A 55111-nucleotide genomic window follows, 5' to 3' on the forward strand; every position below is an offset into this window, starting at 1 on the left:
GGATCGCGACCTCCACGGTCGCGTCCTCCTTGTCCGGCCCGAAGGTCGGAGGGGTGGCCCACTGCGCGTCCGCGGTGACGGAGGTCGTCGCCGTGGCGAGGTACCGGACCTCCATGCCGATCGGGATCCAGCGGTGGCCGGGCGGCACCGCGGCCTCGGCCAGCACCCCCATCGCGTACTCGGCGAGGTTGCACGAGGCGATGGCGTGCACGGTGCCCAGGTGGTTGTGCACCAGCCACCACTTCGCCATCCGCACCCGGCTGTGCTTCTGGTCGAGCTCCGAGATCACCGGAGCCGCCGTCAGGAAGTACGGGGCCCGCAGCCAGACCGCGCCGCTGACGAGCAGCCGCCCGGGCAGCGAGCCGGAGAAGCGGTTCCAGGAGGACAGCACGGCGCTCATGGGAGAGAACCTACTCAGGAGTAACCGATGGTGCACACAGGTCCGGGCGACAGGGTCGGTCCCGATGCGGTCCCTCCTCGTGCTCCTCGCCACGCTCCTGGTGCTCGGGACGGCCGCCGACGGCCCTGCCGTGCCGATCCCGGTGGTCACCCTCGCCGCGCCGCCGATGGGCGTGAACAACTGGAACGCGACCGGCTGCACGGACGCCTTCGACGAGGACTGGGTGCACGCCCAGGCCGACGCCCTCGTCGCGACCGGGCTGCGTGACCGGGGCTACCGCTACGTCAACCTGGACGACTGCTGGGCCGCACCGCGGCGCGACGCGTCCGGGCGCCTCGTCGGCGACCCCGTGCGCTTCCCGCACGGCATCGCCGCCCTCGCCGACTACGTGCACGCCCGCGGCCTCCGGCTCGGCCTCTACACCAGCGCCGGGACCGCGACCTGCGACCCACGGGGCTTCCCCGCCTCGCTCGGGCACGAGACCGCGGACGCCGCGTCGTTCGCCGCGTGGGGTGTCGACTACGTCAAGGAGGACGACTGCTCCACCGCCGGTACCGACGCGATCGCCCGGTACACCGCGATGGCGACCGCGCTGCGGGCGACCGGGCGGCCGATCGTGTTCGCGGTCTGCGACAAGGGGAACTCGGCGCCCTGGCGGTGGGCGGCGGGGATCGCCCAGGTCTGGCGCACCACCCACGACGTGGCCGACGACTGGGACTCGGTCGCCGACATCGTGCGGCTCACCACCGCGGTCCCGTACGCGCGGGGCAACGACCCGGACATGCTCGAGGTCGGCAATCCGGGGCTCACCCCGACCGAGCAGGCGACCCAGATGGCGGTCTGGTCGATGCTGGCGGCCCCGCTGCTGATCGGAACTGACGTCGCCGCGGCGGCCCGGGACGACCCCGCCGCCCTGACGTTGCTGGACAACCCCGGTCTCGTCGCGATCGACCAGGATCCGGCGTGGCGGGCGCCCGTCGTGACCTGGACCGGGGACCGCCTCGTCCTGCGCCGGCCCCTCGCCGACGGCCGCACCGCGGTGTCGGTGACCGCGCTCGGGGACGGGCCGGTCGAGGTGCCGTCGGGGGTCGCGGGCCGGGACGTGGTGGCCGGGGGCGAGGTCGTGCCGGGGGATCCGGTGCCCGCGCACGGCACCGTCGTCGTCGTGAGCTGATTCCGGTCACCGGAACGTTCGACACTCATCTGGCGCAGAACAAGGGTTATGGAACATGACGACGGGGCAACAACCACTCGGTGCGGCATGGCGCCGCGGACCCGAAGGAGCACCCGATGCCCTCCACCCCAGGCCACGAGCCGGTCGTCGTCCCCGGCCTCGCGATGCGCGAGTGCTCCCCGGCGGCGTTGGCGGAACGCCTCGTGCCGATCCTGCGCGAGCTGGACTTCCCGGCGCGTCGGTGGCAGATCCTCACGGCCGGCGACCTCTACGGGTGCGACACGGTGACCCGCGAGCTGCTGGGCCGGGTGCCCGAGGCCGAGTACGCGTCGGTCCACGACGTGCTCGGCGTCCTCGCCGCGGTGCTCACCGGCCGGCCCGTGCCGGTGACGCCGCCCATGCGCGGGCCGGCCCCGGCAGGTCGGGCCGGCCGGCCGGGCGCCATGCCCGTGCGGGCCACCGCCCCGGCCCGGGCCCCCCACCGCGCCCTCGCCGCCCGCCGACCCGGGATGCCCCGCCCCGTCTAGGTGCAGGTGCGCTCCGCGCAGGTGAGCACTGAGTGGGGCTATAGGCCCACCAAGTGCTCACCTGCGGAGCACCTAGCTGTGGTTCCCGAACCGCTGGAAGCGGATGTCGTGGCTGCGCAGGTAGGTCTGCAGCCCGGCGTCCTGCACCGGGATGAGGTGCGCGTCGCGCCCGGACTCGTTGTGGTGCGAGTGCCAGAGCCCCGGCGGGGTGACGAAGGCGCCGCCCGGCTCCCAGTCGACCCGCGTCGGGTTCTTGACCTCGCCGTTCTCGTCGAGCTCCCGGCCCAGCAGCGTGTAGCAGCCCGCCTCGCAGTCGAGGATCAGGTCGAGCGCCACCGACTGGTGGCGGTGCGGCTTCTGCACCTGGTCGTCGGGGAGCAGGCCGAACATCGCCCACAGCGTGTGCGTGATCGTGAGGGTCTGCTCCTCCTCGGCGTTCGCGAGCAGGACCGACACGCGGTTCTTCGCGCTCGCGCCGTCCGCCTCGGCCACCTTCGTGAGCTCCTCGACCGCGCGGCTGCGCGGGAAGACGGTCGGCCGGAAGCGCGGCTTCGTGGCGTCCGCACCCAGGTAGCGCAGCAGCGGCTCGTCGTGCACCCAGTACATCGCCGCGTCGTCCTCGGCGTGGAACGTCGCCGGGCTGCTCGCGGGCAGCGTGATGAAGTCGCCCTTCTGCCAGCGGATGAGCGAGGAGTTCACCACCGCGAAGCCGCGGCCCGTCATCACGTAGTAGAGCTGCGAGGTCGCGTTGACCTCGGTGTGGACGTTGTCGCCGGCCCGGATCGAGACGAAGTTCGCGACCAGTCCGGGGCTGGTGGCCGGGCCGCTGGTGATGCCGAGGGGCTCGGAGAGGTCGAGCGGGGTGATCCGCGTCCGCCCGCCCTGCCACAGCTCCGGGCCGAAGCGCTCGGCCGGGACCTTCGGGGTGTAGCCGAGGCCCACGGGGTCGGCGGCCTTCGTGTACTCGAACCAGCGGGTGTCCGCGGTCCAGTCCTCGAAGCGGCCCTCGAAGCCGAACTCGGCGACGTTCACCGGCTCGGCCGGGACGGTGGGGTCGATCGCGTCGAGGTCGACGGCGTCGAGGTCGCCCCCCGATCGCGCGGGCGTGGTGGAGGAGTTGCTGGGCAGCGTGGCGGTCATGGCGGCTCCCGGTGTGCGCTCACCGAACGGTGGGACTCTCGTGGCTACCCCGGCGCCGAGATCATGAATGCGCCAACTAACGATGCGTCCATCGTCGTGCCACGGTTTCGAACGGCACGTCGATCGGATCCGGTCCCTCGACGAGGTCGTCGAGCCGGCCCCGCGCGACCCGGAAGACCTCCCGCTGCGCGGCGTCGTCGAGCTCGAGCACGCCGCTGTAGGTGCACACCATCCCGGCGACCTCGTCGCGAGTCATCGCACGGGTCCACCCGACGTGCACCGCGTCCGGGGTGTCGTCGACGAACCCGTGCCCGTCCGGCAGGGAGAACGCGAACCCGCGCCGCGAGAGCTGCGCCGACCCGTCCGCGGCCGCCCGCCCGATCCCGCGGACCTCGGCGACCCAGTCCACCGTCGGATCCGCCCGGCTCCACAGCAGCCCCAGCGTCCCGCCCGGCCGCAGCACCCGGGCGATCTCCGCCGTCGCCGCCTCCGCGTCGAACCAGTGCCAGGCCGAGGAGGCCACGACGGCGTCCACGCTGCCGTCCCGCAGCGGCAGGTGCTCCGCGGTGCCCCGCACCGCCACGGCGCCGGAGACCAGCCCGAGCATCCGGGCGTCGGGCTCGACCGCGATCACGACGGCGGGTGGGGTCGGCCGGGCGAGGACCGCGCGGGTGACGAGGCCGGTGCCGGCGGCGAGGTCGACGACCCGCCCGGCGTCCGCGGGCAGGACCCGCTCCAGGGCCTCGGGATGGGGACCGGGCCGCAGCCGGTCGTAGTCCGTGGCACGGAGGCCGAACGTCGTCGCACGGGGCACGGAACGACGCTAGGCCCGGGATCGCGTCGGCGGAAACCGCGCGCGCCGGACGTCCCCTTCGTCCTAGCCTCCCGGGCGTGCGAGCGATCCGGCCCCTGCGGCACCCGGCCTACCGGTGGTTGGCCGGGAACCTCGCGTGCTCGGTGCTCGCCGAGGGGCTCTGGGTCGTCGCCGTGGTGTGGCAGGTGATCGCGCTCGGCGGCGGGGCAGGGGAGTTCTCGCTCGTCAGCGGTGTCCTCGCGCTCGGAGCGGTGGTCACGGCCCTGCTCGGCGGCGTCCTGGCCGACCGGCTGCCGCAGCGCGGCATCCTGGTCGTGGTCGCGGCGATGCAGGTCGCGGCGGTCGGGCCGGTCGCGGTCCTCCCGCTCTCCGGCTCGCTCGGGCTGGTCGCCCTGGTGGTGGTGGCGGGCGTGATCGGGGTCGCGGGCGGCCTGATGTTCCCGGCCTACTCCGCGGTCGTGCCGCGCCTCGTGCCGGCCGACGAGCTGCAGGCCGTCAACGGTCTCGAGGGGATGCTCCGCCCGGTCCTGCTCTCGGCGGTCGGGCCCGCGATCGCCGGCGCGGTCGTGGCCGCCGCCGGCCCCGGCTGGGCGCTGGTGGTGGTCGCGGCGGCGTCGCTCGCGGCACTCGGGTGCGCGTGGCGGTTGCCGGCGACACCGGTCCTGGAGCGGGAGGGCGGGGAGGGGCCGACGGCGTTCGCCGACCTCCGCGAGGGCTTCCGCTACATGCGCAGGACGCGGTGGCTGCTCGTCACGCTCCTGTTCGCCAGCCTGATGGTCCTCGTCGTGCTCGGGCCCCTCGAGGTGCTGGTGCCGTTCGCGGTGAAGGACCGGGCGGGCGGCGGTCCGGGCGACCACGCGGTCGTGCTGGCCTGTTACGGGGCCGGCGGGGTGGTCGGATCGTTCGCGGCGGGGTCCCTGCGCTCCCCGCGGCGCTACCTCACGGCGATGATCACGATGTGGTCCGTCGCGTCGGTCCCGCTGGCGGTCTTCGGCCTGGCCACGAGCCTCTGGCCGATGGCGCTCGCCGCGTTCGCGGTCGGCGTGCTGTTCTCCGCGCCGCAGGTGATCTGGGGGACCCTGCTGCAGCGCCGGGTGCCGCCGGCCCTGCTCGGCCGGGTGTCGAGCCTGGACTTCTTCGTCTCGCTGGCCTTCATGCCGGTGTCGATGGCGCTCGCCGGGCCGATCAGCGGAGTCGTCGGGCTGGAGCCCGTGTTCCTGGTGGCGTCCGTCGTGCCGCTCGTCGTCGGTGCGGTGGCCCTGCTGCTCGGACGGCTCGGCCCCGACGAGATCGCCCACCCGCTGGACCCGACCGGCCCGGCCACCGCGGGGGTGGCCGGGCCGGACCTCAGTTCGCGATCGGGGACGTGAGGTCGTAGACGGTCCGTCCGCCCACGGTGGTGGCCGTGTAGTGCGCCTTCACCCACGCGGTGATCTGCGTGCCGACGGAGTCGGAGCCGCCCTGGCCGCCCATCCCGCCGCCGTCGCCGGATGCGATCAGGTAGTGCACCTCGCCCGCGGCGACCAGGGCCTGGAACCCCTGGAGCGTCGGGGCGGCGTCGGAGCCGCTCCAGCCGCCGATCGCCATGACCGCGGTCCCGCTCGAGAGTTCCAGCGAGGCCGCGCCCTGCGAGCCGACCACCGCGGCCGACCACCGGGTGCCCGCGTCCTGCAGCAGCGTGGTCAGTGCCGCGGAGGTGGTCGCCCCGCCGGGGCCGCCCTGGTCGGCCTGACCCGCCTGACCGCCCCCGCCGTCGGGACGAGCGCCGGACGGCGGCTGGCCGCCCTGGCCGCCCTGTCCGCCCGGACCGCCGCCACCGGGGCCGCCCGTCCCGCCGTCGGCGCTCGCCGGCCCGGCGGAGACGATCGAGCCGGAGTGCGTGGTCGCGGCGGTGTCCATCGCGTAGGCCACCGACCCGCCCGCTCCGGCGAGCACCGCACCGACCAGCAGCACCGGCAGCGCCCGCCGGACCCAGGCGCGCCGCGTCACCGCGCCGGCCAGCAGCCCGAGGACCGCGACGATCCCCACGACCGCGACGACCCAGCGCAGCCACGGCAGGAACTCCGGGGTGCGGCGCAGCAGCACGACGCTCCAGGCGGTCGTGGCGGCGAGGGCCGCGACGAGGGCCAGGCGCGCCGTGAGGAGCTCCCGGCGCCGCCACAGCAGGGCGCCGCCGACGGCCAGCGTGCCCGCGAGCCCCGGGGCCATGGCGACCGCGTAGTACGCGTGCACGGTGCCGCTCATGAAGCTGAAGACCAGGCCGTGGACCAGGAGCCAGCCGCCCCAGAGGACGAGCGCGGCGCGGGTGCGGTCGGTGCGCCCGGCACGACGGGTGACCCACAGGCCGGCCGCGAGCACGATCAGCGCGGCCGGCAGGAGCCAGCTGATCTGGCCGCCGAAGGACTCGTTGAACATGCGGGTGATGCCGGTCGAGCCGCCGAAGCCGGTGTTGCCGGAGCCGCCTCCGGGGCCGCCGTTCCCGCCGGAGTTGCCGGAGCCGCCGAGGATGCGGCCGAGGCCGTTGTAGCCGAGCACGAGGTCGAGGAAGGAGTTGTCGGTCGACCCTCCGATGTAGGGCCGGGAGTCGGTCGGCCACAGGTCGACCAGCAGCACGTACCAGCCGACCGACACCACCATGGCGCCGAGCCCGACTGCCAGCATCAGGAGCCGGCGGCGCCAGGTCACCGCCGCGGCCAGCACGATCACGCCGGCCAGGGCGGGCAACACCAGCCAGGCCTGGAGCATCTTCGTCAGGAACCCGAGCCCGAGGAGGGCGCCCGTCGCGGCGGTCCACCACAGGCCGGCCCGGCGGTGCGCCACGTCGATCGCGCGGACCGCGGCGTAGGCGGCGGCGGTCATGCACAGCACGAGCAGCGCGTCGGGGTTGTTGAAGCGGAACATCAGCACCGCGACCGGCGTCAGCGCGAGCAGCGCCCCGGCGGCGAGCCCCGCGCCGGGGCCGGCCCAGCGACGCACGGTCGAGCGCAGCAGCGCCACCGACGCGACACCCATGAGCGCCTGCGGGACGAGCATCGACCAGGCGTTGAAGCCGAAGAGACGCCCGGACAGGCCCATGACCCACAACGCGGCGGGCGGCTTGTCGACGGTGATGAAGTTCGAGGCGTCGAGCGACCCGAAGAGCAGGGCCTTCCAGGACTGCGTGCCGGCCTGGACCGCGGCGGCGTAGAACTCGTTGGCGGTGCCGCTCGCCCCCAGGTTCCAGAGGTAGAGCACGGCCGTCCCGGCGAGCAGCACGAGCAGGAGGGGGCGCTCCCACGCCGGCGCATTGGCCGGGCCGCGCCAGGGCGTCCGGGCGGGACGGGCGTGCCGGGCCCGGGGCGGCGCGTCCGGGGGCGGCCGGAGCGAGGTCGTCGTGGTCATGGTGTCGACCCTGCGGGGGCCGGATGTCCGGTTCGTGGGCCGCAGTTGTGGGACGACTGTGAACGCCTGGATCGATGCAGCACCGCGCGTCGGCGCGCCCACTCCGGTACGTCGGATCTCACGGTGACGGAATCGCGCACAACGGGAACGATGAAGAGGTGAGCGGAACCACGAACGGGCGGCGGCGTGTGCGCTTGGCCGCGCGCACCGTCGTCGTGGCCGTCTCGCTGGCCGTGCTCGCGGTCTCCGCCTTCGCCTGGGTGCAGGTGCAGTATCTGGATCGATCCACGGCCTCGGCCTCGGTGATCCAGCCGTCGGTCCCGCGGGCTCCGACCGCCGAGCAGAACATCCTGCTGCTCGGGGTGGACAGCCGCACCGATCCCCAGGGCAACCCGCTGCCGGCGGACCTGCTCGCGGCGCTGCACGCCGGGGGCAGCGACGACGGCGGGGACACCGCCGACTCGATCACCGTCGTGCACATCCCGGCCGGCGGGGGGCGCGCGACCGCCATCTCGATCCCGCGCGACTCCTACGTGCAGCTCGCCGACGGCTACGGCAAGCACAAGGTCAACTCCGCGTACTCGCGGGCCGTCGCGTTCACCACCGAGTCGCTCACCGAGGGGTCGGCGGGTGGCTCGGCCACGTCCCCGTTCGCGCCCGAGACCTCCGCCGCGGCCTCGCCCGACGATCCGGCGGTCCGGCGCGCCGCGCTCGAGGCGGGCGCGCGCACCACGATCGCGACGGTCCAGGCGCTCACGGGGCTGCCCATCACGCACTACGCCTCGGTCAACCTCGCGGGATTCGCGGACGTCAGCCAGGCCCTCGGCGGTGTGCCGGTGTGCCTGCGGGCGCCGGTCGACGACCCGTACTCCGGCCTGCGTCTGCCGGCGGGTCCGCAGGAGGTGTCGGGGGCCGAGGCGCTCGCCTTCGTCCGGCAGCGCCACGGCCTGCCCGGGGGCGACCTCGACCGCATCACCCGCCAGCAGACCTTCCTGGCGAGCGCCACCCGCGAGCTCCTCTCCGCCGGCACGCTCGCCAACCCCTTCACCCTCGACCGCCTCTCCGCCGTGCTCGGGCGCTCGGTCACGCTGGACGCGGACTGGAACGTGCTGTCCTTCGCCGGGCAGCTGCAGGGGCTGTCGGCGGGCGCGGTCACCTTCCGCACCATCCCCACCGGGGACACCGAGCTGGCCACGCCCTCGGACGGCACCGCGGTGGAGGTGGACCCGGTGCAGGTCCGGCAGTTCGTCGCCGACGCCGTCGCCGTGGACAGCGGGCGCCCGCTCCCGGTCCCGCAGCCCGTCGGCTGGTCCGACGCGGCGCGCGAGCACGCCGCGGTGTCCGGCGACGACGCCACGGAGTCCGAGGCCGTCCCGACGACGGGTGCGGCTCCCGCCCCGGCCCCGGTCACCCCGCCGATCACCGCCGCGGCGCCCGGCTGCATCAACTAGAGGGCTGGCGCGGGCCGCGCCGCGCTGGTGCGATGGGTGTCCGATTCCCGGACCGCTCCTGGAGGCGCCGTGCTCACGCGGATCGATCTGAACGCCGACGCCGGCGAGAGCCTCGGACTCTGGACGCTCGGCCACGACACCGCGCTGATGGAGCACGTGACCTCGGTGAACGTCGCCTGCGGGTACCACGCGAGCGACCCCGTGACGATGCGCGACGCGGTGCGGACGGCGGCCGCCACGGACACCGCGATCGGCGCGCACCCGGGGCTGCCCGATCTCGTCGGGTTCGGACGACGGCGGATGGCGCTGCGCCCCGACGAGGCCGCGGCGATCGTCGTCTACCAGGTCGGCGCACTGCAGGCGACGGCCGCGGTGGAGGGCGCGCAGGTGGTGCACGTGAAGCCGCACGGCGCGCTCTACGGCATGGCCCTGACCGACGACGCGATCACCACCGCGATCACCGAGGCCGTCCTGCGCCTCGACCCCGACCTCCTGCTCTTCTGGCTCGCCGGGCCCACGGCCGACCTCGCCCGCTCCCTCGGGGCGAAGGTGGCCCGGGAGGGGTTCGCCGACCTGGAGTACGACGACGAGGCGCACATCATCGTCGAGCCCCGGCCGCTGGCGAAGGACCCGGCCGCCGTGGCGCAGCAGGCGGTGGACCTGCTCGAGGGGCACGTGACGTCGACGTCGGGGAAGCACCTCGACGTCGAGGTCGACACCATCTGCCTGCACGGCGACCGGCCGAACTCGCCGGACATCTGCGGCGCGATCGTGGCCCGCTTCGACGAGCTCGGCGTCGAGCGCGTGCCGGCGGTGCAGCTCGTCTGATCCCCGGGAGGGCTAGCCGAGGAGCCGCTCGAGCGTGGTGATGTCGTGGGTGCCCGCGACGAGCGCGGGCTCGTCGACGAGGCGGCGGTGCAGGCCGAGGGTGGTCGGCACCCCCTCGACCCGGTACTCGGCCAGCGCCCGACGGGCCCGGGCGAGGGCGGTCGGGCGGTCGGGGCCCCACACGGCGAGCTTCGCGACCATGGAGTCGTAGAACGGCGGGACGACGTCGCCGACGGCGAGGGCGGTGTCCACCCGGACGCCGGGTCCGCCGGGCAGCTCCAGGGCGGTGATCTCGCCGGGAGAGGGCAGGAAGTCCTCGTCGGGGTCCTCGGCGTTGACGCGGAACTCGACCGCCGCCCCGCGCACCACGACGTCGGGCTGGGTCACCGACAGCGGCTCCCCGCCCGCCACGCGCAGCTGCTCGGCGACCAGGTCCACGCCCGTGACCAGCTCGGAGACCGGGTGCTCGACCTGGATGCGGGTGTTCATCTCGATGAAGAAGAACTCGCCCCTGTCGGCGTGCTGCCCTTCCTCCACGAGGAACTCCACCGTCCCCGCGCCGACGTAACCGACCTCGCGGGCGAGGTCCGCCGCCGCGGTGCACATCCGCTCGCGCAACGCCGGGTCGAGGCCGGGCGCGGGTGCCTCCTCCACCAGCTTCTGGCGGCGCCGCTGCAGCGAGCAGTCCCGCTCGCCGACGTGGACGACGTGGCCGTGGGTGTCGGCGAGGACCTGCACCTCGACGTGCTTCGGGTGCTGCAGGGCGCGCTCGACGTAGACCGCGTCCGAGCCGAAGGCCGAGGACGCCTCGCGGCGCGCCTCGTCGACGACCCGGCGCAGCTCGTCGGCGTTTGCGGCGGGCCGGATGCCCCGTCCCCCGCCGCCGGCCGAGGCCTTCACGAGCACGGGGTAGCCGACGTCCCCGGCCGCCGCCACGGCCTCGTCGACCGAGGCGACGACGCCGCTGCCGGGTACGACGGGGACGCCCGCCGCCTCCGCCGTCGTCCGGGCCGTGGCCTTGTCGCCCATCCGCTCGATGACGTCGCCGGAGGGCCCGACCCACACCAGCCCGGCGTCCACGACGGCACGGGCGAAGCCGGCGTTCTCGGAGAGGAAGCCGTAGCCGGGGTGCACGGCGTCCGCGCCCGCCTCGCGGGCGGCCCCGAGCAGGGCGTCGACGTTCAGGTAGCTCTTCGACGCCGAGGACTTCCCGAGGTGCACGGCGGCGTCGGCGTGCCGGACGTGCGCGGCGTGGGCGTCCGCGTCGGAGTAGACCGCCACCGACCGCAGCCCCAGGTCCCGGCACGCGCGGATCACGCGCAGCGCGATCTCCCCGCGGTTCGCGACCAGCACGGTGCCGATCCCGAGGGCCGAGCTCACGTGTCCAGCTCCACCAGCTCCTGCCCGATCGACACCTCGTCCTCGTCCTCCACGTGCCAGGTCGCGACCGTCCCCGCGGCGTCCGCCTTCACCTCGCGGTAGGTCTTCATCACCTCGATCAGCCCGATCACGTCGCCCTCGGCGACCGTCGCGCCGTCGGCGACGTAGGGCTCGGCGTCGGGGGAGGGCTTCCGGTAGAAGACGCCGGGGGTCTTCGCCGTGATCGTGTGTCCCATGGGTGCTCCTCGGGCGCGGGGCGGATCAGGCCAGGGCGGATCGGATGCGGTCGAGCTGGGCGGCCCGGTCGCGGCGGATGGTGAGGGCCTCGTCGAGGTCGACGGCCACGAACCGCGTCCGGTCGCCGGTCTTGGTCTGCGCGAGCCGGTCGCGGTCGACGGAGACGACGGTGCCGAGCGTGGCGTAGCCGCCGCCGGTCACCGCGTCCTGGAGCAGCACGATCGGCTCCACTCCGCCCGGGACCTGCACCGACCCGACCGGGTAGCCGCAGTCGGTGACGTTGGCCGGATCGCTGCCCGCGCCGAAGGGCTGCTCGCGCGGCACGAACTCGAGCTCGGCGCCGCGGTAGCGGTAGCCGACGCGGTTGGCGTCCGGGGTCACCTTCCACGCGGTGTCGGTGAAGCGCTCGAGGCTGTCCGGGGTCAGCCGGTAGGAGTGCAGCCCGACCAGCAGGCGCAGCTCCGCGGTCGCCGGGTGGACCGGCACGTCGTCGTCGGCGAGGCGCCGGCCGGCCCGTGGCGACACCGCGTCGTCGCCGAGGGTCAGCTCGTCGCCCTCGGCGAGGCCGCGCCCGGCGAAGCCGCCCATCCCGACGAGGGTGTAGGTCGAGCGGCTGCCGTAGACCTGCGGCACGTCGATCCCGCCCGCCACCGCGACGTACGGCCGGGCCCCGCCCGCGAGCTGGCCGAACGCGAGTGTCTGACCCGCGCGCACCGCGACCGACTCCCAGAGCGGGATCGCCTCGCCGTCGAGCGTGGCCGGGATGTCCGCCCCGGTCACCGCGATGACCGTGTCCGCGGTGAACTCCAGCGTCGGCCCGAGGTAGACCGCCTCCAGCGCGGCGGCGCCGGGTGCGTTCCCGACCAGCGCGTTCCCCACGTGGTAGGCGAACGAGTCCAGGGCCCCCGACGGCGGGAAGCCGATCGCGTAGTGCCCGAAGCGTCCGGTGTCCTGCACGGTCGTCTCGAGGCCGGGGTCGTGCACGAGGATGCTCACGAGTACAGGCCCTCCAGCATCGCGGCGTTCGTCCCGTCGGGGTCGGCGAGGAAGCGGCTCGGCGAGAACTCCACCGGCGACGTCCGGTAGCGCCACTGCCTCGCCGCGACCTGCTCGCGGACCTCGTCGTAGCCGGCCTCGTCGACGCGGCGGAAGTTGATGACGTCGCCGTGGCGGAAGAACACCACCGAGTCGTTCTCCGCGAAGTCCGGCTGCTCCTGCGCGGCGTCGAAGATCGGTGCCGGGGCGGAGCCGAACAGCTGGTAGCCGCCCGCGCCCTTCACCGGGTAGATCACCGCGAACGCGCCGCCGAAGCCGAACGCCCGCTCGGGGGTCTCGGTGCGCGGCCGGATGTACTTCGGCACCTCGACCTGGCGGTCGCGGGGGACGAGCTGGAAGCACCATGGCAGGCCGGGGACGAACCCCATCATCGTGACGAGGTAGGGCGACCCGGCGAGGGCGTCGATGAACGCCTCGGTGGTGTCGTAGCCGTTGATCCGCGCCCCGTAGTCGAGGTCGGTCCCGTCCGGGTCCTGGTGGCGGTCCCGGAACTTCATCAGGACCTCGTGGGTCCACGGGTCGTTCAGCATGATCGGCACGTCGACGATGCGGGTGTCGATCGTGAACGACGGGTCGGCCGAGGCCCGGTCCCCGACCTCGGACTCGATCCGCTGCAGCTCGCGGACGAGGTCGCGCGGGTGGAGGCGGTCGGGGTCGACGCGCACCATGTACGAGGCGTTCGACGGGCAGATCTCCTCGACGCCCGGGATCGCCTCCTCGGCGAGGCGGCGGGTGATGGCCAGCGCCGTGAAGTGCGCGGGCAGGCTCATCGCGGTGGACACCTCCGCGTAGACGAACTCGTCGCCACCGTGGTCGTAGCGGATGCCCTCGTGCCCACCCGACGTGTCGGCCATCAGGACACCTTGGCCGCGTCGGCGAGGGCGCGCCAGACCTGTTGCGGGGTCGTCGGCATGTCGAGGTGGGTCAGGTGGTCGCCCGGCGGCGGGCGGACCGCACCCACAGCCCGCCGGCGACGGCGAGGACCGCGATGACGACGAGGGTCAGCAGCTGGGAGACGAGGACCGCGACGCTCACCGGGAGCGCGAGCACGAGCGGCACGCGGACGACGGCCTCGGTGAGCAGGCCGACGCCCCACAGTGCGGTGACGCCCCGGACGGTGCGGCGCGCGGCGGGGCTCTCCGCGTAGCGCCGTCGAGCCTCGGCCGCCTGGGCCGGGCTCATGCTCTCCAGCGCGGCGAGGACCAGCGGCCGGCCGACGAGCAGGCTGACGAGGAAGCCCACGCCGACGACGCCGGTGCCGACCGAGTCCTTGAGGAGCATCACCCGGGGGTCGCCGGTGACGAACGAGGCGGCGAGTCCGACGGCGTAGACGGCCAACATGAGGGCCGCGAAGGCGCTGACCCGGCGGGCCCGCACGGCGGTCACGGCGAGGCGTGCCCCCGCGGCGACCGTGGCGGCCAGCAGCGCCGTCGAGTCGCCCACGCCCAGCGCGTGCAGCCCGTAGTAGGTGCCGACCGGCAGCCCGACGTCGAGCAGCAGTCCGTGCAGCTGCCGCATCCCCGACGTCGACGGGGCCGTGTGCTTCGAGTGCTTCGGGGAGATCGCCGTGATGCTCATGGCGACGACCCTGCGCCGATCCGCCGCCCGGCACCTCGGCCTCCGGGTGGAGGTGGGGTGGAGAACGACGGACGGGCCGCCCGTCACCGTCGACGGTGACGAACGGCCCGTCCGTGGGGCCGGGGCGGCTCAGCTCGAGGGCGCCCGCTCCGAACCGAGGGTGACCTGGACCTGTCGCGGGGCGGCGTTGCCGGACTGCACGGTCAGCGTCACCTGCGCGCCCGGGTTCTGGGCGCGGACCGCCGCGACGAGGGCGTCGCCGTCGTCGATGACCCGGTCGTTCAGCTTCGTCACCACGTCGCCCTGCACGATGCCCGCGTTCGCGGCGGCCCCGCCCGGGGTGACGGGCCCGATCTGGGCGCCCTCGGTGGTCGCGCCCTGCTGGCCGGAGGCGACCTGCACGCCCAGCACGGCCTGCGTGGCGAAGCCCTGCTGCGCGAGCTCGTCGCCGATCCGCTTCGCCTGGTCGATCGGGATGGCGAAGCCGAGGCCGATCGAGCCGCTCTGCTGGCCGGAGCCGGACGAGCCGCCGAGGGTGGCGATCGAGGACGTGATGCCGACGACGCGGCCCTGCATGTCGGCGAGCACGCCGCCGGAGTTGCCGGGGTTGATCGCCGCGTCGGTCTGGATCGCGTCGGTGACGGTGGACTGGTTGGAGCCCTCGCCGCCGGCGACCACCGGCCGGTTGAGCGCGGAGACGATCCCGCTGGTCACGGTGCCGGACAGGCCGAGCGGCGACCCGACGGCGACGACGCCCTGGCCGACCTGCAGCGAGGAGGAGCTGCCGATCTCGACGGGCGTCAGGTTGGAGACCCCGACGGCCTTCACCACGGCGAGGTCGGCGCTCGAGTCGGTGCCGACGACCTGGACCTGTGCGGTCGCGCCGTTCTGGAACACCGCCTGCAGCTGGGGCGCCGACTGCTGCTGTTGCTGCTGCTCCTGGCCGCCACCGAGCAGGCCGCCGAGGCCGCCGAGGCCGCCCTGGGACTGCTGCTGCGCCCGGCCCGCCTCGAGGACGTGGGCGTTGGTGAGGATCAGCCCGTCCGGGGAGATGATGATGCCGGAGCCCTCGCCGGAGGCGCCGCGCAGCTGCACGACGCTCGGCAGGACCTTCTGGGCGACGGCCTCGACGGACCCGGCCGCGGCCGGCGCCGCCGACGAGGACGACGAGTCCGAGATCCCGGAGAGCACGGAGCTGCCCCCGCCGGACGAGGCGGCCTCGTAGCCGACCGCGCCGCCGACACCCCCCGCGACCAGCAACGCCGCGAGCGCGGCGGCCGCGAGGACCAGCGGGCTGCGCCGACGGCGACCGCCGCCGTCCCCGCCACCTCCGTCGCCCGACCACGGGCTCGTGGGCGGCGGCGGGCCTGCGGGCGTGCCGGGCTGGCCGGGCTGGCCCGGCTGCCAGTGCTGCCCGGTCGGCTGGTTCCACGCCCCGGTGGGCTGCTGGTCGTTGCGCGGCATCGTGGCGGTGCCGCCCTGGGTGTCGTCGTACCGCACGCCGCCGGGGGTGGTGGACCCGTCCCGCGGGACAGGGCCGGCGGCGTGGGCGGGTTCGCCGGACTGCGGGGGCCGGGCGAACGGGTCCTGGTCGGTCATGGAAGCGAGGTTTCCCCCGTCGGCTGTGCAGTCACTGTGGAAGTGTCTGCAAAGTTCCTGAGAGACGCAGGTCACAGCGTGGCCGAATCGGACAGGACAGGACACAGCTCGCGCACAGCCTCTCCGCAGGGCGCGGACATCGCCGCTGACGACGCTGATCGTCATGCACAGGACGATCACAGGCGAGGCCCACCGGTCGTCCACGTCCGACTCCGACGGTGAGGACATGACCGCCATCGCCCCCCTGGCGCAGCCCCGGCCAGTCGTCGAGAAGGCCCCCGCGTCCCCCGTGCTCGACGTCGTGGTGCCCGTCTACAACGAGGAGCGCGACCTCGGACCCTGCGTGGAACGCCTCCACGCCCACCTCGCGGCGGCGTTCCCCTACCCGTTCCGCATCACCGTGGCGGACAACGCCTCCACCGACCGCACGCTCGTCGTCGCGAAGGACCTCGTGGCGCAGTACGACGAGGTGGAGGTCGTGCACCTCGACCAGAAGGGCCGCGGTCGTGCGCTGCGCACGGTGTGGTCGGCCTCGGACGCGCCGGTGCTGGCGTACATGGACGTCGACCTGTCGACCGATCTGGCCGCCCTGCTCCCGTTGGTCGCGCCGCTGATCTCCGGGCACTCCGACCTCGCGATCGGGTCGCGGCTCTCGCGGACCTCGCGGGTGGTGCGCGGCGCGAAGCGCGAGATCATCTCCCGCTGCTACAACGTGCTGCTGCGCGGCACGCTGTGGACGCGGTTCTCCGACGCGCAGTGCGGGTTCAAGGCGATCCGCCGCGACGTCGCGCAGCGGCTTCTGCCGCTGGTCGAGGACACCGGCTGGTTCTTCGACACCGAGCTGCTGGTGCTCGCCGAGCGGTCCGGGCTGCGGATCCACGAGGTGCCGGTGGACTGGGTCGACGACCCCGACTCCCGGGTCGACGTCGTGGCGACCGCGGTCGCGGACCTCAAGGGCGTCGCCCGCGTCGGGAAGGCGCTGGCGACCGGCGCGCTGCCGGTGGCGCAGCTGCGGCAGGAGTTCGGGCGGGAACCCCTGGGCGAGACCGCCGAAGGAACCGCCGACGAGACCGCCGGGGTGGCGCCGGGAATGACCGCGCAGATCGTCCGCTTCGCCGCCATCGGGATCGTGTCCACGCTCGCGTTCCTGCTGCTGTACTCGCTGTTCCGGACCGCGATGCCGGCGCAGGTGTCGAACCTGTTGGCGCTGGTGATCACCGCGGTCGGCAACACCGCCGCCAACCGTCGCCTGACGTTCGGGATCCGCGGTCGCCGTCATGCCGGGCGAAGCCAGGTCGAGGGCCTCGTGGTCTTCGGGCTCGGGCTGGTCCTGACGTCGGGCTCGCTGGCCCTGCTCGACGTCCTCGCGCCCGGGGCCTCGCACGCCGCGGAGCTGGTCACCCTCGTCGTCGCCAACCTCGTCGCGACCCTGCTGCGCTTCGTCGCCTACCGGGCCTGGGTGTTCCACCCGCGCCGCCAGTCCGCGTAGCACCTCCCGGTGCAAGCAAAGCGTCACTGCTTGCACCCGACGCCAGGAACACCACACCGTCGATCCGGTTCGCCAGGAGCATCCACCCCGTCATGAGCACCGTCGCCGACGCACCCGCGTCCGCCGCACCCGCCGAACCACCTGTCGTCGGGAAGGCCCCGCACGACCCCCGCTGGGTCCGTCCCACCTTCTGGGTCCTGCTCGCCGCCACCGCGGTGACCTACCTGTGGAACCTCGGCGCCTCGGGTTACGCCAACTCGTTCTACGCCGCCGCGGTGCAGGCGGGGACGCAGTCGTGGAAGGCCTGGTTGTTCGGGGCCCTCGACGCCCCCGGCCTGATCACCGTCGACAAGCCCCCGGCCTCGCTGTGGGTCATGGCGCTGTCGGGGCGGATCTTCGGGTTCTCGTCGTGGTCGCTGCTCGTGCCGCAGGCGCTGATGGGCGTCGCGTCGGTCGCGCTGGTGTACCTGACCTGTCGACGCTGGTCGGGGCCCCGGACCGCACTCGCCGCGGCCGCCCTGCTGGCGTTCATGCCGGTCGCCGCGCTGATGTTCCGGTTCGACAACCCGGACGCGATGCTCGTGCTCTGCATGGTCGCCGCGGCCTACGTGACGGTGCGCGCCGTCGACGCCGCGGGCACGAAGGCCGGGACGTGGTGGCTGGTCGCGGCGGGCGCGCTGGTCGGGCTCGGGTTCCTGACCAAGCAGCTGCAGGTCATGCTCGTCGTCCCCGGCCTGGCCCTGGTCCATCTGGTCGTCGCCCCGACCACGCTGCGGCGGCGGATCGGTGACCTGCTCGCGGCCGGGGTCGCGATCGTCGTCTCGGCGGGCTGGTACATCGCGCTCGTCGACCTGTGGCCCGCGTCCGACCGGCCCTACATCGGGGGGTCCACCGACAACTCGCTGCTCGAGCTCGCGCTGGGCTACAACGGCCTCGGCCGCATCCTCGGGTCCGAGCGGGGCGGCCCCGGCGGGGGTGGCATGCCCCGGGGCGGGATGCCCGGCGGCGGCATGTCCAGTGGTGGGATGCCCGGCGGGGGGATGCCGCCCGGTGGCGGTTTCGGTCCCGGGGGCGGCGGGTTCGGTGGATCACCCAGCCCGTGGCGGATGCTGACCGCGGAGTTCTCCGGGAACGCCTCCTGGCTGCTGCCCGCGGGGATCGTGCTGCTGGTGGCCGGGCTGTGGGTCACGCGACGCGCGCCCCGCACCGACCGGACGCGCGGGCTGCTCCTGCTCGGTGGCGCCTGGATGGTCGTCCACACGGTCGTGTTCTCCGCGATGAGCGGGATCATCCACCCCTACTACACGGTCGCCCTCGCCCCCGGCGTCGCGATCACGGCGGCCGCGGGCGCCTCGATCCTGTGGCGGTCCCGCAGCTCGGTCGTCGCCCGTGCGGTGCTCGCCGTCGTGGTGGTCGGGACCGCGGCCTGGAGCGCCGTGATCCTGACGCAGGCCGACTCGCTGTCCTGGCTGCGCTGGGTGGTGGTCGTCGCCGGCGTGCTCGGGGCGATCGGGCTGCTCCTGCCGCGGCTGACCGCCCGCCGGCTCGGCGCGATGGCCGTCGCCGTCCTCGCCCTGATCGGCACGGTCGGCGCCTCGACCGCCTTCGCGGCCGTGACCGCGGCGACCCCGCACCAGGGCTCGATCGTCTCGGCAGGCGCGAACAGCGGGATGGGCTTCCCCGGCGGCGGGATGCGCCGCGCGGGCGACCGCAGCGGTGCGATGCGCGGCGGACCGGAGGGTGAGCAGACCTCGCCGCAGCTGGTCGCGCTCCTCCAGGGCGCGGGCACCCGCTGGGCGGCCGCAACGACGGGCGCGATGAGCCAGGCCTCGATCCAGCTCGCCGCGGGCGTCCCGGTCATGGCTCTCGGCGGCTTCAGCGGCAGCGACCCGGCGCCGACCCTCGCCCAGTTCCAGGAGTACGTGGCCACGGGACAGGTCCGCTACTACATCGAGGGCGGCCCGTTCGGTGGCGGACCCGGGGGCTTCCCGACGGCGGGTGCTGCCGCTCCGGGTGGGTCCGCTCCGGATGCTGCCGCTCCGGATGCTGCCGCGGGCGCGGCGGACCGGGGTGGCCGGGCCGGTCGAGGGGTGAGCGGCGAGATCGCCACCTGGGTCACGACGCACTTCACGAAGACCGACGTCGGCGGGAGGACCGTCTACGACCTGAGCCGTCCGCTCGCCTGACGCGAGCGGTGCGAGCCGACGCGGCGGTGTCCTGCCCCCCGGGACGCCGCCGCGTCGACGTGTCCGCCGCCGGCCCCGAATCCCACAGACGGCGCTCAGGCTGCGTCCAGGAACCCGGCGCAGCATCGTCGTCATGAGGTTCTCGCTGCGTTCCGGCCGCCACGCCGTCCCGCGCCCGCGGACGCCCGAGCCCGTCGTGCGGGAACCCCGTCCCTCGGCCCCCGTCCCGGTCGAGAGGCCCCACGACCCGCGGCTGGTCGACGACGCCCCGGCGACCGTCGAGGTCGTCGCCTCCCGCTCGACCGCGCGCATGCTCGGGGAGGTGGCCCCGGCCTGCTGGCGCGTCGTCGCGACCGACCGGCCGTCCCACCACCCGTGCGTCGACTTCGTCGTCCTCGTCGAGCCGGACCGCGCGGTGGTCGAGGACGTGATCGCCCGCCAGCCCGGGGCCGAGGTCGTGGTCCTGCTCGCCCGGCACGCCCCGACCGAACGGATCGTGGCGATGCTCGACGCCGGCGTGTCGATCTGTCTGCGGGAGAGCCCGGCCCGCCTCGTCGCCGGCCACATGGTCGCCCGGCGGCGCCGCGGGCGGTCGCCGGTCCGGGGCTGAACCCTCGGGCCCGACCGTCGATGGCGGATCCGTGGCACTGGATGCGTCGAACGGGACATCGACGGTGCGGGCCGTCGCTCCGGAGCAGGGCTTCGTCGAGCGTCGATGGCGGATCCGTCGCACTGGATGCGTCGGACGGGACATCGACGGTGCGGCCCGTCGCTCCGGAGCAGGGGTTCGTCGAGCGTCGATGGCGAATCCGTCGCACTGGATGCGTCCAATGGGACATCGACGGTGCGGGGTGACCCGGCCGGGTCGATGTCCCTGGCAGTGGGCGCCCGTGGAGGGCCTCGGTGCCACTGACGTCTGACCGGAGCACCCCGAGGCCGGGAACCGGACGTGTAACGCGAACGGGATCTCACGGCGATGCGTCCCTCGAACGGGTCCTGCGACGGAGCAGGGCGGTGACGTCGAGGAGCTCACGTGAGGTCTGGCAGGGCGACCCGCACCGCCGCGGTGCTGATGGCGGGTCTGGTGGGTGCCGCCGTGCTGGCGCCGGGGATGGCGTTCGCGCAGGACACGCAGGACACCTGCACACCCGCCGGCGGAACGGTGAACGCGAGCGGGGAATGCGTGTTCCCGTCGTCGACCGGTTCCGGTCCGGCCGACAGCGGCAGCAACGCGGACTCGGGTGGCTCCAGCGGCGAGACCATCGTCGTGACGCCGCCGCCGTCCACGCCCTCGACGTCCGGGTCGACCGTGCCCGATGGAACGGACACCGGCACCGGCTCGGCCGACGCGACGACGACCGACGCGACCCCCACCGGTACCACTCCGGCCGAGGTGACCGTCCCGGAGTCCGGCGACGCGGACGCCGCGCAGAAGCAGGCGGCGGCCGCCGTCCCGACCATCTCGCCCGCGCAGGTGACGACCTCCCTGCAGAACCTCACCGGCCTCGACCTGGCGTCGGGCCTGCCGATCGCCGACGCGCTGAAGGACCTGCCGACCGGCAACCTCGACCTCGGCGACCTGACGATCCCCGACTTCCCGTCGTCCGGCTCCTTCTCGAGCCCGCGGGACGCGTGCCTGTTCCTGGCGAGCAAGGTGACCGTCGACGACGGGCAGGCCGGCGCCATCGGCCAGCAGTTCGCCTCGTTCTGCGGCGCCCTGCCCGGCTCGTTCGACCCGTCGACCGGATACGGCTCGCTGCCCGACCTGGTCGCGGCGCTCGACGAGCTGTGCCACGGGCTCGAGAACACGCACCACTACGGCTACCACCTCCACGACGGGTACGGCCGCGACGACATCAATTGCGACGAGGTGACCGGCGACCAGGCCCAGGCCATCTACGAGGCTGACCGCTCGGACCCGAACAACCTCGACGGCGACAACGATGGGATCGCCTGCGAGGACAACCCGCGCGATTACGAGACGGTGACCGCCGACTACGACGGCTATCCCCAGGGCGGCGTCGCGACCGGTGACTCCGCGCCGGGCCTCGCCCCGGGCACCGCGGCCGCGCTCGCGGGGCTGGGCGTCGCGAGCCTGGCCGGGGCCACCCGTCGTCGGGAAGAGGACGAGGACGAGGTGCGCGCGTGACCCGCACCCGCTCGCCGCTGCTCGTGTGGGCGCTCGCGGCCCTCGCCGCCGTGATCGCGTTGACGGTGCTGATGAACGTCGGACCGCGCTCGGCCCGGACCGGCACCTCGACCGTGTCGATGCCCGCCGGGGCGACGTCCGAGTCGCTGCCGCTGGCGGCGTCCGCGCCGACCGGTATCGAGATCCCGGCCATCGGCGTCACCCGCGACAGCATCATGAAGCTCGGCTACAACGAGGACCTGTCGCTGCAGGTCCCGCCGGACGCCGCGACCGTCGGCTGGTTCTCCCGCGGCTCCGCGCCGGGGACGAACGGGCCGGCCGTGTTCGCCTCGCACGTCAACTACCGCGGCGTGGAGGGCGGCTTCGCGCACCTCTCCGCGCTGACCGCGGGCGACGAGGTCCTGGTGCACCGCGCCGACGGGTCGTCGGTGGCCTACGTGGTCGACCGGGTCGAGCAGGCGTCCAAGCGGGCGTTCCCGACCGCCCAGGTCTACGGCCCGACCGGCGACGCGCAGATCCGGCTCATCACCTGTGGTGGTGATTTCGACTCCGCGACCCGGAACTACGCGGACAACGTGATCGTCTTCGGGCACGCCGAGCGGGCCTGGCGGTAGCGCTCTCACGCCATCCTCAGGTCCGGCGGGGACCCTGGTGCCATGACCAGCCTCGAGACGCGCCCCACCGTCCCGCTGCACCCGGTCGTCCGGCGCGACGGCGGGTGGGCCGGCCGTGTGGTCGGTGGGCTGGTGCTCGGGGTGCTCGGCACGGTGGTCACGGCCGCGAGCTGGCTGCTGCTGGTCGACTCGAGCTCCGGGCGGCGGCTCGACCACGCGGTGATGGTCGCGGTGGAGGGCGTCTTCTCCGGGGTCCGCTCCGAGGTGCTCGACCTGCTGCGGCTGGTCAGCGTCGCGTCGGTCGGGCTCGCGCTCGTCGCGATCGCCGTGATCGGCCTGTCCCGACGACGGGTCGGTGCGGTCGGGGCCGGCCTGGTCATGGTCCTGCTCAGCCAGGCGATCACACAGGGCCTCAAGGCCGTGCTGCCCCGGGAGGGCGGCGCGGAGAACTCGCTCCCGAGCGGGCACGTCACGGTGATCAGCGCGCTCGTGATCGCGACACTGCTCGTCCTGCCCGCGGCGCTGCGCTACGTGGCCGGGGCCGTCGGACTCGTGGTCATCGCCGGGGCGTCGGTCGCCGTGATCGCCGCCGGCTGGCACCGGCCGGGGGACGTGCTCGCGGCCTACGGGGTCATCGCCGCGGTCGGGGGAGCGCTGCTCGTGGTGGACGGGCTCCGGCGGGCCCTGTCCGGCCCGCCGGCGCGCTGATGAGGCGCCCACCCCCGGTGACAGGAAAGCGTCGTTGCTGTCACCAGGTGACAGCAACGACGCTTTCCTGTCACGGAGGGGCGGCTCAGACCGGGGCGCTCGCGTCGACCACGCGGATGCCGCCGAGGGAGCGCTCCGAGACGCCCGACCACCCCAGGTCGCGCAGCGCGCCGGCGAGGTCGCCCGGGCCGAAGAGCCGGGCCTGACCCCAGCGCGCGAACATCTCGGTGAACGGCCGCAGCGGCCCCGGGGCGTGGGCCGGCACCGCGAACGCGGCCGCGCCGGCGGGCCGCAGCACCCGGGTGATCTCGGTCAGCGTGGTGACGAGGTCGGGCACCAGGTGCAGGCAGAGCGAGCACGAGACGGCGTCCACCGCCGCGTCGTGGAAGGGCAGGTCCATCGCGTCGGCGCGGACGAAGTCCACCTGGGCGAAGGCGGTGGACCGGGCGGCGCGCGTGAGCATCGGCTCCGACAGGTCCACGCCGATCACGAGGCCGTCCCGGCCGACGGCGCGGGCGAGCCGCCGCGTCAGCGTGCCCGGCCCGCAGGCGAGGTCGAGCACCGTCTCCCCGCCCACGAGGCCGAGCCGGTCGTCGACCCGGTAGAACGCCCGCAGGTTGCCGCCGCCGACCAGGGCGGGGACGTAGGCCTCCACCTGGTCGCCGAGCGCGAGCAGCCCGTCGTACCCGCCCGCCCCGGACGTGCTCTCCCAGGCGTCCTGGATGCGTCCCCGGGACCCCGGCCGGCCCCGCACCAGATCGAGCCAGGGACCGGTGACGTCCGCGGGCTCCTCGGTGAGCAGGGCCAGCAGCCGGTCCCGGGCGCTCACGACGCGTCCGCGCCGTACAGGGCGTGGAACTCCTCGGCGATCAGGTCGACCAGCCGCGACAGGTCCGGCACGAGCCGGGCGCACGACACGAGGCCGATGTCGACCGACCCGTCGTAGCTCTGCACCGTGATGTTGAGTCCCTGGCCGTCGGCGACCGCGCTCACCGGGTAGTAGTGGCGCGCCCGTGCCCCGGACATGTACAGCGGCTCCTGGGGGCCGGGCACGTTCGAGATGATCACGTTGAACGGCACGAGGCCGCGGGCGGCGGTCCGCGTGGTCACCCGGCTGATCAGCGTCGTCAGGGCCGGGACGCCGAGGCCCGCGCCCTCCGGCGCGAGCGCGCCCGGCGTCGCGCGGAAGACCGCCTTCGCCGTCTGCAGGGCCTGGTGGGCGGCCGCGAGGCGCTCGGTCCGGTCGGCGACGTCGGTGGGCAGCGAGGCGACGGTGGCGGAGACCCGGTTGGTCCACATGTCCGGCTCCTCGCCGGTTCGCAGCGACACCGGGATCATCGCCGAGAGCGGGGCGTCGGGCAGCGCGTCGCGCTCGAGCAGGTAGGTGCGCAGTGCGCCGGAGCAGGCCGCGACGACGACGTCGTTGACCGTGGCGTCGTGGTCCTTCCCGGCCGCCTTCACCTCGTCCAGCGACACCGAGCGGCGCGCGAACCGTCGGTAGCGGCTGATCGGGGCGTTGAACGGTGTCGCCGGAGCCGGGGTCGAGGGCAGGCGCGGGGATTCCGCGTCGGCGTCCCGGGCCCGCCCGACGTTGAGCACGGCGCCGATCTGCCCGCGCAGGCTGCGCCGCACCCGGTCGGCGAGATCGATCACGGCCGGGTGCCGGGTGGCAGCGGCGACCTGCTGGCCGGCCTGCGCGGCGAGGAGCAGGGCGCGGCCGGGGCGCTGCACGCCGTGCCACGCGGCGCGCCCGAGCAACCCCGGGTACGACGGCGGGTCCTCCGGGCTCCAGCGGCCCGCGTCGGAGGGCCGCTCGGCGTCCGGGACGTCGTCGAGCATGAGGGTGAGCAGCTCGGCGCCCGAGGCCCCGTCGATCGCGGCGTGGTGGACCATCGTCAGCAGGGCGAACCGGCCGTGCGGGGCCTCCTCGGTCGCCGCGAGGCCCTCGATGACGTGCGAGACCCACAGCGGGTGCTCGCGGTCCATCGGGCCGGCGATGAGCCGGCCGACGAGCTCGTCGAGCTGGGCGTCGTCACCGGGCGGCGGGACGGCGGAGTGCCGGACGTGGAAGTCCAGGTCGAAGTCGGGGTCGGAGATCCAGTACGGGTGGTCCAGACCCAGCGGCACCTCGACCAGGCGCCGGCGCAGGGGCTCGAGCAGGTGCAGCCGGTCGGCGAGCTGACGACGCCAGGCCGTGAAGGGCTCGTAGTCCGGGTCCGGCTTGTCGAACACCACGAGCTGGCTGACGTGCATGAACTGGTGGTCGTCCTCCGCGGCGAGGAACACCGCGTCCAGACCCGACAACTGCTGCACGCGTCTCCTCCCACCGGCCCCGACGCCCTGTGGGCAGGAGTGTGGTCGGTGCGAGGAGCAGCGGCCAGTCGGACGATCACCGATCACGGAGAGCGAAATCCGGTCACGCGGCGTATCACCGGGTCGGCGGCTCAAGAAATCCGGACGTCACCCGTAACGGTGGTGGACCGGGCGCGTTAGGCGCTGCGAGTGGTCACGCCGCCGTGTGTCGGGGGACAGCGGAGGACCCGCGGACGACCCGCTCCCGGAGAGGAACCCCATGGCCCGCCCTCGCCACGCCATGCGTGTGCACCCGCTGCGCTCCAAGGGCGTCGTCGTCGGCGTCCCGGTGGCGGCGGCGGTCGCGTTCGGCGCGCACTCGGTGCTCGGTGTCACCCCTCTCTCCGACCAGCAGGACGCCCCGGCGACGAGCGCCGCCGCGGCCCCGGTCCAGAGCTACGGCCTCGCGGCGACCCCGCCGCCCACCACGCTCGACCTGCTCTCCGCGCCGGGCGACCAGACCTCCGCCGGATCGATCCCGACGACGGGTGCGGGCTCGCAGGCCCCCACGACCACCACGACGAAGATCGTCGGTGACCGGGCGGCCGCCCCGACGCGCACCGAGCCGATCGCCGCCGCGGCACCGGCCGCCGCCCCGTCGATGATGACGTTCTCCGGGGCCGGCCAGGCCGCACCGCAGGCGCCGCAGGCCCGCCCGGCCGCGGCCCCCGCCGTCGCGCAGGCCGCTTCCCAGCAGGACGCGCCGGAGCAGACCGCACCGCCGCAGCAGTCGGACGACTCCGACGGCGGGTCGCAGCAGCAGTCGGGCGGCGGGGCGCTGCTCGGCCTCGACCTCGGCGTCGCGAAGGTCTCGGTGCTCTCCTTCGGGCAGTGATCGACCGCCGGATCGGCGTCCGGAAGGATGCCGGTCCATGAGCAAGGCCCTCGACGAACTCGTCGGCGACGTCCTGGACCTCGAAGCCATCGAGCGCGACATCTTCCGCGGCCGCAGCCCGCAGGAGTCGCTGCTGCGCGTCTTCGGGGGACAGGTCGCCGCGCAGGCCATGGTGGCCGCCGGCCGCACCGTCGACGACGAGCGCCCGGTGCACTCCCTGCACGGCTACTTCCTGCGTCCCGGGGATCCGTTCGCGCCGATCGTCTACGAGGTCGACCGGGCCCGGGACGGCCGGTCCTTCACCACGCGCCGGGTCACCGCGGTGCAGCACGGCGAGACGATCTTCACGATGTCCGCGTCGTTCCAGCGCCCCGAGGAGGGCGTGGAGCACCAGGCGCCGATGCCCGAGACTCCCGGCCCGGACGGGCTCGCCCGCCGCGACATGCCGCCGGTGCCGGCGGACCGCCCTGCCTGGACGACGACGGGCAAGGCCCTGACCTGGCCGCTCGACGTGCGCTACGTCGACCACGCGCCCTGGGACGACACCACCGACCGCCCGCCGCGCAACCGTGTGTGGATCCGGGCCGACGGCGAGCTGCCCGACCCCGCCGTCCCGGGCGGGCGCCTGCTCCACGTCTGCGTGCTCACCTACGCCAGCGACCTCACCCTGCTCGAGGCCGCCGTGTTCCCGCACGTGCAGGGCGGCGCCGCGGCCCGCGACGTCAGCCTCGCGAGCCTCGACCACGCCGTCTGGTTCCACCGGCCGTTCCGCGCCGACGAGTGGCTGCTCTACGTGCAGGAGTCACCCAACGCGGGCGGCGGGCGCGGCCTCGCGTCCGGTCGGCTCTACCGCGCGGACGGGACGCTGGTGGCGAGCGTCGTGCAGGAGGGCCTCATCCGGCGCCGCCGCCCCTGACCTTCGTGACAGCGAAGCGTCGTTGCTGCCACTGGACGACAGCAACGACGCTTCCCTGCCACGTGGGTGGGCGGCACCGGGGAGGTGCTCAGACCGGAGCCGGGACCGGCGCCCGACCGGTCGAGTCCGCCGCACCCGTCGTCGGGACGGCGAAGTCCGAGGACCGGCCGAAGAACTCGTAGTCCTCCGGGCGGAAGCGCCGGGTCTCCGCCCAGTACCGCAGCGTGAAGCCGGGCCAGATGGTCCGGTTGTTCCCGGCGGCGTCCAGGTACCACGACGTGCAGCCGCCGCGGGTCCAGATGCCCTTCTCCAACCGCTGCATCACCGCCGCGTCGGAGCGCTGCATGACCTCGGCGCGCACGTCGAGCCCGGAGCAGCCGTAGCCGTGCACCGCGGAGATCGCCTGGGCGACGTAGCGGGCCTGGCACTCGATCATGAACACGACGGAGTTGTGGCCGAGGCCGGTGTTCGGGCCGAGGAGGAAGAACAGGTTCGGGAAGTCGGTGACCGTGATCCCGTAGTGCGTCCGCATGCCGTGCTCGGCCCAGGCGGAGCGCAGCGTGCGCCCGTCCCGTCCGGTGATCTCCAGCCCGTCCATCGAGTCGGTGACGTGGAAGCCGGTGCCGTAGATGATCACGTCGGCCGGGTGCTCGACGCCGTCGTGGTCGACGACCCCGTGCTCGGTCACCTCGGCGATCCCGCTCGCCACCACGTCGACGTTCGGGCGGGCGAGCGCCGGGTAGTAGTCGTTCGACACGAGCACCCGCTTGCAGCCCAACGAGTAGCGCGGGGTCAGCCGGTCGACGAGCGCCGGGTCGGAGATCGACCGCTCGATGTGTTTGCGGGCGATCCACTCGGCGGGTCGGAGCAGCTCGGGGCGGCTCATGAACCCGATGGCGCGGGACTCGAGCCCGGCGTAGAGCGCTCCCCGATAGGCCTTCTGGATCAGCGGTGCCTTCTCGAAGAGCCGCTTGCGCCACGTGCCGATCGGGTGGTCGCCCTTGGGCAGCACCCACGCGGGCGTGCGCTGGAAGAGCGTGAGCTGCGAGACGAGCGGGGCGATCTGCGGCACGAACTGGATCGCGCTCGCCCCCGTGCCGACCACCGCGACCCGCTTGCCCCGCAGGTCCACGTCGTGGCGCCACTCCGCGGAGTGGAAGGTCTCGCCGCGGAAGCGCTCCGCGCCGGGCAGGGTGGGCTTCGACGGCAGGTGCAGCGCGCCCATCCCGGAGACCAGGAAGCGGCAGCGGTACTCACCCGTCGTCGTGTGGACCGTCCAGGTGCGCGACTCCTCGTCCCACGTCGCGCCCGTCATCTCGGTGGAGAAGCGGATGAGGCGGCGCAGGTCGTGGCGGTCGGCGAGCCGCTCGAGGTAGTCGTGGATCTCCGGCTGCGGGGAGTACGAGCGCGACCAGTCCGGGTTGGGATCGGTCGAGAGCGAGTACATGTGCGACGGGATGTCGCACGCGCAGCCGGGGTAGGTGTTGTCCCGCCAGGTCCCGCCCACGCCGCGCGGGGCCTTCTCCAGCATGACGACGTCGGTGATGCCGGCCTCGCGCAGGGCGAGCGCCTGGCCGAGCCCGGAGAAACCGGAGCCGACGATCACGACCTCACTGAACAAGGGACGCTTCCTTCCCGACGACCGGTGCGGTGACGCTGGCGGCCTCGACGAGGCCCTGCAGGTGCGCGGCCACCTCCGGCGACCGCTCGAAGGTGATCATGTGGCCGGCGCCCGGGAGGACGACCAGCTCGGCGGCGGGCAGGGCCGCGGCGATGGTGTGGGCGTGGTCGATCGGGCAGAGCCGGTCGTTCGTGCCGACCAGCACCACGGTCGGGACGCCGTGCAGCGACTCGAGCGACGACGTCCGCCGGTGCTCGCCGATCGAGTTCCGGAACGCGAGTACGGCGACCGGGTCGGCCGCGAAGGTCTGTTCGGCCACGCTCAGCACGTCCGCGCGCCGCGCGTGGCGCCCGAAGACGAGGGCCCGGACGACGGGGGCGAGGGCGATCGAGCGGGCGTGGGTGCCGCTGCCCTCGGGATCGGCGCGAGCGACCGGCGCGCGGTTCCCCAGCGACGCGAGGAACGGCATGATCGCCCGCTCCCCGTGGGCGACGAAGGCGCCGCGCCGGCCGGGCAGGCCCAGGGTCAGCTCCGCCATGTCGTCGCTCGCGGTGGCGACGAACCCGGCGCCGACGACGCGCTCGCGGACCAGGTCGGGGTGCCGCTCGGCCAGCGCCATGAGCGTCATCCCGCCCATGGAGTGCCCGGCGAGGACGATCGGCCCGTCGACGTGGTCGCGCAGCAGGGCCGCCAGGTCGTCGGCGGCGCGGCCGATCGTGGACGCGTGCTCGCCGCCGGACTCCGAGCCGCCGTGGCCGCGGTGGTCGTAGCGGACGATCTCGCTCGTCACCCCGGCCCGGCGCAGGTCACGGACGACCCGGTCCCACGTGCGGAGGTCCTGCGACCAGCCGTGGGCGAGGACCAGGGTGGGGACGCCCGGCGTCAGGACCCCGCTCCGCGCCACCCGCAGGGTGATGCCCGTGGCGAGGCTGACGGGGCCGACGTTCTCGTTCATCACTTCTCCAGCAGGAAGGACTTCTTCCACAGGGTCTTACCAGGTCCCGCGATCATCCCCGCCTCGTCCAGGAACGCGAGGATCTTCTCGCCGCCGAAACGGATCATCTCGCGGTGGTGCGGGTTGGCCAGGGCGGCGCGGCGGCCCTCGGCCGGGTCGATGCCGACGGCCGCGTAGACCTTCGGGTTGATCAGGCTGCGCACCACGAAGAACGAGGTGAACGCGCACATGAACCGCTGGTACGCGAGCTCGGAGCGGGAGAGTTCCGCCAGCCCGCGGGTCACCTCGTCCCGCGCGAAGGCGACGTGGCGCGCCTCCTCCATGATGTGGATCCTGTTGACCTGACGCATCAGCGGCTGGATGCGGTCGTCGTTCGCCTGCTCGCGCTGGAGGCGGTCGAGCACCTCCTCGGCGACGAGGATCGAGGCGTAGGCGGCCGGGCCCCAGTTGACGACCGAGAACAGCTTGCCGAGCTGGTGCACGAACGGGATCGGGCCGTAGGGCTCCACCCCGGCGCGGTGCACCAGGCGGGCGAACATCTGCGAGTGCCGGCACTCGTCGGCGACCTCGGTGAGGGCCCACTGGGCGCGCTCGCTCGTCGGGTCGTCGGCGTAGAAGTCCTTGAGCAGCCGCTGCATGAGCAGGGTCTCGAACCACAGGCCGACCGACGCGACGCTGCACGCCTCGTGCTTGCCCAGCTCGATCCGCTGCTCCGGGGTCAGGCGCTCCCAGAGCTCCGTGCCGTAGAGCGAGACGCGGTGCTCGGGGACCCAGATCTTCCCCTCGACCAGCGGCGCATCCCAGTCGATGTCGACGGCCGGGTCGTAGGACTTCTTGGCCGCCGAGCGCAGCAGGCGCGCCGCAGTGGCGTTCGCGTCCCCCTCGTTGCGGGTGGTCCGGGTCGTGGCGGGCGCCGACATGGCGTCGTCCTCTCGGAGGGTCGAGCGGGGGAGCGAGCTGCGGGATACGGACTGTATCCCCAACTTGTTGTACGTCTTACCGCTGGTAACCGTAACCGGTGGTAGCGTCTTCGCCCATGGCGGATGGTGTCAAGCCGACGCGGGGCAGTAAGCCCCCATCTCGTGACGGGCGTCGCACCCGGTGGACGAAGCACCGCGAGGAGCGCCGCGCCGAGTTCGTCGAGGCCGCCATGCGCGTGCTGGCCGAGGTCGGGCCCGAGTTCGGCATCGAGCAGGTGGCCGTCGAGGCCGGCGTCACGAAGCCCGTGCTCTACCGCCACTTCTCGGACAAGGCCGACCTGGTCGAGGCCATGGGTGAGCGGGGGACACACATCCTGCTCGACCGGCTGATCCCGGCGCTGAACTCCGAGGAGGCGCCGCTCCCGCGTATCCGTAAGTCGATCGACGCGGTGCTCGGGACCCTGGAGGACTACCCGAACCTGTACTGGGTGTTGGCCCGCCACGGCCACGGCCAGGAGGTGGTGCAGGCCGACAAGGAGCTCATCGCCACGGCCCTGTCGGCGTTGATCGGTGACTACCTGCGCTCCTTCGGCCTGGACTCCGGCGCGGCGGAGCCCTGGGCCTACGGCATCGTCGGGTTCGTCCAGAACACGGCGGAGTGGTGGCTGGAGCGCCGCTCGATGAGTCGGGACTCGGTGACCGAGTACCTGACGGTGCTGGTCTGGGCGGCGATCGACGGGTTCGCGCGGCAGCGCGACGTCGTCATCGACCCGAACGTGCCGCTGGAAATCAACAAGGTGATCCAGATGTCTCCCGGAGGATCCTCCGGGAACAGCGAGTCCGATGTCGCCGAGGCTGGGAACGGGGATCGATGACGACCACCGATCACGACGATGACGACGACGGGTACCGCGGGCCCGCCACGCTGGATCTCGGGGACGGGCGCACCTTCGACGTCGAGGTGACCCTGCGCGGGTACGTCGAGCCGCTCGACGGCCGGTACCACTGGTACGGCCGCGTCGCGGTCCACGCCGGGCTCGAGTCCGTCCTCGGCGGCAAGCGGGCGCAGGCCGTGGTCTCCACGCCACAGGGCGAGGCGGTCGGGGAGCTCTCCGACGTCGACCCGTGGGGCCGCTACCGCGTCGCCGGCACCTCGACCCCGCCGTTCGCCGTGCTCACCGAGGTGACGGCGTGAGCGACCGCGACGCGATCCTCGCCGCGATCTCCACCCCGGAGCGCGCGGTCCGTGACATCTCCGGTCTCATCGGCGACCGCATCGCCTTCGGTCCCGTCCCGGCCGGCCCCGGCGGGATGGCCACCGCGCGCGCGGTCGGCGTCGTCGGGAAGCTCCGCGGCCGGCAGATCGGCGGCACCGGCACCGAGGTGCACGTCCCGGTGCAGCTCGACCTGACCGTCGACATCGGCGCCCGCGCCGTCCCGGTCGAGGCCCGCATGACCGTGCGGATCGGGCTCGAGGCCTGCCTCGCGCCGGACGCCGACCACGTGGTGGTCGAGGTCGACGAGATCGGCCCCGACGACATCGCGCTCGAGACGAAGACGTCGGGTATCGGGGGCGTGCTCGTCCGCCGGCTCGGCAACCTCGACGCCGAGATCCGGCACCACGTGATCGGCTACGTCACCGACCTCCTGGCCTCCCCGGAGGCGCGGGACCTGCGGCGCATCGATCTCGACGAGGCGTCCGACACGGCGTAGTGCCCGGGCCGCCCGTGCCGCCGCGAGGTGTACGTCAGGCAGGTTTCCGGACGTCCGGGCCTGCCTGGCGTGAGTCTCGCGGCGGGCTGGTTGGTGGCCCGTGCGGCGAGGTGTACGTCAGGCAGGTTCCCGGACGCCGGGGCCTGCCTGATGTGAGTCTCGCGGTGGAGTCCCCGGCGGACGGGATCTTCCCGACGGCGGGTGGGGTCTAGCGGGGGCGACGGCGCGCCGGGGTGCCGGAGGTCGAGCGGCCGGGCTGCTGCCGGGCCGACTCCTCGTCGTCCGTGCGGATCACCGGCGAGGTCGACCGACGCGTCCGCTTGACGTCGGACTGACGCGTGGCGGTCGAGGTCCGGGACGACTCCGACGCCGGACGCCCCTGCCGTCCGCTGCGGGCCGCGGTCGGGGTGGACCCGGTCGTGCTCGATCGGCTGCGGCCCGAGGCCGTGCTCGTGCGTCGGGTCCCACGGTCGTCGGCCCCGTCGTTGATCGCCGCGCTGCCCTCGTCGGTGGCGGCCCGGGACGTGCCCACCTGCTCGTCGGCGTCGGCGTCGGCGTCGGTCGGGTCCTCGGCGTCCGAGTCCTCGGCCTCGACGGGTCCGGACTCCTCGTCGTCGTCCTCGGTGGACCCCACGTCCTCGACCCGGCCCCCGGTGTCCTCCGCGTCGTCCTCCGACTCGGAGTCCGAGTCCTCGACCAGGTCGACGGTGTCGTCCGTGTCGGACTCGTCGTCATCGGCGGCGGTCTCGTCCGAGGCCTCGGGGGCGGTCGTCTCGGATTCCTCGTCCCACCCGTCGTCGGAGTCCTCGTCGGAGTCCTCGATCTGCTCCTCGTCGGACCCGGCGACATCCTCCTCGCTGTCCTCGGCGGCGTCCGCCGAGTCGTCCGCGACGACGTCGTCCTCCTCGCCCTCGGGGTGGCCGGCGAGGGTGTCGCCGTCGGTGTCGACGTCGGCCTCGGGGACGGCCCGGTCGACGGACGTGCCGCCGGCGGAGCCCGCCCGGCGGCCCTCGCCGCTCTCGTCCGTCGTCGTGATGGCCGCGAGGGAGACCTCCGTCGGAGCCAGGATCGCCTGGGCGAACCGGCGCTGGGCGGCGAGCATCCGCTCGAGGACGTCGAACATGTCGTCGACGAGGACGGCAGCCGCGGTGCGGTCCGGTCGGGGGAACCCGCCCAGCAGGCGGATGGTGTCGTCGGGCTCGCTCATGGCACTCCTCGTTCCGCGTCGTCCGCGGGGGCGCTCCCCGGGATGCGCGGGCGTGCCCACTCCGGGGTGCGGTCCAGCCGTCGTCGGGCGAAGTGGGTGCCGGGGGCCGAGCGGGGTCGCCCGACCGCGCCGGGGACGGCGCGAACGCGTCACGGATGTGCGGACGTCTGCCGCACGAAGACGGACCCGGCGCCGGACCCGTCGTCGGGAAGGTCCTACCGGGAGCGGATGAGGTCCATGAAGGAGGTGCGGTCGGTGACCTTCACCCGGGGCCGCCCGCCGGTCTCGCCCGCCGCGCGCTCGTGGGCGTCGATGGCCTCCCAGCCGTCGAGGTCGACGAGGTCGGCGCAGCGGCCGGAGAGCCACTCCTCGACCTCCTCCGCGCTCGCCACGGACGCGCCGTCGCGGGCGCCGGTCGCGAGATCGGCCAGGAGGTGGCGGACGGTCTCGTTGGCGTCCTTGCGGTTGGTGCCGATGATCCCGGTGGGTCCGCGCTTGATCCAGCCGACCACGTACTCGCGCTCCCGGCCCTCGATGCGGCCCTCGGTGTGCGGGATCGTGCCGGAGCCCTCGTCGAACGGGACCCCGGGCAGCGCCACGCCCTTGTAGCCCACCGCGCGGAACACCAGGCCGCACTCGACGGTCTCGCGGTCGCCGGTGTCGACCGGCCGCACCCGCCCGTCCTCGGAGGCCTCGAGCCGGTTGACGGCGAGCTCGACGCCGGTGACCGGCCCGTCGTCGCCGTCCCCGAGGATGCGCAGGGGCGAGCGCAGGAAGCGGAACTCCATCCGGCGTTCCGCGTCCGGGTCGGGCCCGCGCTCGGCCCAGCCGCGGAGGATCTCGACGTTGCGGCGGGTGCCCTTGGCCAGGTCGGCGTCGCCGTCGGCGGACGGGATCTGGGCGGGGTCGACGACGGTGGTGAGGCCGTCGATCTCGTCGAGCTCCCGCAGCTCGGTGGTGGTGAAGGCGGCCTCGACCGGACCGCGCCGACCGCATACGACGACCTCGCGCACCGACGACCCCACGAACGACGTGATGGCGTGGTCGGCGGTGTCGGTGGCGCGCAGGTCGGCCTCGCCGAGCAGCAGCATCCGGGCCACGTCGAGGGCCACGTTGCCGGCGCCGATGACCACGGCGCGCTCCGCGGAGAGCTCCGGGTCGAGGTCCACGTAGTCGGGGTGGCCGTTGTACCACCCGACGAAGTCGACGGAGGCCAGGCTGCCGGGCCGGTCCTCGCCCTCGATGCCGAGCCGACGCTCGGTCTGGGAGCCCACGGCGTAGATCACGGCGTCGTAGCGCTCGACGAGCTCGTCGACCGTGACGTCCTCGCCGATGTGGACGTGCCCGAAGAACCGGAAGCCGGGGCGGGCGGCGATCTTCTCGTACTGGTTGCTGACCGACTTGATCTTCGGGTGGTCCGGCGCGACGCCGGCGCGCACGAGACCCCAGGGGGTGGCCAGCCGGTCGTACATGTCGACCCGCACCGGCGGGTCCTCCGAGTCGAGGAGGGCGCCCGCCGCGTAGAACCCCGACGGGCCCGAGCCGACGATCGCCACGGCGTGGGTCCTCATGGACTGATCCTGTCGGAGGCGGGCGTGATCCGCACCTGTACCGACGCACGGCCCGCCACGCCGACGATCGGGTGCACCCCCACGGGCGGCGCGTCGGAAAACGGCCCTCGATCGAGTCATCACTCCATGCGGCATCAGGCCTGTGGAGGGGCCCGACCTGCGCCGACGATGACAGTGATGATCAGGAACGGACAGCATGCGTCGTGGCGTCGGGGCCGGGAGGTCCTGGACGACTACGACCTCGAGCGTGTCCTCACCGAGGAGCTCGCGGACGACCTCGTGAACGAGCTCGCCTGCCTGCGCCCCCGGCGCCGCCCGGCCCACGCCGTGGGCGCGGTCCTCCCCGTCCTGGTCCGACGCCCGCGCCTGCGCGTGATCCGGGGCGGCCTCGCCGACTAGCTCTTCACCGCGGCGAGCACCAGGTAGTGGAGCTCGTGGCCGGCCATCGAGAGCCGGTGCCGGAAGGTGCGCCGCACGACGATGCGGGTGTCCGAGCGGGCGTCGATCATCGCCTCGACGTCGGACACGTCGTGGTCGTCGGGCGCGTCCTTGAGGGTCAGGGCGAGTACGGAGCTCGCCGGGAACGCCGACCACAGCTCGTCGAGCGCGTCCACCGGGACGTGGCCCTCGCCCACCGCGCCGGCCGCGACGAGGGCGTTGAGCCGCTCCTCGCCGACCAACCGGGCGACCTCGGCGCTCTCCAGCCGCTCGCCGACGAGGTAGTGCGCGTAGAGCCCGGGCCGGTCGCGGTGCGCGGCGTCGCGCGCCTCCGGGATGCCGTCGGCGCCGACCACCACGGTCACGCCCCGGGCGCGCAGCTCCTCGCCGACCACCCCGTTGCCCGCGCCCAGGTCGAAGGCGCGCAGCGCGCCGGGCTCGAGACCGAGCTCCGCGCCGGCCTCGACCGCCGCGTCGGCGACGGTGGCGGGGGAGGCGCACTCGAGCTGCCGCTGCACGACCTCCTCGTAGAGCCCGGGGACGTCGTAGACGGTCGCGTAGTCGTGCAGCACGACCCGCTGCGTCTCGCCACCACGGTGGAGCAGGAACTGCTCCTCGCCCTGCCGGCGGCCGGGGGTCGGGTCGAGTTCGACGGTGAACGGAGCTGTCATGGCCTCATCGTGACCGCCGCGACTCCGGGCGGCCCAGACGATGTGTCGTTGCTCCCCCTGCCGTTTCCCCCGGGCGCCCGGGCGTCCACCCTGCGAGCAGTGCACCGCGCGCCGTCGTCGCCGCCCTCGCACGTTCCCGTCCGAGTCCCCGCGCCGGACCCCACCCGCGCCGGGACCCCGACGACAGGAGGCTCGCCATGAGCACGTCGTCCCCCGCCCACGCACTGCTGCGTCCCGTGCTCGCCCGCGGCGCGCAGGTCGCGATCGAGGACCGGGAGCACGCCTCGACGATCGTCGCGGACCTGCTCCACCGGGAGTGCACCGAGTGGAGCTGGACCTCGCACCGTTCGGAGGCGCACCGCGCCGACGCCCGCCGCATCGTCGGAGCGCTCTGCCGGGAGGGATGGGGCCCGTCCGAGGCGCTCCCCGGATGAGTCACGGTGCCTCGCCACGAGACAGAAACGGTTAGGCTGATGCGCCGATCGGCGCAAGGTCGGCCGCGTTCCGGTGGTGTCCACCGGACCCGTGGGGAGGAACGCCGTGAGCACGATGGAGATCGACGGACGTCAGGTCCGGGAGTCCAGCCGCCGCTCCGGAGCGGTCTGGACCTGGCAGTCGCAGAGCGAGCAGCCCATCGACTACGAGATCGAGTGGGTGCAGGAGAAGGACGTCTTCCTGTACGGCACCCGGGTGCGGCCGGGCGGCTGGAACGTGTCCGAGCTCGACCAGTCCACCTGGGTCAACGACGGCACTCTCGAGGGTGCCCGCGAGGTCGTCGAACGGCGCATGTCGTCGATGCCCCGCTGACCGCCGTCCCGACGACGGGTCCGGTCCGGACCCGTCGTCGGGACGGGCGTGCTAGGAGCCGCCCCCGAGGACGCCGGCCTCGCTGAGCTTCTTCATGACGGCGTTCGGGCCGTCGAACTGCTCCTTGTCGAGACCGCGCAGCGTCTCGACCAGCTGGTCGTCGGCGCCCTTCGACTTGGCGTGCTCGGCGAGCTGCTCGGGGTCACCCGGGTAGTCGAAACCGCCGAGGGACTTCTGGACCTGCGTGACGTCGTAACCCATGGCCGGGGGATGACCGCTCTCCGGCGATGCAACCGTGGAATCCTCGTCCCGTGGTCGGATGCCCGTTCTCGTGCGTCGTGTGGGACCTCGACGGCACGCTGCTCGAGCGCGGTGGGCTCACCCCCGTCGACGGGGTCGAGACGCTGCTCGCGGCCTGGTCGGCGGACGGGGTGGAGATGGCCGTCGCGACGTCCGCGCCGACGGGCCTCGCGCGCCGCGTGGTGGACGAGCTCGGCTGGTCGTCGTGGTTCGGCCACGTCGCGGGGACCGGCCCCGGTGTGGTCGGGAAGGACGAGGTGCTGGTCGAGGCGCTGCTCGGGCTGGGGCGCGTCCTGCCGGACGGGGCCGTCGGGGCGGCGATGGTCGGCGACGCCCCCACGGACGTCGCGGCCGCGCGGCGGCACGGGCTCACCGCGGTCGGCGTGACGTGGAGCGGGACCCCGGCGGACGTGCTGGGCGGGGCGGATCTGATCTGGAGCCACCCGCCGTCGTGACCGGCCGTTGGGTGGTCCACCTGGACCTCGACTCGTTCTTCGCCTCCGCCGAGCAGCTCACCCGGCCGACGTTGCGCGGGCGGCCGGTGCTGGTCGGCGGCCTCGGGCCGCGGGGCATCGTCGCGGGCGCGTCGGGCGAGGCCAAGGCGTTCGGGGCCCGGTCGGCGATGCCGATGGCGCAGGCGCGCCGGGCGTGCCCCACCGCGGTGGCCCTGCCGCCGCGCACGGCCGTCTACCGGACGCTCTCCGAGTCGTTCTTCGCCGTGGTGCGGGCGGCCGCCCCGGTGCTGGAGCAGGTCGCCTACGACGAGACGTTCGCCGAACCGGCCGCCCTGGCCGGAGCGGGCCCCGACGAGGTGCACGCGTGGGCCGAGGGCGTGCGCGCGCAGGTCCGGGAGGCGACGGGGCTCGCGGTGTCGGTGGGAGCGGGCTCGGGCAAGCAGGTCGCGAAGATCGCCTCCGGGCTCGCCAAGCCGGACGGGGTGCACGTGGTCGCGCACGGCGGGGAGCGGGCGCTGCTCGACCCGTTGCCGGTGCGGTCGCTGTGGGGCATCGGGCCGGTCGCCGAGACCGCGCTGGCGCGGGCCGGGGTCACCACGATCGCGGCCTTCGCGGCGATGCCGCCGGCGGAGGTCACGGCGCTGCTCGGCTCGGCGGTGGGGAGTGCGCTGCACCGGCTCGCGCAGGGGGTGGACGACCGGGCGGTGACCGAGCGGGGCGAGGCGAAGCAGGTCAGCGCGGAGACCACGTTCGACACCGACCTCTCCGACGTGGCCGGGGTGCGGCGCGCGGTGGCCGACCTGGCCGCCTCGGCGCACACGCGGCTCGTCGCCTCGCAGCGGGCCGCCCGCACCGTGACGGTGAAGGTCCGTGGCGGGGACTTCGTGACCCACACGCGCTCGGAGACCTCGACGGTCGCGTCGACCGACCTGCCGGCGCTGACCGCGGTGGCCCAGCGGCTCGCCGTCGACGCGCTGCCCGACGCCGGGGTCCGGCTGGTCGGGGTGTCCTACGCCGGCCTCACCACGGCCGTGCAGGGGACGCTGTTCGAGACCGGGGGCGCGGCACCCGAGCCGGTCGCACCCGACGTCGGGACGGAGCCGGCGGAGGCCCCGACCCCACCCCCGGAGCAGCCGTGGCGCACCGGCGACGACGCCGCGCACCCCGAGCACGGGCACGGCTGGGTGCAGGGCGCCGGGCACGGGCGGGTCACCGTGCGGTTCGAGACGCGGTCGACCGGGCCGGGGCGGGCGCGGACGTTCGCCGCGGACGACCCGGAGCTCACGCGGGGCGATCCGCTCGTGTCGTTGACCTGACATCTGATGGCAGGAAAGCGTCGTTGCTGTCACGGCATGACAGCAACGACGCTTCCTGCCACGAGAATCTGGTCAGAGCAGTAGCTGCGAGCGGGCCAGCTCCGCGTAGAGCGGGCTCGCGTCGAGGAGCTCGGCATGGGTGCCGACGGCTACGACCCGCCCGCCGTCGAGGACGACGATCTGGTCGCAGTCGACCACCGTGGAGAGCCGGTGGGCGACGATCAGGAGGGTCCGGTCCGCGGCCGCGGCGACGTCGATGGCGTCCTTGAGGGCCTGTTCGTTGCGGGCGTCGAGGCTCGCGGTGGGCTCGTCGAGCAGCATCACCGACGGCTCGGCGAGCAGGGTGCGCGCGATCGCGAGGCGTTGGCGCTCCCCGCCCGAGAGCAGGACCCCGCCCTCGCCGACCGGGGCGTCCAGCCCGAGCGGCGACCGCTCGACCAGCCCCGAGAGGTTCACCGACGCGAGGACGGCGAGCTGGTCGGCCTCCGGGGCGTCCGGCGCGGCGAGCACGAGGTTCTCCCGCAGCGTGCCGGCGAGGGCGGGCGACTCCTGCTCGACGTAGCCGAGTCGGGCCCGTAGTGCGTCCCGCGGCTGGTCCCGCACGTCGACCCCGTCGACGAGCACGGCGCCGCCGGTCACGTCGTAGAACCGTTCGACCAGGGCGAAGACGGTCGACTTGCCCGCCCCGGAGGGCCCGACGAGCGCGGTGCGCGTGCCGCGGGGCACGGCGAAGCCGACCCGGTCGAGCACGACCGTGCCGTCGGGGTAGCGGAAGCCGACGTCGCGCAACTCCAGCGCGGGCGCCGCGCCGGGGGCGGCCGCTCCGGTGGGCGCGTCGTCCGCGGACTCCCCGCGCAGGCGGACGACCTCCTCGATCCGGGCCAGCGCCCCGAGCCCGGTCTGCAGCTGCGTCCAGGCCTGGGTGAGGCGCGCGAAGGGCAGCACGAGCAGGAACAGGTAGAGCACGAACGACACGAGCTCGGCGACCGTCAGCTGCCCGGCCGCGACCCGCGCGCCCCCGATCCCGAGCACGGCGATGAACGAGCCCTGGGTGGCGATCGTGACGGCGGGCGAGACGAGGGCCTGCAGCCGGGCCGAGCGCACGCCGACCGCGTACGCGGCGGTGGCCGCCCCGACGACGCCGTCGACCTCCCGGTCGGTCGCCCCGCTCGCGCGGATCGTGCGGACCGCGCCCAGCGCGCGCTCGACCGCCGCGGTCATCTCGCCGACCCGCGCCTGGGAGAGCGTCGAGAGCGCCCGCAGCCGGCGCGACGCCGTCCCGATGACCACGACCCCCGCCGCGACGGCGAGCAGCGTGACGCCGAGCAGGACCAGGTCGACCAGGGCCATCGCGACGGCCGCCCCCACGACGACCACGACCGAGCTGCCGAGCTCGAAGAGCCCCGACGTCACGACGGCCCGCAGGAGCGTGGTGTCAGAGCCGATCCGGGAGATCAGGTCCCCGGTGCGGCGGGCGTCGTACTCCGGCACGGACAGCCGCAGCACCCGCTCCACCAGCCGGCGGCGGGTCGAGAGCACCACGCCCTCGGCGGTCCGCTGGAGCAGGAACGACATCACCGCGCCCACGAGCGCGCCACCGATCAGCACCGCCACGAGCAGAGCTGCGGCCGACAGGACCGGCCCGCCGCCCTGCACCGCCGCGATCACCCGGCCGACGAGCAGCGGCTGGGCCAGCGAGGTGCCCGCCGTGAGCAGGGACAGCAGCGCGACGACGGTCAACGTGCCGCGGTGCTCGGCCAGGTACGGCCACAGGCGCCGCAGCCCTGCGTCGGACGGGGTCAGCACACCACCCCGCGGAAGGACTCGCGCAGCTCGGCGACGAACAGCTCGGGCACCTCGAGGGAGGCGAAGTGTCCGCCCCGCTCGAGCACGCTCCACCGGCGCACGTCGGTGTAGCGCGCCTCGACCCACGAGCGCGGCATCTTCGCCATCTCGGCCGGGAAGATCGAGATCGCCGCGGGCACCGTGACCTCCGAGCGGCGGTCCACCTGGGCGTTCTCCCAGTACATGCGGGCCGAGGAGGCCCCGGAGGCGCCGAACCAGTAGACGGCCACGTTGTCGAGCAGCCGCCGGCGCGTCACCGAGTCGAGCCCGCCGTCGGTCCAGACCCCGAACTTCTCCGCGATCCACGCGAGCTGGCCCACGGGCGAGTCGACGAGCGCGTAGCCGAGGGTCTGCGGCCGGGTGCGCTGCTGGCCGGAGTAGCCGCCGCCGACCTCCCGGAACTCCCGGGCCTGGGCGAGCCAGCGCTGCTCGAGCTCGGGGAGGTCCTCGGTCCGCGCCCCCTCGGGGCGGTCGGCCAGCGGCATCGTCGTGTGGAGCATGGCGACGCGGTCCGGGTGCCGGACCCCCAACGCCGTCGTGATCATGGCGCCCCAGTCGCCGCCCTGGGCGAGGAAGCGGGGGTAGCCCAGACGCGTCATGAGGACGGCCCACGCATCCGCGATGTGGTCGATGCCCCAGCCCGTCGTCGTGGGCTTGTCGGAGAACCCGAAGCCCGGGAGGGACGGCGCGACCACGTGGAACGCGGGTGCGGAGGGGTCCTCGGGCGTCGTCAGGGGGCCCACGACGTCGAGGAACTCGACCACCGAGCCGGGCCACCCGTGCGTGATCAGGAGTGGCTGTGCGTCATCTCGCGGTGACTCTACGTGCAGGAAGTGGATCCCGAGCCCGTCGATCTCCGTGCGGTACTGCCCGAGGCCGTTGAGCTCCGCGGACAGCGCCGCGACGTCGTGCTCCTCGAGCCACGTCCGGGCGAGCTCCGCCACGACCGTGACCGGGATGCCCTGGGACCAGTCGTCGACCGGCTCCGGCTCGGCCAGGCGCGCCCGGCGGAGACGTTCGTGCAGGTCAGCGACCTGGTCCGACAAAATGTCGAGGACGAACGGCGTGACCGCGTCGGGGTCGGCCGGGGTGGGGGACGACGGGTCGGCGGTGGTCGGCGCGGCGTCGTCGGGGGCCATGGCCGCGACGCTAACGGCACAGGTCCGAACGCGCCGTGGGGAGGCATCCGTCCGGGTGTCACCCCGACACGCCGTCGGATGGAGCCGGTCCCCCGAAGGTGGCATCTTCCGCCCACGCTGTCACACGGGCCGTCATCGTTGCGATGAACGGAGCGGAGGTGATCATCGTGCTGAACGAACGGCCCGCGGCACTGCTGGCGGCAGCGGCGGATCTGGACGAGTGCGACGGCTACGTGGTCCTGGTGTTCGACCCGGAGACCGGTGAGATGGACGCGCACGGCCCCTACGAAGGGGTCGCCGCGACACTCCGCGCCGAGGAGCTCAGGCAGAACTTCGACTCCGACGACCTGCGCGACGTGGTCGTCCGGGTGAGCAGGTTGCACCTGCCCACGCCGGTGCCACAGCAGGCCTGGTGAGGCGGGCGCCGGCGGGGTAGACCCTCCGGCGTGAGTCTCACTGTGCGCGACGCCGCGCTCGAGCTGTTCCGGGCGCACGGCATGACGACGGTCTTCGGGAACCCGGGCTCCACCGAGCTCCCGATGCTCCAGGACTTCCCCGACGACTTCACCTACGTCCTCGGGCTCCAGGAGGCGGTCGTCGTCGGCATGGCCGACGGGTTCGCGCAGGCGACCGGTCGGCCGGCCCTGGTCAACCTGCACACCGCGCCCGGCGTCGGGAACGCGGTGGGCGCGCTGGTCAACGCGGCGGCCAACAGGACCCCGCTCGTGGTCACCGCCGGCCAGCAGGTGCGGCCGATGATGACGCTGGAGGCGATGCTCGCGAACCCGCGGGCCTCCGAGCTCCCGCGTCCCACCGTGAAGTACTCGGCGGAGCCGCCCCGGGCCCAGGACGTCGTCGCGACCCTGGCCCGGGCGATCCACCTCGCGACCACCCCGCCCACCGGCCCGGTGTTCGTGTCGATCCCGATGGACGACTGGGACGTCGAGCTGACCGGCGACGACCTCGAGGTGGCGCAGCGGGCGTCCCGACGACGGGTGACGGCGCCGCTCGCGCCGACCGGTCTCGAGGCGTGGGTCGCCGCGCTCGACGGCGCCTCCGCCCCGGCGCTCGTCGTCGGCGGGGAGATCGACTCCGGCGGCGGCTTCGACGACGCCGTGGCGCTGGCCGAGCGCCTGGGCTGCGCGGTCTACGGCCCGCCCGCCGACGGCCGGGTCGGGTTCCCGGAGAGCCACCCGCAGTTCCGCGGCGCGCTGCCGATGGCCATCGCGCCGGTGTCGCAGACGCTCGCGGCGCACGACGTGGTGCTCGTGCTCGGCACCGCGGTGTTCCGCTACTACCCCTACGTGCCCGGCGGGTTCCTGCCCGAGGGCACCACCCTGCTGCACGTCACGTCCGACCCCGACGAGGCCGCCCGCGCGCCGATGGGCGACGCGCTCGTGGCCTCCCCGGTCGCCGTCGTGCGCGCGCTGCTGGACCAGGTCGCCCCGTCGTCGCGCGTGCCCGCCGGGTCCGCGCCGTCCGCGGCAGCCGCCCGGGCATCGGCCGTCCCGGGCACCCTGACCGCCGAGGCGGTGTTCGACGTCGTCGGCTCGGTGTGGCCGGCCGACGGGGTGGTCGTCGACGAGTCACCCTCGAACCGTGGCGCGCTGCACGCGCGCCGTCCGGTCTCCCGCCCGTCGACCTCGTTCTTCACGACGTCGGGTGGTCTCGGCTTCGGTCTGCCCGCGGCGGTCGGCGTCGCGCTGGCCGACCGGTCCCGGCCCGTCCTCGCGGCGATCGGTGACGGGTCGATGCAGTACGCGATCCAGGCGCTGGCCTCGGCCGCGATGCTCGGCGTGCCCGTGACCGTGCTCGTCCTGGAGAACCGCGAGTACGCGATCCTCAAGTGGTTCGCCGCCCGGGAGAACACCCCGAAGGCGCCCGGCCTCGACCTGCCGCCCGTCGACTTCGGCGCCCTCGCCGCGGGGTACGGGGTACCGGCGGAGTCGGTGTCGACGGCCGAGGAGCTGCGCGCCGCCCTGGAGCGTGGGCGTGACGGCGACGGGCCGCGGCTGATCGCGGTGCCGGTCGGCCGCGCGGCGAGCTGAGCCCGTGTGGTCACCCGGTATCGAGATGCCCCGCCCGCCGATCTCCGCGTAGCGTCGCGGGACGTGTCGACCCAGACGCATCCCACCTCCACGTCCACCGACGCCGGGCCGTCCGTCCCGCCCGCCGTCGAGGTCGTCGACCTGGTGAAGCGCTACCCCAAGGCCACGGTCAACGCCGTCGACGGCATCTCGTTCGCCGTCGCGCCCGGCGAGGTGTTCGGCCTGCTCGGCCCGAACGGCGCGGGCAAGACCACCACCATCGGCGTGCTCACCACCCGCGTGCGCAAGACCTCCGGCTCGGCGACGGTCACGGGCATCGACGTGGCCGAGGACCCGGTCGGCGCGCGCTCGGTGATCGGCGTCGTCCCGCAGCGCCCGAACCTCGACCGCAGCCTCGACGCCAGGGGCAACCTCGTCTGGCACGCCGCGTACCACGGTGTCCCGCGCGCCCGGCGCGGTCCGCTCGCCGACGAGCTGCTCGAGCGGATGGGCCTCTCCGACAAGGCGCACACCAACCCCGACGAGCTCTCCGGCGGCCAGGCGCAGCGGCTGATCATCGCGCGCGGCCTCATGCACGACCCGCGGGTGCTCTTCCTCGACGAGCCGTCCACCGGCCTCGACCCCCAGGCGCGCCTGTTCGTGCACGACCGGGTCGTCGAGCTCGCCGCGAACGGGGTCACCGTCGTGCTCACCACGCACGACATGGACGAGGCCGCCAAGCTCTCCGACCGCGTCGGCATCGTCGACCACGGCGAGCTGCTCAAGCTCGACACGCCCGCGAACCTCGTCGCCGGCCTCTCCGGCTCCGCGACCGTCGACCTCGACGTGACGGGCGTCGACCCCGAAGCGCTGCGCCGCCGCCTCGCGGAGGTCCGCGGGACCGCGGGCGTCGAGGTGCTCGCGGTTCCCGACGAGGGGCCGGCGCGGCTGCGCATCCGCGTCGACGGGGAGGCGGGGGCCGCGCTGCCCGGCCTCGTCGAGGAGGTCACGACGGCGGGTGGACGCGTCTCCGACGTCGGGCTCGGCGAGCCGACGCTGGAGGACGTGTTCATCGACCTGACCGGGAGGGGACTGCGGTGACGCGCAGCGAGGCGGAGCCGGAGCGGGCTGCGGTGAGCACCGATACGACGACCGGGTCGACCGAGGTCGAGCCGTTCCGCCGCGTGTCCCCGGGGCGGGCGTTCCTCGGGGTGCTGGGCCGCGACGTCGCGGTGACCGGCAAGGAGCTGGGCAGCTTCATCTCGCAGGTGCTCGTGCAGCCGTTCTTCCTGCTGTTCGTGTTCGGGAAGGTGCTCTCCCAGCTCGGCTACATCGCGCCGGGGTACGCCCAGCTGCTGCTGCCCGGCCTGCTCGCCCTGAACGCGTTCCTCGTGGCGGTGCAGGCGGTGGCGCTGCCGCTGGTGATCGACTTCAGCTACACGAAGGAGATCGAGGACCGGCTGCTGGCGCCGCTGTCCACGCGGATGGTCGCGGTGGAGAAGATCGTGTTCGGCGCGATCCGGGGGCTGATCGGGTCGCTCGTGATGATCCCGGTCGGCTACCTGGTGCTCGACGAGGTCTCGTGGGACCTCTCCGGCCTGCCGCTCTCGGCGCTGCTGCTGGTCCTCGGTGCCCTCGCGGGCGGCGCGTCCGGCCTCGTCATCGGCACGTCGGTGAGCCCGCGCCGGATCAACATCGTGTTCGCCGTGGTGATCACCCCGCTGCTGTTCACCGGCTCGACGCAGTTCCCGTTCCTGCAGATCGGGTCGCTGCGCTGGTTCCAGGTGATCTGCGCGCTCAACCCGATCACGTACGTGGCGGAGGGGCTGCGCGGCGCCCTGACCCCGCAGATCCCGCACCTGCCCGGGTGGCTGTGCGTCGCGGCGCTGGTGCTCGCCTGCCTGCTGTTCGGGGCGATCGGGATCCGCGGGTTCGTCCGTCGCGCGCTGGACTGACCTCCCCCTCGTCGTGACAGCGAAGCGTCGTTGCTGCCACTGGCCGACAGCAACGACGCTTTCCTGCCACAGCGGTGCGGCTCAGGACCCCGCGGACAGCTTCCCCGCCACCTGCGCGAGCCGCGTCCCCTGGACCCGGGCGGCGCCGAGCGCGTCGTCGTCGGGGGCCGCGGACTTCTTCGCCACCCAGGACGCGCCGTAGGGGTTCCCGGTGGACATCAGCGACGGGTCGGCCGCGTAGCCGAGGGGCATGATCAGCGTGCCCCAGTGGTAGAAGGTCATGTTCATCGCCACGGTCGTCGTCTCGAGCCCGCCGTGCCCGGTGGAGGCCGAGGTGAACGACGTGCCGACCTTGTCCGCGAGCTTGCCCTGGGCCCAGAGCCCGCCGGTGGTGTCGAGGAACGCCTTGAGCTGCTCGGCCGCGCCGCCGAACCGGGTCGGGCTGCCGAGGGCGATCCCGTCGGCCCACTCGAGGTCGTCCAGGGAGGCGACCGTGTCGTACGGGTTGTCGTCCACCCACGCCTTCCACCGGCGGTTGGCCTCGATCGCCTCGCGCGGGGCGCGCTCGGCCACCGGCCGCACCCGGACCTCCGCCCCCGCACCCCGGGCGCCCTCCGCGAGCGCCTCGGCGAGCGCGGCGACGTTGCCGGTGGCGGAGTAGAAGACGACGGCGATGTTGGCCACGGGGCCCTCCTGGACGACGGGGATGTCCTGATCACCCTCTCGCGCACGCCCGCGCGCGGCACACTGGACCGGTGGCGGTGACGAACGGCCTGACGACGGGCTCCGCGCGGACGGTGTCCGACCCGCCCGCCGAGACGTTGCGCGGCCTCGTGCTGCTCCACCGGCGGATCTCCGGGCTCGCCGCGGCCGACGACGGGCCCGCCGCCGTGACGCGCCTGCTCGCCGACCAGCTCGGCGCGGTCGCCGCGGTGGTCGGCGCCGACGAGTCCCGCCCGGTGCTCGCCGCCTCCGCGCCGGGGGTGGACGACGCCCGCGCCGCGACGGTGCTCCGTGCCGAGCTCGCCGAGCCCCGGTGGGCCCGGGTGCTCGACGCGGCGCGGCGTGGCGCGCGGGCGATGCGGGTGCCGGGCCGCGGGACGTGGGTGCGGGTCGTCGTGCCGGTCGAGGTCGCGGGGGAGACCGCGGCGGTGCTGATCGCCGAGGAGGACCCGGCCGACCGCTCCCGCCCCGCCGCCCTGGACGGCAGCGCCGCCGACGACGTCCTGCTCCTCGCCGCCGAACACGCCGCGACGATCGTCGGCGTGCTCCTCGGCCGCGAGCGGGTGCTCGCCGCGGCCGCCGGGCAGGTGCGCGACGACCTGCTCTCCGGGCTCCTGCTCGGCCGCGCCCGCTCGACGGGCGAGGCGGCGCAGTGGGCCGAGCACCTCGGCCTCGACGTCCCCGGCGCCCGCGTGATGGCCCTCGTTCCCGACGACGGGGCGGTGGCGGGTCTGCTCGCGGCAGCCCGCGAGCGGCTCGGCCGGCTGGTCCCCGACGTCCTCGCCGTCCTGCGCGACAGCGAACTCGTCGCGGTCGTCCCCGCGGGCGTCGACCCCGACGACCTGGCGGCCCGGCTCGCCTCGGGCCTCGTCCGCGGCGGGGGCCGCTGGCCGGTGACGGTCGGGCTCGGGCGGGCCGTCGCCGACCTCGCGGGGCTCGCCCGCTCCTACGACCAGGCCCGCCGCACGGTGGAGGCCGCCCGCCGGCTCGGCCGGGAGGGCCGTCTCGTGCGCTTCGAGGACCTCGGCGTGCACCGGCTGCTGCTCCAGGTCCCCGACCCGGAGGACGCCCGGACGTTCGCCCGCGAGGTCCTGGGCCGGCTGGTCGACGACCCGTCGGGCCGCGCGGGCGAGCTGGTCCGCACCCTCGCGCGCTACTTCCGGGAGGACGGCAGCCCGCAGCGCACCGCCCGGGCGCTCTCCGTGCACCCGAACACCATCGGCTACCGGCTGCGGCGCGCCGAGGAGCTCTCCGGGCTCGTGCTGGACCACTACTCCGACCGGCTCGCCGCGCAGGTCGCCCTGGAGATCCTCGGCTACATGGACGACGGGGCCGACGCCACCGACGGGACCGGCCGCCGATGACCTTCGCCGACGCCCTCGCCGCCGGGACCCTGCTCGGCGACGGGGCCATGGGCACCCTTGCGCAGGCCACCGGCGCCCGCGCCGAGGGTGCGGTGAGCGAGCTCGTCCTGCTGGCCCCGGAGCTGGTGGGCGCCCTGCACCGGCGCTACCTCGACGTCGGCGCCGACGTGATCCAGACCCACACCTACGGTGCGAGCCGGTTGCGGCTGGCCCGGCACGGCCTGGCGCGCCAGGTCGGGGAGATCAACGTGGCGGCCGCGCGGCTCGCCCGGGAGGCGCGGGACGAGGCGGGCCGACCGGCCTTCGTCGCCGGGTCGATCTCGCCGGCGACCTCCCCGCGGATCGCCGGCCCGGTCGAGGCCGCCGCGGTGCGCGCCGCCCTGCGGGAGCAGGCCGACGCACTCGCCGAGGGCGGCGTCGACGTGCTGGTGTGCGAGACCTTCGCCCACGCCGAGGAACTGGCCGAGGCCGTGGAGGCCGTGCGGGCGGCGACGGACCTCCCGGTGATCGCCCAGGCCACCTTCATCGAGGAGGACGGCGGGCCCGTGACGACCCACGGGGAGACCCCCGAGGACGTCGCCCGTGTGGTCGGGGCGCTCGGACCGGTCGCCCTGGGCTCCAACTGCACCCTCGGCCCGCAGGGCCTGCTCACCGTAGTCCGCCGCCTGGCCGCCGCGGTACCCGACGGGATCGCGGTGACGGCGCTGCCCAACGCCGGCCTGCCGCACGTGGTGTCCGACCGCAGCGTCCGCTTCGCCTCCGACGCGGCCCACTTCGGCCGCTACGCCGCGCGCTACGTCGCGGCCGGGGCCCGGCTGGTCGGCGGCTGCTGCGGCACCACCCCCGCCCACGTGGCCGCGGCTGCTGCGGAACTCGCGCGCGGTCCCGTCGTCGACGAGCCGCCGGCGCTCCCGATCGTGCGTGGCGTCCCGCTCCGTGGCGACGACGTGGCGTTCCTGCCACTGGATGACAGCAACGACGTTTCCCTGCCACAGGGGGCGGGACTGCCACGGGGAGAGGGAGCGGCGGTCGGGGCAGGGCGGGAGGGCCCCGGCCGCGGCGCGGTCGCCCGGTGGCTCGACGCGCCCCGACGGACCCCGCTGCTCGTCGCGGAGGTGACCGGGCCGGGGGCCGACGACCTCGACGTCCACGTCGCGCGCGGCCGCGCCGCGCTGGCGGCGGGCGCCGCGGCGCTGTGGGCGGGGCGGGAGCGGGCCCGGCGGCGGCGGACCACGACGGCGGGGGTGGCCGCCGGGGTGCACGAGGCCCTCGACGTGGACGTCGCGCTCACGGTGACCAGCTGGAACACGAGCCGGATGGCGTTGCAGGCCGACCTGCTCGGCCTCGACGCGCTCGGGCTGCACACGATCGTCACCGAGACCGGCAACCCGCCCGTCCACGCCGACCGGGCGGTGCGCGACGGCGTGTGGGAGGTCGACGCGGTGGGCCTGGTCGGGCTGGCCGCGTCCCTGACGGCCGGGGTGGACGCCGACGGTGCCCGCCTCGCGCCGACGCCGTTCCGGGTCGGGGTGCGCGTGACGTCCGGGACCGACGACCTCGACCGCGAGATGCACCGGGTGCGTCTCAAGGTCGAGGCCGGCGCGGAGTTCCTGGTGACCCGCCCGGTCTACGAGCTCGACCGGCTCCGCCGCGTGCTGGCGGGGGCCGGGGTCGACGTCCCCGTCCTGCTCTCGCTCGCGCCGCTCTCGGGGTTCGCCGAGGCGGAGCACCTGCGCCACGAGGTCCCCGACGTCGTCCTGCCCGACGCCGTCCTCGCCCGCGTCCGCGCGGCCGGCGAGGACCCCGCCCCCGGCCTGGACCTCGCGGCCGAGCTGGCCGCCGAGGCCCTGGCCGAGGGGCTGGTCCACGGCCTCGTCGTGCGGCGCCCCGGCCCGCCCGAGCTGCTCGCCGAGGCGGTCACGCGACTCGGCGCGGTCCTCCGCGCGTCCGCCGGTCAGCTGGGTCGGCGGTAGCTCCCGACGACGGGCGCGAGCTCGGCCGGGGTCGAGGCGTGCATGATCACGCCGTCGAGGCCCAGGTCGAACTGGGCCGCGACGGCCTTCGCGCACTGCTCGGGACTGCCGGTGGCGGCCGCGGCGAGCCAGTCGTCGGGAAGGAGCGTCCCGAGGTGCTCGATCTCCGCGCGCGTCGCGACGATGTCCGCCCACCCGCCGAGCCCGGTGACGACGGGGTCGGCCCGGAAGCGTGCGAGGACGGCGGGGTCCCAGTCGTTGGTCCGGACCATGAGGTCGCCGTAGACCTGCAGGTAGGTCGCGAGGCGGGCCACGGTCCGCTTCAGACGGACCTCCTCGGGCAGATGGTCGGGCACCGTCGCGAAGCAGGACCACACCGCGACCGACGCCGGGTCGCGACCGGCCCGCTCGGCCGCGCGGGTACCTGGAGGGCTCGTCGACGACGGGCGGGGAGACGGTCGCGACGGGCGTCGGCGCCGGGCCGGGGGTGGCGTCCGGGGTGGTCGTCACCGACCCCGACGACGCCCTGGACGCCGAGGGCCCGGTGGTGCTCGTGCGGCCGTTCACGGCCCCGGACGACGTGCCCGCGATGTATGCCTCGGTCGCGGTGGTCACCGAGCACGGCGGCACGACCTCGCACGCCGCGCTGGTCGCGCGGGAGGCCGGGCTGCCGTGCGTCGTGGGCTGCGGGGACGGGGTGGTCGCCGCGCTGCAGGGACGGACGGTGACCGTCGACGGGACGCGCGGCGTGGTGCTGGACGGCGACGTCACCGGTGAGGCGGGTCCGCGCGCGACCGCCGCGTGGGAGTCCACCCTGCTGGAGTGGACCGGCGCGGCGACGCCGGCGGACCTGCCCGACCGGCTCGGGACGAGCTAGACGGCGACGGGGCGCGGGGTGGTGCTGTGCACCGCCGCGCGCAGCCGGGCGACGGTCTCGCGCAGGTAGGTGACCTCACGGGTCAGCGACTCGACGGTCTCCCCGGCGAAGTCGTAGGCCATCTCCTCCGGCATGACCACGACCCCGCAGCAGGGGCAGGTCGCGGGGGTCGTCATGAGGTCCACTCCTGGGGTGCGTCTGGTGCGTCGAACCGTGTGCACCGTCCAGTTTCCTGACGACGGAGCGGCCCGGCACTGTCGCGCGCACCAGCGTTGCCGGGGCCGATTTTGTGGTCGACCACAGCGTGCGTCCGGTCAGCCCAGCAGCAGGCTCCGCCACTGCTCCACCCGGTCGTCGGCCAGGCCGGCGGCCCGCGCGACCTCCCGGGCGCCGTCGCCGTCGAGCCGGTCGAGAACGCCCAGGAGGTGCTCGCGGGTGACCCCGATGTCGCCGGCCGGGACGACGCCGGGCCGCAGGAGCGGCCGCCGTTCCAGCCGCCGCTGCAGGCCGATCCGGCGGGCGTTGGTGCGGGTGAAGTCGGCGTCTACCGCGGCGCGCGTGACGCCCGCGAGCCGGAGCAGGACCGCGACCGACACCCCGGTGCGGTCCTTCCCCGCCGCGCAGTGCACGAGCACCGGGTGCGGCCCGTCGAGCACGGCGTCGAACAGCGTCGGCAGCCAGTTCGGCGCGGCGTCGAGGAGCGCCAGGTAGAGCTGGTCGGTGGGGAGCCGGTCGTTCTCGTCCCGCGCGAGGACCGTCGGGTCCAGGGCGTCGATCATCGACAGGTGCACCCACCGCGTGCCGGCGAGCGGGTACGGGTGGTCGAGCTCCCGTTCGCTGCGCAGGTCGACCGCCACCCCGGGCGGCCAGGCGAGCCCCTCCGGCCAGCCCGGCGACCCCGGTCCGTCCTCGGCGAACGGGGCGTCGCCGCGCAGCAGGATGCCCGGCCGGGTGCGCCGGCCGTCGACGGTCGGCAGGCCGGCCACGTCGCGGATGTTGTGGGTGGGCGGACCGGGCGGGACGTGCGCGAGGACGTCGCGGCGGTTCGCGGATTCCCGACGGAGACGGCGGATGCGGTTGAGGGGGTTCCTCACGCCCGCATCCTCACAGGCCCGGTGTTCCGACGGTGATCCGGATGATCGCCGGCGTCCTGAACGAACGGCACTCTCGCGCACATAGATGCTGCGAACGTGCCGCTCGCTCGGTCGGAACCCGCCCCGACCCGGCGTCGGGACGGCTCAGACGGAGAAGCCGAACGGGAGTTCCAGGCGGTGCCGGGCGAGGAGGTCCGGGTCGGCGAGGAGCTCGCGGGTCGGGCCGTCGGCGACGACGACGCCCTCGTCGATCACCACCGAGCGGGGGCAGAGCTGCAGGGCGTAGGGCAGGTCGTGGGTGACCATGAGCATCGTCCGCCCGAGCCCGAGCAGGACCTCCGCGAGCTCCCGGCGGGCGACCGGGTCGAGGTTCGACGACGGCTCGTCGAGCACGAGGATCTCGGGATCGCAGGCGAGGACCGTGGCGAGGGCGACCCGTCGTCGTTGGCCGCCGGAGAGGTGCATGGGGGAGCGGTCGGCGAGGTCGGGGACGCCCACCGCGTCGAGCGCGGTCTTCACCCGCAGGGACAGCTCGGGCTCGACGACGCCGAAGTTGGCCGGCCCGAAGGCGACGTCGTCGGCGACGGTGGGCATGAAGAGCTGGTCGTCGGGGTCCTGGAAGACCACACCGACCCGGCGCCGGATCTCCTGCAGGTACGGCTTCGCCACCTCGAGCCCACCGACACGCACCGTCCCCGCACCCGCGCGGTGCACGCCGTTGAGGTGCAGGACGAGCGTGGTCTTGCCCGCCCCGTTCGGACCGAGCAGCGCGACGCGTTCGCCGCGCTCGATGCGCAGGTCGACCCCGAAGAGCGCCTGGTGGCCGTCGGGGTAGGCGAACGCCAGCCCCTCGACCTCCAGCGACGGGGGGTTCACGCATACCCCGCCGTCGCGAGGACCACGGCCGCGGCGGCCGGGACGAGGGCGACGGTCCAGGTCCGGCGGCCGGTCGCGGCCTCTCCGAGCAGGGGCATGGACCCCGTGTACCCGCGCGCGAGCATCGCCAGGTGCACGCGTTCCCCGCGCTCGTAGGAGCGCAGGAAGAGCGTGCCGATCCCGCGGATCGTCGGCCCGATCTGCCAGAGGAAGCGGGGGTCGTGCCCCCGGGCGACGCGGGCCAGGCGCATCCGCCGGGCCTCGTCGGCGATGACCTCGAGGTAGCGGACCATCAGCGTGGCGATCGTGGTGATCATCCCGGGCACGCGCAGGCGGGACAGGCCGGCGAGCAGGTCGCGCACCGGCGTCGTCATGCCGAGCGTCACCGAGATCAGCACCCCGAGCGTGCCCTTGACCAGGATGTTCCACCCCGCGAGCAGGCCGTCGACCGACAGCGAGAGGCCGAGGAACTCGGTGCGGGGACCGGTCGCGAAGAACGGCAGGAGCACCGCGAGCACCACGAACGGCGCTTCGATGAGCGACCGCGCCGCGATCGCCGCGACCGGGAGCCGGGCCGTCACCCAGATCGCGCCGAGCAGCAGGAGGTGCGCCCCGAACACCCAGAACGCCTCGCGGGGCGTGGCGACGACCGCGACCACCATGACGAACGCGGCGACGATCTTGACGTGGGCCGGCAGCCGGTGGACGACGCTGTCGCCGGCGTGGTGGAGGGTGTGTGCGTGCCCGGCCCCCATCAGGGGCCCGACCGGCGCCGCAGCACCCAGAACAGGCCTCCGGCGACGACGAGCGTGGCGATCACCCCGACCACCCCGGCGACGCCGGTGAGGGTGTCGTCCCCGCCGACCGCGTAGTCGGCGAACGGGCTCTCCGCGGTGGCGTGGTCGCCGGCGTTCTGCGCGATGCACTGCCCCTGCAGACTGCCCTCGGTCTCGCTGCACCCGGTCTGCGTGACCGCGTCCAGGCCGTCGGGCGAGCCCGACGCGAGGTAGGACGCGCCGCCGGCGAGCAGGAGTGCGACGAGGAGGAAGCCGCCCAGGAACGCGACGTAGCGGCGGTTGCGCAGTGGTGTGCTCATCGCGCCGACTCCTTGATCGTCAGGGTGGTGCGCTCGCCGCGCAGCAGGTACACCAGGTCGGGCCGGACGGCCGCCACCGCGCCCACGGTGAGCGCCGTGATGACGCCCTCGCCGATGCCGATCAGCGCGTGGAAGCCGGCCATCAGCCCGAACACCGTGCCGAGCGCGAGCCCCTGGCCGCCGAGGGCGTACTCGAGGACGAAGCCCATCGAGGCCACGACGGTGTTCACCCACGCCGCGACGAACGCCGTGAGCAGCAACCCGGCCCGCGACCGCCGGGCCAGCGGGCGCATCGCGACGGCCACCGCGAAGCCGACGAAGGTGCCGATGAGCGCCATGTTGGTGATGTTCGTGCCGAGCGCGGAGAGCCCGCCGTCGGCGAAGAGCAGGGCCTGCAGCACCAGCACGATCGCGACGCACAGCGCGCCGACGTACGGCCCCACCAGGATCGCGGTGAGAGCCCCGCCCAGGAGGTGGCCGCTGACGCCCGGCAGCACCGGGAAGTTCAGCATCTGCACCGCGAACACGAACGCGGCGACCAGCCCGGCGAGGGGGGCGGTGCGGTCGTCCAGGTCGCGGCGGGCGCGCGCGACGCAGACCGCGAGGCCCACGATCGCGACGACGCCGAAGGCCAGCGACACCGGGGCGTTCACGATGCCGTCGCTCATGTGCATCGCGACCACGTCGGTCGTCATGCGTGCTCCTCACCCGTTCGTCATGTCCGGGTGAAGAGTGTCGCAACGGCGTGCTTGTCGCACTAGTCCTGCGACAACCCCATCCTGGCCGTTCGGAGGGTGGCGTCCGCCCCGAGCAGGGTGTGCACCGCGGCGACGAACCCGTCGACGTCGCGGTAACCGAACACGGCCCGTTGCATGACGAAGCCCGGGATGACGGCCATGACGACATGGGCCCCGGTCTCCGGTGGAAGCGCCGACGGGATCAGTCCGGCGTCCTGGCCGCGGCGCAGCCCCGTCGCGACCCGCTCGCGTAACGCCAGGAACCCCCCGCGGACGCGGTCCTGCAGCACCCCCGGGCGGGTCGCCTCGCCCCACGCCTGCACCCCGCAGAGCACGAGTTCGTCCAGATCGATCTCGGACCCGTCCGGGAGCCGTGCCGTCTCCGCGGCGAAGGTCCCGACGACGGCTGTCACCAGGTCGGCGACGGACGGGGCGGCGGTCCCGCGCACCGCGTCGTCCAGGCGGCCGGTGAGGATCGAGAACGCCTGCCCGGCCACCTCGAGCACGACGTCGTCCTTGCTCGGGTAGTAGCGGTAGAAGGCGCCGGTCGACAGCCCGGCCTCCTTCGCGATGTCGGGCATCGACGTCTGGTGGAAGCCGTCGCGGGCGAAGCACCG

General features: G+C 74.4%; 58 protein-coding genes (2 of these 58 running past the window's edge). 28 read left to right on the forward strand and 30 right to left on the reverse strand.

All coding sequences use genetic code 11. The annotated features are described in order from the left end of the window. Positions 1-400: the 5' portion of a hotdog fold domain-containing protein gene (locus BJ983_RS25060; RefSeq protein WP_179796298.1), read on the reverse strand. It extends 71 nt beyond the left edge of the window; only the first 400 of its 471 coding nucleotides appear in the window; the start codon lies at positions 398-400; its stop codon lies beyond the left edge, outside the window. A gap of 64 nt (positions 401-464) precedes the next feature. Here BJ983_RS25060 and BJ983_RS25065 point away from each other — a divergent pair, with 64 nt between their 5' ends. Then, entirely contained in the window at positions 465-1574 is a 1110-nt protein-coding gene (locus BJ983_RS25065) for a glycoside hydrolase family 27 protein (protein WP_179796299.1), read from the forward strand. 116 nt (positions 1575-1690) lie between these two features. Continuing rightward, on the forward strand, positions 1691-2101 hold the full coding sequence (locus tag BJ983_RS25070) for a DUF2795 domain-containing protein (protein ID WP_179796300.1): 411 nt from the start codon (positions 1691-1693) through the stop codon (positions 2099-2101). Positions 2102-2173: 72 nt separating this feature from the next. Here the strand turns inward: BJ983_RS25070 and BJ983_RS25075 are convergent, their stop codons facing one another. After that, positions 2174-3241 (reverse strand): cupin, encoded by a 1068-nt coding sequence (locus BJ983_RS25075; RefSeq protein ID WP_218890466.1) that lies wholly within the window; start codon positions 3239-3241, stop codon positions 2174-2176. Between the two features lie 76 nt (positions 3242-3317). Further along, positions 3318-4055 carry a methyltransferase domain-containing protein gene (locus BJ983_RS25080; protein WP_179796301.1) on the reverse strand — a complete coding sequence of 246 codons (738 nt, stop codon included), beginning with the start codon at positions 4053-4055 and terminating at the stop codon, positions 3318-3320. Between the two features lie 77 nt (positions 4056-4132). Between BJ983_RS25080 and BJ983_RS25085 the strand changes: the two genes are divergently transcribed. Further along, positions 4133-5425, forward strand: coding sequence for an MFS transporter (locus BJ983_RS25085; RefSeq protein ID WP_343054347.1), 1293 nt, complete (start codon positions 4133-4135; stop codon positions 5423-5425). On the opposite strand, the gene BJ983_RS25090 is transcribed toward BJ983_RS25085, so the two are convergent. Continuing rightward, positions 5403-7436 (reverse strand): ArnT family glycosyltransferase, encoded by a 2034-nt coding sequence (locus BJ983_RS25090; protein WP_218890468.1) that lies wholly within the window; start codon positions 7434-7436, stop codon positions 5403-5405. The two genes, BJ983_RS25085 and BJ983_RS25090, sit on opposite strands and share 23 nt — an antisense overlap. 158 nt (positions 7437-7594) lie before the next feature. On the opposite strand from BJ983_RS25090, the gene BJ983_RS25095 reads away from it, so the two are divergent. Further along, positions 7595-8887 carry an LCP family protein gene (locus tag BJ983_RS25095; RefSeq protein WP_343054348.1) on the forward strand — a complete coding sequence of 431 codons (1293 nt, stop codon included), beginning with the start codon at positions 7595-7597 and terminating at the stop codon, positions 8885-8887. A 69-nt stretch (positions 8888-8956) separates the two neighbouring features. After that, positions 8957-9715 carry a 5-oxoprolinase subunit PxpA gene (locus BJ983_RS25100; protein ID WP_179796303.1) on the forward strand — a complete coding sequence of 253 codons (759 nt, stop codon included), beginning with the start codon at positions 8957-8959 and terminating at the stop codon, positions 9713-9715. A 12-nt stretch (positions 9716-9727) separates the two neighbouring features. Here BJ983_RS25100 and BJ983_RS25105 read toward each other — a convergent pair whose 3' ends face one another. The 6 genes from BJ983_RS25105 to BJ983_RS25130 form a co-directional block, all read right to left on the reverse strand. Then, the gene (locus tag BJ983_RS25105) at positions 9728-11095 is read right to left on the reverse strand and encodes an acetyl-CoA carboxylase biotin carboxylase subunit (protein ID WP_179796304.1); all 1368 of its coding nucleotides are present in this window, start codon (positions 11093-11095) and stop codon (positions 9728-9730) included. Further along, positions 11092-11331: an acetyl-CoA carboxylase gene (locus BJ983_RS25110; RefSeq protein WP_179796305.1), complete on the reverse strand. Its 240-nt coding sequence runs from the start codon at positions 11329-11331 to the stop codon at positions 11092-11094. Before BJ983_RS25110 ends, BJ983_RS25105 begins: the two co-directional genes overlap by 4 nt. Positions 11332-11356: 25 nt before the next feature. After that, positions 11357-12328 (reverse strand): 5-oxoprolinase/urea amidolyase family protein, encoded by a 972-nt coding sequence (locus BJ983_RS25115; protein ID WP_179796306.1) that lies wholly within the window; start codon positions 12326-12328, stop codon positions 11357-11359. Beyond that, positions 12325-13242 carry a 5-oxoprolinase subunit B family protein gene (locus BJ983_RS25120; RefSeq protein WP_179796307.1) on the reverse strand — a complete coding sequence of 306 codons (918 nt, stop codon included), beginning with the start codon at positions 13240-13242 and terminating at the stop codon, positions 12325-12327. Before BJ983_RS25120 ends, BJ983_RS25115 begins: the two co-directional genes overlap by 4 nt. Before the next feature lie 70 nt (positions 13243-13312). After that, positions 13313-13966, reverse strand: a complete 654-nt coding sequence (locus tag BJ983_RS25125) for a VC0807 family protein (RefSeq protein ID WP_179796308.1) — start codon at positions 13964-13966, stop codon at positions 13313-13315. 129 nt (positions 13967-14095) lie between these two features. Continuing rightward, a complete protein-coding gene (locus BJ983_RS25130; RefSeq protein WP_179796309.1) occupies positions 14096-15565 on the reverse strand; it encodes a S1C family serine protease in 1470 nt (489 codons plus the stop codon). Between the two features lie 226 nt (positions 15566-15791). On the opposite strand from BJ983_RS25130, the gene BJ983_RS25135 reads away from it, so the two are divergent. The 6 genes from BJ983_RS25135 (at position 15792) to BJ983_RS25160 (ending at position 22711) form a co-directional block, all read left to right on the forward strand. Beyond that, positions 15792-17054 carry a bifunctional glycosyltransferase family 2/GtrA family protein gene (locus BJ983_RS25135; protein WP_179796310.1) on the forward strand — a complete coding sequence of 421 codons (1263 nt, stop codon included), beginning with the start codon at positions 15792-15794 and terminating at the stop codon, positions 17052-17054. Between the two features lie 92 nt (positions 17055-17146). Next, positions 17147-19240, forward strand: coding sequence for an ArnT family glycosyltransferase (locus BJ983_RS25140; protein ID WP_179796311.1), 2094 nt, complete (start codon positions 17147-17149; stop codon positions 19238-19240). Between the two features lie 133 nt (positions 19241-19373). Next, complete coding sequence (locus BJ983_RS25145; RefSeq protein WP_179796312.1) at positions 19374-19850, forward strand: hypothetical protein; 477 nt, start codon at positions 19374-19376, stop codon at positions 19848-19850. Between the two features lie 423 nt (positions 19851-20273). Continuing rightward, a complete protein-coding gene (locus BJ983_RS31205) occupies positions 20274-21389 on the forward strand; it encodes an excalibur calcium-binding domain-containing protein (protein WP_343054349.1) in 1116 nt (371 codons plus the stop codon). Then, on the forward strand, positions 21386-22003 hold the full coding sequence (locus BJ983_RS31210) for a class F sortase (RefSeq protein ID WP_179796313.1): 618 nt from the start codon (positions 21386-21388) through the stop codon (positions 22001-22003). Before BJ983_RS31205 ends, BJ983_RS31210 begins: the two co-directional genes overlap by 4 nt. A gap of 42 nt (positions 22004-22045) precedes the next feature. Then, entirely contained in the window at positions 22046-22711 is a 666-nt protein-coding gene (locus BJ983_RS25160) for a phosphatase PAP2 family protein (RefSeq protein WP_179796314.1), read from the forward strand. A gap of 85 nt (positions 22712-22796) precedes the next feature. On the opposite strand, the gene BJ983_RS25165 is transcribed toward BJ983_RS25160, so the two are convergent. Together BJ983_RS25165 and BJ983_RS25170 are read right to left on the reverse strand one after the other, a co-directional pair. Next, positions 22797-23540, reverse strand: coding sequence for a methyltransferase domain-containing protein (locus BJ983_RS25165; RefSeq protein WP_179796315.1), 744 nt, complete (start codon positions 23538-23540; stop codon positions 22797-22799). Further along, positions 23537-25024: a wax ester/triacylglycerol synthase family O-acyltransferase gene (locus tag BJ983_RS25170; protein WP_179796316.1), complete on the reverse strand. Its 1488-nt coding sequence runs from the start codon at positions 25022-25024 to the stop codon at positions 23537-23539. The genes BJ983_RS25165 and BJ983_RS25170 overlap by 4 nt, the downstream gene beginning before the upstream one ends. A 259-nt stretch (positions 25025-25283) precedes the next feature. On the opposite strand from BJ983_RS25170, the gene BJ983_RS25175 reads away from it, so the two are divergent. Together BJ983_RS25175 and BJ983_RS25180 are read left to right on the forward strand one after the other, a co-directional pair. After that, positions 25284-25898: a hypothetical protein gene (locus BJ983_RS25175; protein WP_179796317.1), complete on the forward strand. Its 615-nt coding sequence runs from the start codon at positions 25284-25286 to the stop codon at positions 25896-25898. A 37-nt stretch (positions 25899-25935) separates the two neighbouring features. Next, complete coding sequence (locus BJ983_RS25180) at positions 25936-26814, forward strand: acyl-CoA thioesterase (protein ID WP_179796318.1); 879 nt, start codon at positions 25936-25938, stop codon at positions 26812-26814. 88 nt (positions 26815-26902) lie between these two features. On the opposite strand, the gene BJ983_RS25185 is transcribed toward BJ983_RS25180, so the two are convergent. From BJ983_RS25185 to BJ983_RS25195, 3 genes are read right to left on the reverse strand one after another with little or no spacing between them, the layout of a single operon-like run. Next, a complete protein-coding gene (locus BJ983_RS25185; RefSeq protein WP_179796319.1) occupies positions 26903-28435 on the reverse strand; it encodes a flavin-containing monooxygenase in 1533 nt (510 codons plus the stop codon). Further along, on the reverse strand, positions 28425-29390 hold the full coding sequence (locus tag BJ983_RS25190; protein WP_179796320.1) for an alpha/beta fold hydrolase: 966 nt from the start codon (positions 29388-29390) through the stop codon (positions 28425-28427). Before BJ983_RS25190 ends, BJ983_RS25185 begins: the two co-directional genes overlap by 11 nt. Then, positions 29390-30310, reverse strand: coding sequence for an AurF N-oxygenase family protein (locus tag BJ983_RS25195; RefSeq protein WP_179796321.1), 921 nt, complete (start codon positions 30308-30310; stop codon positions 29390-29392). The genes BJ983_RS25190 and BJ983_RS25195 overlap by 1 nt, the downstream gene beginning before the upstream one ends. Positions 30311-30426: 116 nt before the next feature. Here BJ983_RS25195 and BJ983_RS25200 point away from each other — a divergent pair, with 116 nt between their 5' ends. From BJ983_RS25200 to BJ983_RS25210, 3 genes are read left to right on the forward strand one after another with little or no spacing between them, the layout of a single operon-like run. Continuing rightward, complete coding sequence (locus BJ983_RS25200; RefSeq protein ID WP_179796322.1) at positions 30427-31185, forward strand: TetR/AcrR family transcriptional regulator; 759 nt, start codon at positions 30427-30429, stop codon at positions 31183-31185. Next, positions 31182-31505, forward strand: a complete 324-nt coding sequence (locus BJ983_RS25205) for a DUF4873 domain-containing protein (protein WP_179796323.1) — start codon at positions 31182-31184, stop codon at positions 31503-31505. Before BJ983_RS25200 ends, BJ983_RS25205 begins: the two co-directional genes overlap by 4 nt. Next, complete coding sequence (locus tag BJ983_RS25210; RefSeq protein WP_179796324.1) at positions 31502-32023, forward strand: hypothetical protein; 522 nt, start codon at positions 31502-31504, stop codon at positions 32021-32023. The genes BJ983_RS25205 and BJ983_RS25210 overlap by 4 nt, the downstream gene beginning before the upstream one ends. A gap of 208 nt (positions 32024-32231) precedes the next feature. On the opposite strand, the gene BJ983_RS25215 is transcribed toward BJ983_RS25210, so the two are convergent. Both BJ983_RS25215 and BJ983_RS25220 read right to left on the reverse strand, forming a co-directional pair. Further along, positions 32232-33230 (reverse strand): hypothetical protein, encoded by a 999-nt coding sequence (locus BJ983_RS25215; protein ID WP_179796325.1) that lies wholly within the window; start codon positions 33228-33230, stop codon positions 32232-32234. Positions 33231-33445: 215 nt separating this feature from the next. Further along, on the reverse strand, positions 33446-34801 hold the full coding sequence (locus BJ983_RS25220) for an FAD-dependent oxidoreductase (protein ID WP_179796326.1): 1356 nt from the start codon (positions 34799-34801) through the stop codon (positions 33446-33448). Between the two features lie 177 nt (positions 34802-34978). On the opposite strand from BJ983_RS25220, the gene BJ983_RS25225 reads away from it, so the two are divergent. Further along, the gene (locus BJ983_RS25225; RefSeq protein ID WP_179796327.1) at positions 34979-35200 is read left to right on the forward strand and encodes a hypothetical protein; all 222 of its coding nucleotides are present in this window, start codon (positions 34979-34981) and stop codon (positions 35198-35200) included. Here BJ983_RS25225 and BJ983_RS25230 read toward each other — a convergent pair. Continuing rightward, positions 35197-35910 carry a class I SAM-dependent methyltransferase gene (locus BJ983_RS25230; protein WP_179796328.1) on the reverse strand — a complete coding sequence of 238 codons (714 nt, stop codon included), beginning with the start codon at positions 35908-35910 and terminating at the stop codon, positions 35197-35199. The genes BJ983_RS25225 and BJ983_RS25230 overlap by 4 nt on opposite strands. 197 nt (positions 35911-36107) lie before the next feature. Here BJ983_RS25230 and BJ983_RS25235 point away from each other — a divergent pair, with 197 nt between their 5' ends. Next, positions 36108-36344: a hypothetical protein gene (locus BJ983_RS25235; RefSeq protein WP_179796329.1), complete on the forward strand. Its 237-nt coding sequence runs from the start codon at positions 36108-36110 to the stop codon at positions 36342-36344. A gap of 106 nt (positions 36345-36450) precedes the next feature. Then, positions 36451-36717: a hypothetical protein gene (locus BJ983_RS25240; protein WP_179796330.1), complete on the forward strand. Its 267-nt coding sequence runs from the start codon at positions 36451-36453 to the stop codon at positions 36715-36717. A gap of 51 nt (positions 36718-36768) precedes the next feature. On the opposite strand, the gene BJ983_RS25245 is transcribed toward BJ983_RS25240, so the two are convergent. Next, a complete protein-coding gene (locus BJ983_RS25245; RefSeq protein WP_018333037.1) occupies positions 36769-36978 on the reverse strand; it encodes a DUF2795 domain-containing protein in 210 nt (69 codons plus the stop codon). Between the two features lie 50 nt (positions 36979-37028). Here BJ983_RS25245 and BJ983_RS25250 point away from each other — a divergent pair, with 50 nt between their 5' ends. Together BJ983_RS25250 and BJ983_RS25255 are read left to right on the forward strand one after the other, a co-directional pair. After that, positions 37029-37472, forward strand: a complete 444-nt coding sequence (locus BJ983_RS25250; RefSeq protein WP_179796331.1) for an HAD family hydrolase — start codon at positions 37029-37031, stop codon at positions 37470-37472. Then, the gene (locus tag BJ983_RS25255) at positions 37469-38788 is read left to right on the forward strand and encodes a DNA polymerase IV (RefSeq protein ID WP_343054351.1); all 1320 of its coding nucleotides are present in this window, start codon (positions 37469-37471) and stop codon (positions 38786-38788) included. The genes BJ983_RS25250 and BJ983_RS25255 overlap by 4 nt, the downstream gene beginning before the upstream one ends. A 72-nt stretch (positions 38789-38860) precedes the next feature. Here the strand turns inward: BJ983_RS25255 and BJ983_RS25260 are convergent, their stop codons facing one another. Further along, on the reverse strand, positions 38861-40594 hold the full coding sequence (locus BJ983_RS25260; RefSeq protein WP_179796332.1) for an ABC transporter transmembrane domain-containing protein: 1734 nt from the start codon (positions 40592-40594) through the stop codon (positions 38861-38863). Beyond that, positions 40588-41772, reverse strand: coding sequence for an epoxide hydrolase family protein (locus BJ983_RS25265; RefSeq protein WP_179796333.1), 1185 nt, complete (start codon positions 41770-41772; stop codon positions 40588-40590). The genes BJ983_RS25260 and BJ983_RS25265 overlap by 7 nt, the downstream gene beginning before the upstream one ends. Positions 41773-41915: 143 nt before the next feature. Between BJ983_RS25265 and BJ983_RS25270 the strand changes: the two genes are divergently transcribed. From BJ983_RS25270 to BJ983_RS25285, 4 genes are all read left to right on the forward strand, one after another. Continuing rightward, positions 41916-42188, forward strand: a complete 273-nt coding sequence (locus BJ983_RS25270) for a hypothetical protein (protein ID WP_179796334.1) — start codon at positions 41916-41918, stop codon at positions 42186-42188. A gap of 30 nt (positions 42189-42218) precedes the next feature. Beyond that, a complete protein-coding gene (gene mdlC / locus BJ983_RS25275) occupies positions 42219-43820 on the forward strand; it encodes a benzoylformate decarboxylase (RefSeq protein ID WP_179796335.1) in 1602 nt (533 codons plus the stop codon). A 63-nt stretch (positions 43821-43883) separates the two neighbouring features. Then, on the forward strand, positions 43884-44900 hold the full coding sequence (locus BJ983_RS25280; protein WP_179796336.1) for an ATP-binding cassette domain-containing protein: 1017 nt from the start codon (positions 43884-43886) through the stop codon (positions 44898-44900). Beyond that, on the forward strand, positions 44897-45754 hold the full coding sequence (locus tag BJ983_RS25285) for an ABC transporter permease (RefSeq protein ID WP_343054352.1): 858 nt from the start codon (positions 44897-44899) through the stop codon (positions 45752-45754). The genes BJ983_RS25280 and BJ983_RS25285 overlap by 4 nt, the downstream gene beginning before the upstream one ends. 81 nt (positions 45755-45835) lie before the next feature. On the opposite strand, the gene wrbA is transcribed toward BJ983_RS25285, so the two are convergent. After that, positions 45836-46438, reverse strand: coding sequence for an NAD(P)H:quinone oxidoreductase (gene wrbA, locus BJ983_RS25290; RefSeq protein ID WP_179796337.1), 603 nt, complete (start codon positions 46436-46438; stop codon positions 45836-45838). A 71-nt stretch (positions 46439-46509) separates the two neighbouring features. Between wrbA and BJ983_RS25295 the strand changes: the two genes are divergently transcribed. Both BJ983_RS25295 and BJ983_RS25300 read left to right on the forward strand, forming a co-directional pair. Continuing rightward, a complete protein-coding gene (locus BJ983_RS25295; protein ID WP_179796338.1) occupies positions 46510-47841 on the forward strand; it encodes a helix-turn-helix domain-containing protein in 1332 nt (443 codons plus the stop codon). Further along, positions 47838-49814, forward strand: coding sequence for a homocysteine S-methyltransferase family protein (locus BJ983_RS25300; RefSeq protein ID WP_179796339.1), 1977 nt, complete (start codon positions 47838-47840; stop codon positions 49812-49814). Before BJ983_RS25295 ends, BJ983_RS25300 begins: the two co-directional genes overlap by 4 nt. Here BJ983_RS25300 and BJ983_RS25305 read toward each other — a convergent pair. Beyond that, the gene (locus BJ983_RS25305) at positions 49796-50170 is read right to left on the reverse strand and encodes an LLM class oxidoreductase (protein ID WP_218890470.1); all 375 of its coding nucleotides are present in this window, start codon (positions 50168-50170) and stop codon (positions 49796-49798) included. The two genes, BJ983_RS25300 and BJ983_RS25305, sit on opposite strands and share 19 nt — an antisense overlap. Positions 50171-50313: 143 nt before the next feature. Between BJ983_RS25305 and BJ983_RS31215 the strand changes: the two genes are divergently transcribed. Beyond that, on the forward strand, positions 50314-50691 hold the full coding sequence (locus BJ983_RS31215) for a PEP-utilizing enzyme (protein WP_343054353.1): 378 nt from the start codon (positions 50314-50316) through the stop codon (positions 50689-50691). Here the strand turns inward: BJ983_RS31215 and BJ983_RS25315 are convergent. From BJ983_RS25315 to BJ983_RS25345, 7 genes are all read right to left on the reverse strand, one after another. After that, positions 50688-50867 (reverse strand): hypothetical protein, encoded by a 180-nt coding sequence (locus BJ983_RS25315; RefSeq protein ID WP_179796340.1) that lies wholly within the window; start codon positions 50865-50867, stop codon positions 50688-50690. The two genes, BJ983_RS31215 and BJ983_RS25315, sit on opposite strands and share 4 nt — an antisense overlap. Before the next feature lie 138 nt (positions 50868-51005). Then, the gene (locus BJ983_RS25320) at positions 51006-51785 is read right to left on the reverse strand and encodes a tyrosine-protein phosphatase (protein WP_179796341.1); all 780 of its coding nucleotides are present in this window, start codon (positions 51783-51785) and stop codon (positions 51006-51008) included. A 144-nt stretch (positions 51786-51929) separates the two neighbouring features. Next, positions 51930-52661 (reverse strand): ATP-binding cassette domain-containing protein, encoded by a 732-nt coding sequence (locus BJ983_RS25325; protein WP_179796342.1) that lies wholly within the window; start codon positions 52659-52661, stop codon positions 51930-51932. Continuing rightward, positions 52658-53416 carry a cobalt ECF transporter T component CbiQ gene (cbiQ, locus tag BJ983_RS25330; protein WP_179796343.1) on the reverse strand — a complete coding sequence of 253 codons (759 nt, stop codon included), beginning with the start codon at positions 53414-53416 and terminating at the stop codon, positions 52658-52660. Before cbiQ ends, BJ983_RS25325 begins: the two co-directional genes overlap by 4 nt. Continuing rightward, positions 53416-53757 (reverse strand): PDGLE domain-containing protein, encoded by a 342-nt coding sequence (locus BJ983_RS25335; protein WP_179796344.1) that lies wholly within the window; start codon positions 53755-53757, stop codon positions 53416-53418. The genes cbiQ and BJ983_RS25335 overlap by 1 nt, the downstream gene beginning before the upstream one ends. Beyond that, positions 53754-54452 (reverse strand): energy-coupling factor ABC transporter permease, encoded by a 699-nt coding sequence (locus BJ983_RS25340; protein WP_179796345.1) that lies wholly within the window; start codon positions 54450-54452, stop codon positions 53754-53756. The genes BJ983_RS25335 and BJ983_RS25340 overlap by 4 nt, the downstream gene beginning before the upstream one ends. A gap of 62 nt (positions 54453-54514) precedes the next feature. After that, positions 54515-55111: the 3' portion of a TetR family transcriptional regulator gene (locus BJ983_RS25345; RefSeq protein WP_179796346.1), read on the reverse strand. 63 nt of this gene lie beyond the right edge of the window; only the last 597 of its 660 coding nucleotides appear in the window; the start codon falls outside the window, past its right edge; the stop codon is at positions 54515-54517.

This window comes from Actinomycetospora corticicola (genome assembly GCF_013409505.1).
Lineage (GTDB): Bacteria > Actinomycetota > Actinomycetes > Mycobacteriales > Pseudonocardiaceae > Actinomycetospora > Actinomycetospora corticicola.

Excerpts from the sequence above, each read along its gene's own strand:
- BJ983_RS25065 (WP_179796299.1), top strand. The coding sequence starts at position 465 with ATGCGGTCCCTCCTCGTGCTCCTCGCCACGCTCCTGGTGCTCGGGACG.
- BJ983_RS25070 (WP_179796300.1), top strand. The coding sequence starts at position 1,691 with ATGCCCTCCACCCCAGGCCACGAGCCGGTCGTCGTCCCCGGCCTCGCG.
- BJ983_RS25075 (WP_218890466.1), bottom strand. The coding sequence starts at position 3,241 with ATGACCGCCACGCTGCCCAGCAACTCCTCCACCACGCCCGCGCGATCG.
- BJ983_RS25090 (WP_218890468.1), bottom strand. The coding sequence starts at position 7,436 with ATGACCACGACGACCTCGCTCCGGCCGCCCCCGGACGCGCCGCCCCGG.
- BJ983_RS25110 (WP_179796305.1), bottom strand. The coding sequence starts at position 11,331 with ATGGGACACACGATCACGGCGAAGACCCCCGGCGTCTTCTACCGGAAG.
- BJ983_RS25120 (WP_179796307.1), bottom strand. The coding sequence starts at position 13,242 with ATGGCCGACACGTCGGGTGGGCACGAGGGCATCCGCTACGACCACGGT.
- BJ983_RS25125 (WP_179796308.1), bottom strand. The coding sequence starts at position 13,966 with ATGAGCATCACGGCGATCTCCCCGAAGCACTCGAAGCACACGGCCCCG.
- BJ983_RS25130 (WP_179796309.1), bottom strand. The coding sequence starts at position 15,565 with ATGACCGACCAGGACCCGTTCGCCCGGCCCCCGCAGTCCGGCGAACCC.
- BJ983_RS25135 (WP_179796310.1), top strand. The coding sequence starts at position 15,792 with ATGACCGCCATCGCCCCCCTGGCGCAGCCCCGGCCAGTCGTCGAGAAG.
- BJ983_RS25140 (WP_179796311.1), top strand. The coding sequence starts at position 17,147 with ATGAGCACCGTCGCCGACGCACCCGCGTCCGCCGCACCCGCCGAACCA.
- BJ983_RS25145 (WP_179796312.1), top strand. The coding sequence starts at position 19,374 with ATGAGGTTCTCGCTGCGTTCCGGCCGCCACGCCGTCCCGCGCCCGCGG.
- BJ983_RS25160 (WP_179796314.1), top strand. The coding sequence starts at position 22,046 with ATGACCAGCCTCGAGACGCGCCCCACCGTCCCGCTGCACCCGGTCGTC.
- BJ983_RS25175 (WP_179796317.1), top strand. The coding sequence starts at position 25,284 with ATGGCCCGCCCTCGCCACGCCATGCGTGTGCACCCGCTGCGCTCCAAG.
- BJ983_RS25180 (WP_179796318.1), top strand. The coding sequence starts at position 25,936 with ATGAGCAAGGCCCTCGACGAACTCGTCGGCGACGTCCTGGACCTCGAA.
- BJ983_RS25190 (WP_179796320.1), bottom strand. The coding sequence starts at position 29,390 with ATGAACGAGAACGTCGGCCCCGTCAGCCTCGCCACGGGCATCACCCTG.
- BJ983_RS25195 (WP_179796321.1), bottom strand. The coding sequence starts at position 30,310 with ATGTCGGCGCCCGCCACGACCCGGACCACCCGCAACGAGGGGGACGCG.
- BJ983_RS25200 (WP_179796322.1), top strand. The coding sequence starts at position 30,427 with ATGGCGGATGGTGTCAAGCCGACGCGGGGCAGTAAGCCCCCATCTCGT.
- BJ983_RS25205 (WP_179796323.1), top strand. The coding sequence starts at position 31,182 with ATGACGACCACCGATCACGACGATGACGACGACGGGTACCGCGGGCCC.
- BJ983_RS25215 (WP_179796325.1), bottom strand. The coding sequence starts at position 33,230 with ATGAGCGAGCCCGACGACACCATCCGCCTGCTGGGCGGGTTCCCCCGA.
- BJ983_RS25220 (WP_179796326.1), bottom strand. The coding sequence starts at position 34,801 with ATGAGGACCCACGCCGTGGCGATCGTCGGCTCGGGCCCGTCGGGGTTC.
- BJ983_RS25225 (WP_179796327.1), top strand. The coding sequence starts at position 34,979 with ATGATCAGGAACGGACAGCATGCGTCGTGGCGTCGGGGCCGGGAGGTC.
- BJ983_RS25230 (WP_179796328.1), bottom strand. The coding sequence starts at position 35,910 with ATGACAGCTCCGTTCACCGTCGAACTCGACCCGACCCCCGGCCGCCGG.
- BJ983_RS25235 (WP_179796329.1), top strand. The coding sequence starts at position 36,108 with ATGAGCACGTCGTCCCCCGCCCACGCACTGCTGCGTCCCGTGCTCGCC.
- BJ983_RS25245 (WP_018333037.1), bottom strand. The coding sequence starts at position 36,978 with ATGGGTTACGACGTCACGCAGGTCCAGAAGTCCCTCGGCGGTTTCGAC.
- BJ983_RS25265 (WP_179796333.1), bottom strand. The coding sequence starts at position 41,772 with ATGGCCCCCGACGACGCCGCGCCGACCACCGCCGACCCGTCGTCCCCC.
- BJ983_RS25270 (WP_179796334.1), top strand. The coding sequence starts at position 41,916 with ATGAACGGAGCGGAGGTGATCATCGTGCTGAACGAACGGCCCGCGGCA.
- BJ983_RS25300 (WP_179796339.1), top strand. The coding sequence starts at position 47,838 with ATGACCTTCGCCGACGCCCTCGCCGCCGGGACCCTGCTCGGCGACGGG.
- BJ983_RS25315 (WP_179796340.1), bottom strand. The coding sequence starts at position 50,867 with ATGACGACCCCCGCGACCTGCCCCTGCTGCGGGGTCGTGGTCATGCCG.
- cbiQ (WP_179796343.1), bottom strand. The coding sequence starts at position 53,416 with ATGGGGGCCGGGCACGCACACACCCTCCACCACGCCGGCGACAGCGTC.
- BJ983_RS25335 (WP_179796344.1), bottom strand. The coding sequence starts at position 53,757 with ATGAGCACACCACTGCGCAACCGCCGCTACGTCGCGTTCCTGGGCGGC.
- BJ983_RS25340 (WP_179796345.1), bottom strand. The coding sequence starts at position 54,452 with ATGACGACCGACGTGGTCGCGATGCACATGAGCGACGGCATCGTGAAC.